Here is a 57,671-nt window from a genome sequence, read left to right as displayed (position 1 = left end):
CGTTTAGCAATGTCTTTGGTGGCTTGATCCATCGAACCGGAGACATCCATCAGGCAGAACATCACGGCCTGACTGGATGCTTCCGGGCGTTTTTCATAATTTTTAAAGCGCAAATCAAATGTGTCAATAAATGGAACCCGCGCAATTTTTTCGCGCAGTTCAGCGATGTCTTTGCGCAGCTGTTCCTCGGCTAATAACGAACACGGCTCAACGTGTCCTGCCGCCTCAAGATTATTTTCCATTTCATGAAGTTGCCGACGTTTTCCTGCAGTTAACGCTGTACGACGGGCAAGGGAATTTTGCAGTGAACGCACTACGCTGATATTGGCGGGAACCCCATTGGCAGTATAGCCAGAACGGTGAGTGCTATACTCTGTCAGCTGACGGTACTGGGTCCGTTTCAGGTTAGGCAGGGCAAGATCTTCAAACAGGAGATCCAGATATTCGTCTTTGGATATGTGAAAAATAAAATCTTCACTGCCTTCACCGTCTTCGCCTGCGTTCCCATTATTACTGCCGGTGCCGTTACCCTCCTGACCCTGTGGGCGTGGGATACGATCACGTTCAATAAAATGGTCATTTCCCGGGTGTACTCGATGACGTATCCCCCCGATCCCCTGATGAAACATGGGTTCTTTGATGGTCTCTTTAGGGATAGTCACCGACTCGCCCTGATCGACATCGGTCACTGAGCGTTTATTCATCGTCCCGGAAACGGACTGTTTAATTTGTGCTTTATAACGGCGCATGAAACGCTGGCGGTTCACCGCACTCTTATTTTTTCCATTGAGTCGCCGGTCTATAAAATAGGTCATAGCTCCCCCAAATAGTTGCTGCAGGCCCGTGTCAGCCAGGAAGAGAGAGTCTCATCCTGACGGCTCAGGTTGCCAACATCGCACAATACATGGATGCTGCATGTTTTGATGACCGTGGTTATTATTGTCTTGCACCCCGGTTTTCATCGCATGCGACGTTTATGACGATTTACGTACCCGTAAATACCACTCACATAACAGACGTACTTGTTTACGGGTGTAGCCCTTTTCCATCATGCGGTGAACAAAATCATCATGTTTTTTCTGCTCATCGTTTGATGTTTTTGTATTGAAAGAGATAACAGGTAGCAATTCTTCAGTATTGGAGAACATCTTTTTTTCAATCACAGTGCGCAGTTTCTCGTAGCTGGTCCAGCCTGGATTTCGCCCATTGTGGTTGGCTCTGGCGCGCAGCACAAAATTCACTATCTCATTACGAAAGTCCTTCGGATTACTGATACCCGCTGGTTTTTCGATTTTTTCCAGTTCAGCGTTTAATGATTCTCTGTCAAATAACTGCCCGGTATCAGGATCACGGTATTCCTGATCCTGGATCCAAAAGTCTGCATAGGTAACATAGCGGTCAAAAATATTCTGCCCATACTCAGAATAGGACTCAAGGTAGGCCGTCTGGATCTCTTTGCCAATGAATTCGGCATATTTCGGGATTAAATACCCTTTCAGATATTCCAGGTATTTCTCGGCCAGCTCCTGGGGAAACTGCTCCCGTTCAATTTGTTGTTCAAGAACATAAAATAAATGTACCGGGTTGGCGGCCACTTCAGTGTGGTCAAAGTTAAAGACCCTGGACAGTATTTTAAACGCGAAGCGAGTCGAGAGGCCATTCATCCCTTCATCGACTCCGGCATAGTCCCGATATTCTTGATAGGATTTTGCTTTTGGGTCGGTGTCTTTTAAGCTTTCCCCATCATAGACGCGCAGCTTTGAGTAAATACTGGAGTTTTCCGGATTTTTAAGCCGCGATAAAACAGAAAACCGTGACAGTGTTTCCAGCGTACCAGGGGCACAAGGTGCCTGGGACAGTTCACTGTGTTGTAGCAGTTTTTGATAAATTTTGATCTCTTCAGAAATGCGCAGGCAATAGGGAACCTTGACGATATAAACACGGTCAAGGAAGGCCTCATTATTTTTATTATTTTTGAAGCTGACCCACTCGGACTCGTTAGAGTGCGCCAGGATAATACCGTTAAACGGCAGGGCGGAGAGGCCTTCAGTGCCGTTATAGTTTCCTTCCTGAGTAGCCGTCAGAAGGGGGTGCAGCACTTTTATCGGTGCTTTAAACATCTCGACAAATTCCATAATGCCCTGATTTGCACGGCACAGTGCACCAGAATAGCTATAAGCATCAGGATCGTTCTGGGCAAAGTGCTCCAGTTTACGAATGTCCACCTTGCCAACCAGTGCAGAGATATCCTGGTTATTTTCATCACCAGGCTCTGTTTTCGCTATCGCGACTTGTTCCAGTATCGAAGGCCAGACTTTTACAACGGTAAACTGGGTAATATCCCCCCCAAATGCTTTCAGACGCTTGGCGGCCCAGGGTGACATAATCGTTTCGAGGTAGCGAGGGGGGATACCGTACTCAGCGCTCAGAATATGCGCATCTTCCTGTGGGTTGAACAAGCAAAGTGGGTGGTCATTGACTGGGCTATGTTCGCCATTGGCACTGAGCACATAAATGGGAACATGCTGCATCAGAGCCTTAAGGCGTTCTGCCAGAGACGATTTACCGCCCCCGACGGGCCCCAGTAAATAAAGAATTTGTTTTTTCTCTTCAAGGCCTTGAGCAGCATGCTTCAGGTAAGAAACAATTTGCTCGATGGCATCTTCCATGCCGTAAAAGGACTCAAACGCGGGATAACGGGCAACGACACGATTGGAGAACAGACGTGATAATCGAGGATCCGTCGCGGTATCCACCATAACGGGTGTACCAATGGCTGTCAGTAAACGTTCTGCAGCATTGGCATAGGCATTTTTATCCTGACGGCACAGAGTTAAAAACTCCTGCAGGGAAAATTCTTCGTCTTTGGCTGCTTCATAACGCTGGCGATAGTGATCGAATATATTCATAGTCTGTCGTCCTTTCGTTTAGCACAGAGGAAAGAGCTATTGGCGTTAATATTTATCGTCGCAGCTCCCCTGGAGATGAATAAGCAATACCTGTGCCAGCTTGTTTACTGGCGAAATTAAACGGGCACTTCCCTGTAACACGGCCTATTTTCAGTTTTATCTGTATTGACTATTTTCGACTCCCCATTCTGAATCCGGTAAGTCTTTGGGCATTGAGCCCATAGCCATCATCCTGTAACTCAACTTATTTTGGTGTATACGTAATAAAGGGTAGATGCCATTTAAAAAAATGCTTTCTGTTAAGATGACCTTTTATTGCGATAGTGATAATTAATCTATCGAATATAACGTATGTGATAAGCATTCCAGACTATCAACAAGTTTATTACTAAAGTATACTTTTCTGTATAGTGGAAATAATTTGTGATGGTTATTGCGGAAAGTTACACTAAGGCATGATTAACGGTTGATTGAAAGGATTGAATTATTGTGAGCAAAGTTAAACTTCTTGTATTAGGTGTATTGATGGCCTCCTCTGTTTCTCTGGCTCACGCTGAAGGACCATGGTCTGTCGGTGCCGGGGCATTAGTGACACCGAACCCTTATAAAGGCGATCAGGATCGTGTTTATCCAGTCCCGATAATCGGTTATGAAGGTGAAAACTTTTATATCCGTAGCCTGAATGCGGGCTACTATCTGTGGAATGATGATGCAGACAAGCTTGCTGTGACGGCTTATTATTCTCCTTTACGTTTCCGTCCAAATGACAGTAATGACAATGGAATGCGCTCACTGGACAAACGTAATTCTACCGTGATGGCGGGCCTGTCTTATGCCCACTTTACCAATTACGGTTTCTTGCGTACGGTACTGGCCGGAGACATTCTGGATAATAGCAATGGTATTGTCTGGGATACGGCATGGCTGTACCGTTATAACACCGGTAGCCTGACACTGACCCCGGGTGTTGGTGTGGGCTGGAACAGTAAGAATCAGAACAAGTACTATTACGGTGTGGGTGGCAATGAGTCACGCCGCAGTGGGCTTGATCAGTATAATCCTAATAGCAGTTTCTCACCTTATGTTGAACTGTCTGTTGATTATGCCCTGACCGATGACTGGACGCTGTTCGGAATGGGTCGTTATGTCAGACTGTCTAGCGAAATCACCGACAGCCCGATGGTTGACAGCCATTGGACTGGGGCATTGCTGGCGGGTGTGACTTATAGCTTCTAATCGGTAGTCCGGCAGTCGATAACCCTGTTATCGGCTGCTGTCCGTTGCTGGAAACAGCATCTTCGTTTTGCTCCCCTGTATGACACGCGATATCGTGGGTCTTTACCCCCTGCCGTGGTATTGATTTCGCTGCCATCCGGTGCTTACCCCCCACTGACTCAACCAGTAACTGTGTGCCCACGTACTATTCTGCCCGGCTTATTGCTGCCCGCCGCAGGCAAAAAGGCTTAATCACGTCCAGGCATAGAGGCACTAAATAAATATTTAAAAAGACATATATTATTTTCACATATTAAGAAGTAACAGGGCGATACCGTGAATGGCAGTTCCGGTAGCAATAATATATTCAGTCCCCACACCGGTAGAAAATAGCGATTATTCCCTGCAGCAACGTATTAATAGCAGCAAGATATACAGGTGTTCAGGCAAATTCAGCCATGTCTGTAATAACTAAAAAACGATCCTGATTAACATATATGATATACAACAGGACCTGTTTTCTGACCTGCAGGCAGTAAAAAGTTGAAACCCAAATTGATACAATAAGTTACCTGATGGCTGGTGGCGTTATATTATCAACGGGCTATAACGGGACGGGGGAATATCAATGAACAAACGGGGATTACTGCGTCATACGTCGTAATACTGTTGCGCTCGTTATGCAAGCGCAACAGTCGGTTTCATTTCGATAAACGAATAGTCTGTCCAAGACGGGCAGGTTTACCTGCTGTCGCTGTTTGTGTTTCAGTAACACAGGCGGTCTCTACACAAACAAAGGTTTTATAACCATCGTCGGTTAAATCACGCATGGAGACTGACAACGCTGGACCTGGATTCCATGCCACGACATTATGATGGTGGTGATGTATCACATTGATTCGACGTTGCAAGCCACCATCATGGATAACGCTGCACTCTTCAGGGGCAAGGTAGACCCTGTCCGTACGGTCAGGAAACGTCTGTATACCGTCCGCCAATTCACCCCGGATACCGCCCAGCACCTTATCAATGTATGTCGGACCAAGGCCGCTGACGCTAACATCAGCAATATCACCCACAGTGAAGTAGCTGTGTAAAGCAGAAGTGACCTCAAACTCACCGTGTGCTTCAAGCTCTATTTCACAGGACTTACCCAGTTTAAAGCGGGCATATAGTGTGAACTCATGTGGCCAGAGTTTTAGCGTTTCGGCCGTGTTCTTCAGTTCAAAGGTGAGCACGACACCATCGGCATCTTCGTTATGTGCACTCAGTGTCCAGGGTAGGTTACGGGCAAAACCATGGGCGGGTAATGAAGCCTCTTCTGCGGGGCCAAACCACGGCCAGCAAATAGGCACGCCCCCCCGTAATGCGCTGCCTTTGTGGAACAGGGTATTATCACTGAGCCACAGTACTGGTTGTGCGCCTTCTGGCTGCCAGGCAAATAAATGGGCACCTTGTAGTGCAATAGCGGCATGAACCTTGTCATGTTCAATGACAATGACTTCTAACTGGTCTTGCTGACGCACAGAGATAGCCGGTGTAATTTGCTGAATAACCGGCAGAGCAAAAATTTTAGTTATCATTCACATGGCCTCTATAATCGAAAGCAATAAAAAAGGGCGACAACCGTCGCCCTCTAAGGATTAATTACTCATTACAACTTATTTAGAGATATGAGCAATCAGATCCAGAACTTTGTTAGAGTAACCGGTTTCGTTATCGTACCAGGATACCAGTTTTACAAAGTGATCGTTCAGTGCGATACCGGCTTTAGCATCAAACACTGAAGTGCAGACTTCACCGTTGAAATCGGTAGAAACAACGTCATCTTCGGTGTAACCCAGAACGCCTTTCATAGCGCCTTCAGAAGCGGCTTTCATTGCCTTTTTGATCTCTTCGTAAGATGCTGGTTTTTCCAGACGAACGGTCAGATCGACAACAGAGACGTTAGGGGTAGGAACACGGAATGCCATACCAGTCAGTTTGCCATTCAGCTCAGGCAATACTTTACCTACCGCTTTAGCTGCACCGGTAGAAGATGGGATGATGTTCTGTGATGCACCACGACCACCACGCCAGTCTTTGTGAGACGGGCCATCAACAGTTTTCTGTGTTGCGGTAGTTGCGTGAACAGTGGTCATCAGCGCTTCAACGATACCGAAGTTGTCATTGATAACTTTAGCCAGTGGAGCCAGGCAGTTAGTGGTACAAGATGCGTTAGAAACAATATCCTGACCTTTATAAGTTTCAAAGTTAGCACCCTTAACAAACATTGGGGTGTCATCTTTAGAAGGACCAGTCAGAACAACTTTCTTAGCACCTGCGGTGATGTGTTTACGCGCTGTTTCGTCAGTCAGGAACAGGCCAGTTGCTTCAGCAACAACATCAACACCGATTTCGTTCCACTTCAGGTTGGCTGGGTCTCTTTCTGAAGTGACACGAATAGTTTTACCATTAACCACCAGATGGCCGTCTTTAACTTCCACAGTACCGTTGAAACGACCGTGTGTAGAGTCGTATTTCAGCATGTAAGCCATATACTCAGCGTCTAACAGATCGTTGATACCAACGATTTCGATGTCAGAACGTTCTTGAGCAGCACGGAAAACAATGCGACCGATACGGCCAAAACCGTTGATACCTACTTTGATAGTCATATATTCCACCAGCTATTTTTTAGTGAATAAAAGGTTGCCTGTAAAATTACAAAAACCTTACGCATCGTCAAGCGGAATCGTGTCAATCAATGGTACAAATCAATTTTTCGTCCATTGAGTGTACGACAACCTCCACTCTGGCCCCTGAATTGGCAACCTTGATATGGGGGTGCCTGGGATGATGTTAAACACATACTCTGCAAAATTGCGACGTTCGTCTCGTTTTTGACTGAGCCAATAAATTCTTGTTTAGTTTAGAACAAAAAGCAGCGTGGTGCTGTTAAATTTTTGTTGTAGTATGGGGTTTGAGACACATTGATTGACCCGTCCGAGAGATTTATTTATGTCAAACACGTTACCTCCTGATCAAAAAAAGAAAAACCTCAACGAAATGCAATATCATGTTACGCAAATGCGTGGCACCGAGCCGCCTTATTCCGGGCGACTCTTGCATAACAAACAGGACGGCATCTATCACTGTCTGGTTTGTCAGGCCCCTTTATTCCTTTCCGAAGCAAAGTATGACTCTGGTTGTGGGTGGCCAAGTTTCTATCAGCCAGTGAGCCCTGATGCCATTCGTTATCTGAGTGACAATTCCCATGGTATGGAACGTATTGAGATTCGTTGTGGCCATTGTGATGCGCATTTAGGGCATGTCTTTCCTGACGGGCCGCAGCCCACGGGGGAACGTTATTGCGTTAATTCAGCGTCACTGAGCTTTACTGATGAGCAGAATGGAGCCCAGACTGAAGGGTAGAGAATCGATTCAGCAAATTATTCCGCAGCAGGATGAAAATAATGGACGATCTGGATAAAATAGTGGCCGCAATGACCCCTGAAATATATCAACGCCTGGCAACGGCTGTTGAGCTGGGCAAATGGCCTGATGGCGTGGTTTTAACCCCGGAGCAGAAAGAGAACAGCCTTCAGTTGGTCATGCTCTGGCAGTCACGGCACAATACGCAGCCCCAGCACATGACCATTGATACGGAAGGGCAAATGGTGATGAAGAGTAAACAGCAGCTAAAAGCAGACTGGGGTATTGGTGCTGATGCCATCACCACGATAAAAATTCACTGAAGGCTTACCCCGCCACCCGGCGGGGGTAAGCCTGGCATGAGCCAGGCCGGTCGTTCTGCCTGGCGAATTCCCGGTCAATGTGCGCTTATTGTGACTGGGCCGCGAGTTGCGCCCTGAATACATCAAGCGTCATCAGCGTTGCCCCACTTTCAGCCATTTTCAGCAATGCCTGTTCACTGTCCTGGGGCTGTAGATTAACTCCCCGGCAACCCTCTGTAATGACGGTGACCTGGTAACCCAGGGATAATGCATCCAGCACGGTAAACTTGACACAATAGTCAGTGGCTAATCCCATAATCACCAGGCTGCTGACGTCTTGCTGACGCAGCCAGTCATCCAGGCCGGTATGATGGCGATGACCATTGTCAAAGAAAGCGCTATAGCTATCAATCTCCTGCTGACAGCCCTTCAGGGCAATATGATCAATAGCTGCAATATTCAGGTGCTGATGAAACTCAGCGCCATAGCTGTTCTGAACGCAATGATCTGGCCACCAGGTTTGTGGCAACCCATCAAGAATACCTTGCAGAAATGGCTCACTGTCCTGGACACGGGCAAAGCTTCCGTGATCGGCCGGATGCCAGTCCTGGGTGGCGATAATTTTGCAACCACGGGACGTGAAGAGGGGGATCAGCGAGTTGGCAATTCGGACGGTCTGCTCCCCCTCTGGCACAGCAAGGGAGCCATCAGCACAAAAATCATTTTGCAAATCGACTAATAATAACGCTTGCTGGGACATAAAATACCTTAATCATCTGGTGTGAGCTCACCACGCAGATTGCGTGACATGGCAGCGCGTATGGTGGGGACATCATGGCCCTGACTCAGTAGATAATGCAGTTTCGTTAAGGCGGCTTCAACGGTCATATCCTCGCCACTGATCACCCCTGCCTCTGCCAGGGCGTTACCTGTTGCGTACCCTCCCATATTGACTCTGCCAGACATGCATTGTGTCAGGTTAACGACAATGATCCCCCGATCGCAGGCTTCACGTAATTCCTTAATAAAATCCCCTTTCTGTGGTGCATTCCCCACACCGTAGGATCGTAAAATCAGTGCTTTTACCGGCTGAAGCAGAAAGTTTCTTACGACATCAGCAGATATCCCCGGGTAAATCGTGACCACGCCGATCGGCTGAGGGGATACGTGGTGAACGATTAACGGCCCCTGACTCTGTGGTGCCGGAGGGGTATTCAACCGACGAATGTGGATACCGGCTTCCAGTAATGGTGGGAGGTTGGGGGAGCTGAACGCAGCAAAACCATCCGCATGGGCTTTGGTTGAGCGGTTACCCCGATAAAGTCGATTGTTAAAAAACAAGCTGACTTCATTAATCGGATAATTAGCAGCGATATAGAGCGAGTTGAGTAAATTTATTTGCCCATCAGAACGCAGCTCTGCCAGGGGGATTTGTGACCCGGTGACAATGACCGGCTTACCTAAGTTTTCCAGCATAAAGGAGAGCGCGGAGGCGGTGAACGCCATCGTGTCCGTCCCGTGCAAGATAACAAAGCCGTCATATTTATCATAATTGGCTGAGATATCATCGGCAATATGCTGCCAGTCCGCTGGTGTCATATCCGATGAGTCCATCAGTGGCTGGTATTCATGAATAGAAAAGTCAGGCATTTCAGGACGGTGGAACTCGGGCATCAGGGCGAGTTGCTGCTGGAGGTGGCCAGAAACAGGTATGTAGCCTTGGGTTGAGCGCTGCATGCCGATGGTTCCGCCTGTATAGGCAACATAAATAGATTTCTTTTGCATAAACATCGCTCAGTCGGTGTAGTCGTTAAGAAGTGGCAGAGTATAGAGCGACGGAAGAAAAAAAAAAGCCCATCCGGGATAAGAAAAGGGTATTGATTAAATTCAATACCCTTTTAACGTGTGGAACGACTGGCTGATGCTGAGATAAGTCGGTTCGATACTCAGCATCAGGGAGCGTTTACCCGCCCGGGACCCGGGCGGGGGAGGCGATTACTTTACGTCTCCGCAGGTCAGACAGAACGCATAGCGATTTTGCGGGTCATTCATTAGCGCAAATTGATCGTTTTGTGCTTTAACTGCCATGGCGGCATCAGCCAACGGTGCGGGCAAATAAGCTTGCAACGCCTGAGGTAACGCCGCGCGTACCGAGCCGGTTACTGAGTCAAACACACGATCTAATAATGTTGATTCTTCCTGCCAGAAACTGAGATGCCACTGTTTCAGCTGTGCCAGTTCAGCGGCTTTTGCCACAGCATCATCAAAGTCTCCCAACGCATCAACTAACCCTTTCGCTTTAGCATCTTCACCCGTCCAGACATGGCCCTGGGCAATCGCGTCAACCTGTTCCGGTGTCATCTTACGGGCATTTGCCACCAGGTCGATAAACCGTTGATAACCATGTTCAATAGATAGCTGAATCATCTGCTGAACTTCAGGCGAGAGTGCTTTGGTGACGGCCAGATCAGCCAGTGGTGATGTTGATACCCCATCGGTATACACGCCTACTGAGGCCAGCGTGTCTTGCACGGTATTAATCACACCAAATATACCGATAGAACCCGTCAGGGTACTCGGGTTAGCGATAATATAGTTCGCGGGTGTAGAGATCCAGTATCCACCAGACGCGGCCATGCCCCCCATAGAAACCACAATCGGTTTTCCAGCATCCCGGGCTGCCATCAGTTCACCACGAATCAACTCAGAGGCGCTCACGCTTCCCCCCGGGCTGTTGACCCGAAGCACGATGGCTTTCACCGTTGGGTCAAGACGTGCGTCACGGATTTGTGCCGCAGTGGTGTCTCCGCCAACTTGCCCCGCGGTTTCAGGACCATCCATTATAGCCCCATTAACAAAAATGACAGCAATCGCGCCACCTTCAGATGATGCAGGCTTCAGGCTATAGTCATAAATACTGGTGTAGTTAAAGTCTTTATTTTCCTGGCTCCAGCCAAACTGCTTGATCAGTGCCTGATCAACTCGGGCATTGGGTGCCAGCTCATCGACCAGTTTGTTATCCAGCGCGTACTGAGCCGTATCACCGTTGAGTTTTTTAAGATTATCCAGCATCACTTGTGCGCCAGGGAATGCCTGTTGCACTGTTATCTGGCGGTTTGCTGCAATGGTGGTGATAAAGTTCTGCCACAATTCCCCTATCCACAGACTGTCTGCTTCCCGCGCGGCAGGTGACATGTTGTCCCGCAAGTAAGGCTCAACAGCTGATTTATAGGTTCCTACCCGGAATACGTAGGTTGAGACTTTCAGTTTGTCCAGTAATGTCTTGTAATATAAAGTATTGGTGGCAAACCCGCGCAGTTCGACATTCCCTTGTGGCGAAAGCCAGATCTTGTTGGCAAAGCTCGCCAGATAGTACTGGCCTTGGTTGTAGTCATCACCTCGGGCATACACAGGCTTACCTGTATCACGGAATTCACGCAGGGCTTTACCTATGTATTGCATCGAGGTCTGATCTGCGCCGGCAAAATCTTTCAGGTCAAGCACAATCCCGGTAATGTTACTGTCGCTTTTGGCCTGACGAATGGCATCGACAATATCAAATAATGAGTTTTCTTGTAGCCGGTTAGAGTTCGCTCCTAATAGCTGGCGACCAATGATACCCAGCTTGTCATTAACGGAGGGCTTGTCAACGATGACCCCCTTGATATTGAGTAACAGGGCGCCTTGAGGCGGTTCCGCTGAATCGCTTTTGGCCTGTAACCAAATACCCACACCCACGAGTACTATTAAAATAAAAAGTACATTCAGTACTAACTCGCGAATAAAATTGAGCAGACGCCATGTCCACTTAAAAATACCCGTAATTAATCGCCCAATAATGCGCATATTTTCTCCATAACTGCCACTTGGATGCTCTCACGTCGGAATGTTGAACGCTAAAATGCTGAGCGTGCCGATTATCCTAAAGATCCGATGACAAAATGTCAGTAGCCAATCGGTGTTGCACTGTAATAAAAGTAGTGGTTATGTTAGTTTTGTGAATAGAAATCATTTAGGGGAAAACATTATGGATGCTCTTGAACTCCTTATTAACCGTCGCAGTGCGTCCCGTTTAATTGAACCGGCACCATCGGGTGAGGTGCTGGAAAATATCCTGCGTGCGGGTATGCGTGCGCCGGATCATGGCACACTGCAGCCCTGGCGTTTTGTTATTATTCAAGGGGAAGGGCGTGAGCGTTTTGCCCAGTTGTTGGTCAAAGCAGCGACTGCTGCAGGGTTTGATGATAAGGCGCTTGAAAAAGCCCGCACTGGCCCATTGCGGGCCCCACAAATTATTGCGGTGATTGCGCACTGTGATGATAACCATAAAGTGCCGGTCTGGGAGCAAATAGCCTCAGCCAGCTGTGCGGTGATGGCTATGCAAATGGCGGCACTCGCCCAGGGGTTCAACGGTATCTGGCGCAGTGGCCCCTGGACGGAAGATGCCTCAATCTGTGAAGCATTAGGGGGCCGGGCACAGGATAAAGTCGTGGGCTTTCTCTATTTGGGAACGCCACAGCTTAAAGCATCGGCAACATTTACCCCGCCAGATACCGCACCATTTGTACACTATTTTTAATTAAAACAAGAAAAATGTCTGGATTACGTGTAATAAGACGCTAATCCAGACAAGCAGACTTATCAGAATGGCATTTGAGCGTTACCATATCCCCAATGGTGTGCATCGATGACAGGAGAGACTGATGAGTGAGCAACAGGTTAGGCTGACACAATATAGCCATGGTGCTGGATGCGGCTGCAAAATTTCCCCCCAGGTATTAGAAACAATTCTTCATAGTGAACAGGCTAAATTTATTGACCCCCATTTGCTGGTCGGGAATGAAACCCGGGATGATGCGGCGGTTTATGACTTAGGGAATGGCACCTGCATCATCAGTACTACCGACTTTTTCATGCCGATTGTTGACTCTCCGTTTGACTTTGGCCGTATCGCTGCCACGAACGCTATCAGTGATATTTATGCCATGGGGGGGAAACCCATTATGGCTATTGCCATCCTCGGCTGGCCGGTGAATACCCTTGATCCTGCTATCGCCCGGCAAGTGATTGAAGGCGGCCGTTTTGTCTGCCAGCAGGCGGGCATATCCCTGGCAGGGGGACACTCGATCGATGCCCCGGAACCAATTTTTGGCCTCGCAGTGACCGGTATCGTCCCCACTGAAAAGGTAAAGAAAAACAGTTCCGCCCAGGCCGGTTGCAAACTTTATCTGACCAAACCACTGGGTATTGGCATCCTGACAACGGCAGAGAAGAAATCGCTCCTCCGTCCGGAACATCAGGGCCTGGCGGCTGAAGTAATGTGTCAGCTTAATGATGCTGGCGCTGAATTTTCTGAGGTAGCAGGCGTCACGGCGATGACGGATGTGACGGGCTTTGGTTTGCTGGGGCACCTTAGCGAAATGTGCCAGGGCGCTGATCTGCATGCGGTGGTTAATTTTACGGCGGTACCCAAGTTACCCGCAGTGGAAAGCTACATTGCCCAGGGCTGCGTTCCCGGTGGTACAGGACGAAACTTTGCCAGTTATGGTCATTTAGTCGGTGAGATGCCGGCAGCCTGGCGCGATTTACTCTGTGATCCCCAGACCTCCGGGGGACTGCTGCTCGCAGTACGGGATGATGCCCGGCAAGCCGTTCTCGACATCGCCGAGCGTCACGGAATGACGCTCAATGTGATGGGAGAACTTTATGAAAAACGCCCCGGGCAGCCCATGATTGAGGTTCGTTAATTTTATGCGGTTGTTTATTGCCGAAAAACCGAGTCTTGCCCGAGCGATAGCCGATGTCTTGCCAAAACCTCATCGACGAGGGGATGGTTTTATTGAGTGTGGCAGTGGGCAGGTTGTGACGTGGTGTATTGGTCACCTGCTTGAACAGGCGCAGCCCGACGTCTATAACGAACGCTATGCGCGCTGGAATCTTGCTGACTTGCCGATTGTGCCTGAGAAATGGCGTTTACAGCCACGCCCCTCTGTCACCAAACAGCTTAATGTGATTAAACGTTTTCTGAATCAGGCCGCTGAAGTGATACATGCTGGTGACCCTGATCGTGAAGGTCAATTACTGGTTGATGAAGTCCTGGACTACCTGCAGCTCGCGCCTGAAAAGCGCCAACAGGTTCAGCGTTGCCTGATCAACGATCTTAATCCTCAGGCCGTGGAGCGGGCCATCGCCCGACTGAGGCCTAACAGGGAGTTTATTCCCCTTTGTGTTTCTGCCCTGGCTCGTGCCCGTGCAGACTGGCTATATGGTATCAATATGACCCGCGCCTATACCCTGTTGGGGCGCAATGCGGGCTATCAGGGCGTATTATCTGTTGGCCGGGTTCAGACCCCAGTGCTGGGGCTGGTAGTACGCCGGGATGAAGAAATAGAAAACTTTATCCCCCGGGACTATTTTGAAGTCAAAGCACATATCGTCACTCCGGCGGATGAGCGTTTTATTGCACTCTGGAAACCCAGTGAGTCTTGTGAGTCACACCAGGATGAAGAGGGACGCTTACTGAACCGAAAACTGGCGGAGCATGTGGTTGCCCGAATCACCGGGCAGCCAGCGACAGTGACGAGTTATCAGGACAAACGTGAATCAGAAATTGCACCTTTGCCTTTCTCGCTATCCAGTTTGCAGATTGATGCTGCCAAACGCTATGGCTTAAGTGCGCAGACTGTCCTGGATATTTGTCAGAAGCTCTATGAAACCCATAAATTGATTACCTATCCACGTTCTGACAGCCGTTATCTTCCGGAAGAGCATTTCGCCGGGCGCCAGGCCGTGTTGAACGCCATCGGTATTCAGGGGGATTTTGATCCTTTCCCGGCCATTGATGTGTCAATACACAACCGATGCTGGGATGACAAAAAGGTCGACGCCCACCATGCTATTATTCCCACGGCTCGCAGCAGCAAAGTCTCTCTGACGGAAAATGAGTCCCGTATTTATAATCTGATTGCCCGTCAGTATTTAATGCAGTTCTGTCCTGATGCTCAGTTTCGGAAATGTACCATTGAGCTGGATATTGCCGGGGGAAAATTTATTGCCAAAGCCCGTTTTCTGGCCGAAGCAGGGTGGCGGGCTTTGCTGGGCAATAAAGAACGTGATGAAGACAATGACGGTACTCCATTGCCGGTTGTGGCCAATGGTGACGTCTTGCTCTGTGAACAGGGTGAGGTGGTTGACCGTCAGACCCAGCCTCCGCGGCATTTTACCGATGCCACCTTACTGTCTGCGATGACCGGTATCGCTCGCTTCGTTCAGGATAAAGAGCTCAAGAAAGTACTGCGGGCAACGGATGGTTTAGGCACCGAGGCGACCCGCGCAGGTATTATTGAACTGTTGTTCAAACGTGCATTTTTGGAAAAGAAGGGACGGGCTATTCACGCCACACCAGCCGGGCGGGCTCTTATTCACGCATTACCGGAACTGGCGGCCCGCCCCGATATGACCGCAAACTGGGAAGCGACCCTGACACAAATCAGTGAGAAAAACTGCCGTTATCAGGACTTTATGCAACCCTTGATTGACACACTGCATTCACTAATCCATCAGGCCCGGAACACAAGGGTACAGGATACTTTTCAGGGGATCAGTGCTCCAGCCACGCCCCGGGCGGGCAAGGAGCGAAAGAAAAAAGCAGGAAAAGGAAATGCGGGTATTAACACGCGAGGACGACGTTCTGGTGGGACTCCGCCCGTAGCCCAACGCCCCGGTGACTAACGGAATGGTTTTTTTTACTGTACTGTACGGTTATGAATAAAAGGCTACCGATTCGCACCGGGTAGTTTCATCACTAAAACGTGTTTACAGGGGGGATGATGGAGTTAAAAAACAGGCCAGTAAAGAAGGTCTCAATAAAATGCGTGCTTGCTGCGGCGCTGCTCAGTTTGCCACTGCTGGCCACCGCAAATAATGGTACCGATCTGGGGGTTGTTATCCCCCCTGAAGTATTTACCCAGCAAGGGACGAATCAGCAATCTGTGCCTTGTTTGCAGTGCTGTATTTATGGCAATAAAAATTACACCGAGGGGGCGATTATAAAAATGGAAGGTATCCTGCTTCAGTGTTCAAGAGACAGTCAGGTCATCAGCACCAACCCACTTATTTGGCAGCGTATCCAGCCTTAAGTAATCAAACCGGGCGGTTGCTTATTCCTTACGGTGTCAGCAAGCCGCCTCCTGGTTTACCGGACACCGGGCAGGACTGTGGTTGCACCTTAACGCAACGGGCAGCGTTCAATATCTTTGGCGGCCTGATCCAGAATATCGATGATTTTATAGAGTGCCTCCTGCGGAATGTCGTCCGTGCTGAGTTTGGTATTGAGAGCACTCCTGAAGTTATGAATGGCCCGTTGTACTTCAGGAATACGACGATTATCCCCCAGCACCCCCAGTGATGTCAGACGTTCAATGATGGCATTAACGTCATCTCGTTGCCGGGCCAGTGATGTTCTGCCCTCATCCGTCAGCTGCCAGGCTTTTTTACTGGACTGACTGTCCGTCCCCTGGATATATCCCATCTCTTCGAGCAGTGTCAGGTTTGGATAAATAATTCCCGGGCTTGGCACATACTCACCCTTGGCTAGCGCTTCTATCGATTTAATCAGCTCATAGCCATGGGCGACGTTTTTCTCAAGAATATGCAGAATAAGCAGACGAATGTCGTTGGCATCAAACAGCTTTTCACGGCGGTGACGTGCCTTGCCTTCCTGGGTTCGGTGTTCCTGACGCCCGTGGCCTTTGGCCCACCTTTCATGGAGATCGTGTTTTTTACCGTTCAGATGATGGTGTCGCATATTCACTCTCCTATTTTTTATGCCAGTACGCTGCGGCGCGCACATAGTCGGTGTCAAGGCCGTGGCTTGCCAGCAGATTATCGCTGAGTTGTTTTACCTCTTCACCTTCACCGGTGATCCAGACAAAGTAGTCTTCTGCCGGGATGGTAAGCGAATGGAGTTTCGCCGCGATTGATTTGCTGTCCAGCCATTCAATACTGGCATGAGCACACTCACTCAAATAGGGCTGGGTTTGTGGCTGGCTACAGTTGACCAGTACTTGGGGCGTTATGTTGTCTGGTAATGAACGTAAGCGGCGAAGCACGGCCGGTAAACCAGTCTCATCGCACACGTAAAGCTGCCAGGCATAATCAGTAGGGATCACCAGTGACCCACGTGGGCCGCCGATCATCAGGGTATCACCCACCGTTGCCGCTTTTGCCCAGTCGCTTGCGATCCCCCCATCGTGAATGAAGAAGTCGATAGTCAGTTCATTACGCTCGGCATCGAAGGCCAGCGGGGTATAGTCGCGCGAAGCCGGGCGCGGTCCCTCAGGCCAGACAATGCCTTCATCCGTCATTTTGGGTAATGCTAATGGCTTACCCGGCTCAGGGAAAAATACCTTCACATGATCGTCAAAGCCTGATGATGAAAACCCGGCAAGTTGTTCACTGGTCAGAACAATACGATAAAAGCAGCTGACGATGATTTCCTTACTTTTAACGACTAATTCTCTGAATTTCAGTTCATTCATTACACGTTCGGGGCGTTTGGGTTTGTTTTGTTTGATGGCCATTTTATCGTCTCTTTTATGTCGTAAGATATATCATAGATATGTTTTATCACGTGACGATGATTCTGTCTCTATCAAAAAATGTTTTTTTTAACGCGTCTGGCGGAGCGGCGGGGAAAGACAGATGAGTACGGTCATGAGAGGCGGGGCGGAAGGCTCGCCCGCCACTTTCGGTTATTTACCGGGGGAATGCTGCATGCCCAGGGGACGGTGTGACACCGCTACCATGCGGCGCCCCTGGCCATTTATTCAGACGCGCTTCAGGTGTGTATGCTTACCCATAAAGGGTGCAGGCATGCCAGGAACGGCGTGGATAGCGCTGACCGGGCACAGGGATGTTAAAGGGTTAAAAACCAGCTTTAGCGTTCGGTGCTGTTCACCGCCCGGTGTTTTATAAAAGCCATGAGTAGCGGAATATCAGCCGGGGCCAGCATTTGGTTATCCGCATACTCTTGAGCCTCAGTCAGTGAGCACCAGACCAGCTCGCTATGACATAACGGCTGGGGAATACCCGTAAACTGGCAGGTATGCCAGGCATGTAACACAATCAGTCGATCGGCTATTTGCCACTGCTGGCTGGCAATGTAATGGCCAATTTCTGCATCAATACCCAATTCTTCCCTGAGCTCACGAGCCAGGGCTTGAGGCTGAGTTTCTCCCGCCTCCATTTTACCGCCAGGAAACTCCCAATAACCTGTCTGATCCCCGGATTCTGGCCGGCGAGCAAGTAAAATTTTTCCGTTATATTCAATAATTCCGGCAACAACATCTAAAGGGGTAGTCATGTAACATATTTCCCGAAAAAAGGCATGGAAGAGGGAACTTAGCCGCTTTGGGTGCCAGTCTGTCACCCTGTCGGAAGTAAGTACCCTGAGTCCGGGGGATGATCCCGCATCTATTTAGCTAATTCTGGCGTCCCGGCGCAAGAATCAGTAATTTTTTCACCTGCATCTTCCAGGAAACCAACATACTGAGAAAGCACTCTCTCTGGCATTGGTGTTTTTTTGTGGACATCGCAGCTTGACTGATATGCCTTAAGACACTGGTAACTATAAATCAGGTCACTTCTTTCATTTTTTAACGCAAAAAAATGTTTGTTCCTTTCTCCTTTATTTGTCATTTCACCAATGCGCTCATTTAGTGCTTTTATTTTTTCAACGACGATATCGCATTGCGCATTACGGCTATTCAGTGCAGCCAGAGCCTCAGTTTTAATCTGGTTAAAATCATCACTTCCATACAATATTGCTCTTTCTGGCTGTGAAATTTTGGTATAGATATGCTGTGGAAGTTCTGGTGATGACACAAAATCACTAAAATCGGGCATCCATTCGTGTTGATCTTTTTTCTTCATCGATGCTTTCAGCGAAAAGGTCAGGCTCTGGTTTGCTTTTACTGGCTGGGTCCACAGAGTATATCGATTGTTATTCAATAGGATATCATGTTTTTTCTTTTCATAAATATCATCAGTAAAGTGATATTTCCCCCGGATAATATATTCTTTAAGCTGGTAATTCAGTACGTCAGCTCGGTTTCGTTCTGTACCACTAATATCATTATCATCAATCTGAGTTATAGTGATGCTATCAACAGCACCCAGCTCTTTAGTATTATTAAAAATGTATTTTTTTATCTGGGTTAATGTGGGCGCCGCATCATTATCGGTGCTGGTGATGGTACTCTGATTCTTGTCTGTTTGGTGATGCTGGGGCGCTGCGGTATTTTCTTTTGCAGAATCATCACACCCGGAAACACTCCCTAAGAAACCACAAATAATAAAACCAATAATAATTTTTTTCATTTCATTACCGCCAATTTATCTGACAATTGCCTTATGACATAGATTGATTACCTTGGCTTAACTATAGATGATGTCTGGCCCTTGTCGCAGAAAAATACCTGTCAGATAAAGGGAGAGGTGACGAACTAAACCGACAAGAAAAGAGAACCGGAGGCCCGCAGTGAGGAGTGCTTCTTCTATGGCTGTGCGCTTTTAATGACGGGCCTTCATTGCATTTTCTTCGTCATCTGAGCCACAGAGTGCAGCATTCGCCGTCTAATCAGACCGCTGACTGGCCTGATTAAATACCAGTAGGGGGCAAATTTCCGCCGTGCGGTGTTATCCAGACAGAACACGCGGGTTTCTGTAGTCAGACGAGTATGAGTGTCATCTAACTTCTCAGCATAATAGCTGAGTACCAGTTTTGCGGTTTCCGGTTCATTAAATAATTGAAATGCTTTGGCATCGACGACAGAGACTTGCCCATAGTCAGGCTGCCAGAACTTACCCGCGAGTCCAAAAACGATCTCATGATCGTCGTTTCGTTCCAGAAGGGTAAAATTTTCGAGGCTAAAAGCCGGCCTTGATACCATGGTACGGCCTCGTAGCTTGCCAAACAGGCGTACTGGTATTTCACGCAGGGCGATGGCAGCCCGGAAAAATTTGTCATTTTCAGGGCGATATGCCTGTACTGCCGCCATAACCACGGCCTGGGGGGCTGCAATGCTCAGGGCATGTTTTTCGCTAAAGTGAAACAGGGGCAGATACTTGTTATTGAGTGGCAAGGAAGCACCTCCAGAAACCAGAGAGCAATATCCTGTGTGATGTAAGCCATGACTCAGATTCACTCAGGACGTGATTTATTGACTGATTTTAACAGCCAGCGTGACACCAGCGGCAGTGCCCCTAATAATAAAAAAAGTAACAGGATCTTGGGTGAAAGGATGTCTTGCATGCTCTGAATTTGACTCAGTTCGCGTCCGGTGCTGATGTACAACACAATCGAGGGTAAAAGACCCACCAGGGTTAACAGCGCATAGCGTAAGACCGGGAACGGGGTCAGCCCCATCAATAAATTAATGACTGAGAAAGGCAAAACCGGCACCAGCCTCACAGCAAACAGATAGTAGGAACCATTGTTTGCCATTCCCTGATTCACTTTATCCATCATGGTACTGAAACGTCTTTGCACCCAGTCGCGTAACAGGTAGCGACTCAGTAACATGGCAATGACAGCACCGCTGGTGGCGGCGGTGGCGACCAGCGTAGTTCCTTCCAGTAAACCAAACAGGGCCCCGCCCAGTAGGGATAATATCCGCGTCCCGGGGATAGACAGGGCAGAGATCAGGAAATAGGTCAGGAAAAACAATCCTACCGTGGCCTGAGGATGGTCATTTTGCCAAAGTTTAAGCTGCCCCTGGTAATGCTGCAGTGTCCCGAGACTTAAGGTTCCCGGGGGGATAGAGAGATAAATCACCACAAACAGAACGACAAACAGCGCCAGTATTAGACTACGTCCCATAAGGGAGCCTTCTGCTGTAATTCATCGCCATATTGTCGTTCTCCTCGGGTCAGACAGCCAGAAAGATATGAGTATTACAGGCTAAATTCAGCCCAAACAGGCGCATGATCGGATGGCTTTTCCATACTGCGAATATGGTAATCGATACCGGTAGCAGAGCAGTGCGCAGCCAGGGGCTGACTGGCCAGCAGCAGATCGATACGTAGCCCACGATTATCATCAAAGCCTTTAGAACGATAATCGAACCAGGAGAACTGGTCTTTTACTTCTGGGTTGGCAGCACGGAAGGTATCAACCAGCCCCCAGTCAAGCAGCCGTTGCATCCATTCCCGTTCTTCAGGCAAGAAGGAACATTTGCCCGTTCTTAGCCACCGTTTACGGCTGTCTTCGCCGATACCTATATCCAGATCCGTCGCACTGATATTCATATCACCCATGATAAGCACGGGGTTTTCCGGGCTGAGGCTGGTTTGCAGGTAGTTCTGTAAATCGAGATAAAATTTCGCTTTAGCGGGAAACTTTGTTTCGTGCTGGCGACTTTCTCCCTGAGGGAAATAACCATTAATGACCGTCAGTGGCCCTAATGGTGACGGGATCTCAGCCATGATGATTCTGCGCTGGGCATCCTCTGCATCACTTGGAAAACCGCGAGTGACGGAAAGGGGCTCCTGCTTAGTCAGGAGTGCGACACCGTAGTGACCTTTTTGACCATGATAAAACACGTGGTAGCCCAGTTTTGCTACCTCTTCCAGGGGAAACATATCGTCATGAACTTTGGTTTCCTGCAGGCCAATCACCTCAGGTTGATGCTGTTCGACAAGGGCCTGAAGTTGATGCGGACGAGCACGCAGGCCATTGATATTAAAAGAGACAAATTTCATGATGTTAACCAGATGATCAGATTCAGTATTGCCTGATAGTAACAGAAAAAGCGGTTTTGTGCTGGCAGATCCTCGCACTGTGCCTGTCTGGCTGGGGGGGATCGTTGATGGTTTGATAGCTGGTGTACAGGCATCGAACTTGTCGGTGCAGTCGTGGTGTGAGGCAGATTTCGCGCCAAAATGAGGCAGATGCACCTTAAAGAGGCGTAAAGGCATATATAAATCCTGAAGATGATCACAAATCCAGAATAATATTTCATTTATGCATAATATTTCTTTTTCCTGAGCATGACCTCACTCTTCACGGTGATAATATGCATTTTTCATTCACTTATAATGCATAAAGTGAATCTGTAACCTGTTGATTTTTCGCAATGTAAGTCAATGTATGCATTTTTATCACTGGCAGGCACAGATCCTGCAATCTACATTAGCAGTCATCAGGTACATTTATTTAACATAAATTAAACCCTTTGTTTACCTTGTGAGGCTATTATGTCGCAACCCATTACTCGTCAAGATTTTGATGCATTGATGATGCCAGTGTATGCCCCTGCCGCCTTTATTCCCGTAAGGGGACAGGGGGCAACACTCTGGGATCAGCAAGGTAAAGATTATATCGATTTTGCCGGGGGTATTGCTGTGAACGCCTTAGGGCATGCTCACCCGGCATTACGTCAGGCCCTGGAGCAACAAGCGGCAAAATTCTGGCATACCGGAAATGGCTACACCAATGAGCCTGTATTGAGGCTGGCGCGTCAATTGGTGATGGCTACTTTCGCAGACAAAGTCTTTTTCTGTAACTCCGGTGCGGAAGCGAATGAAGCCGCCCTGAAAGTAGCCCGCAAATACGCACATGATCACTTCGGGCCAGAAAAAAGTGGCATTGTGGCCTTTAAAAATGCGTTTCATGGCAGGACTCTTTTTACCGTCACAGCCGGCGGGCAGCCGAGCTACTCACAAGATTTTGCCCCGTTACCCCCGGATATTCATCACGCCATTTTTAATGATCTCAACTCTGCCGCTGCCCTGATTGACGATAATACCTGTGCCGTCATTGTTGAACCGGTGCAAGGTGAAGGGGGGGGCTTGCCCGCGGATGGGGAATTCCTTAAAGGCCTGCGTGAGCTTTGTGATAAGCATCATGCTGCGCTTATTTTTGATGAAGTACAGACCGGGGTTGGGCGTACTGGGGAACTCTATGCCTATATGCATTATGACGTGGTGCCAGATCTGTTATCCACAGCGAAGGCGCTAGGCGGTGGCTTCCCGATGGGCGCGTTGTTAGCCAAAGAATCCTTTGCTGATGTGATGGTCCCGGGGACTCATGGCACCACCTATGGCGGCAACCCGCTGGCTGGTGCGGTGGGGCACCGCGTACTTGAGCTGATTAATTCCCGTGAGGTACTGGATGGTGTTAAACAACGGCATCACTGGTTAGTCGGGCGCCTGCACGAAATCAATCAACGATATGGCCTGTTCAGTGAAATACGTGGCCTGGGCTTGTTAATTGGCGGTGAGCTGCGTGATGAGTACCAGGGAAAAGCGAAGCAAATTCTGTCACTTGCCGCTGAAGAAGGGGCAATGGTGCTCATTGCAGGTCCCAGTGTTATTCGCTTTGCGCCATCACTGATTATCACTGAAACCGAACTTGAACACGGGCTTCGTCGTTTTGAGCGCGCCTGTGAACGATTTCTTGGGGAGGGGCTGTCATGATGGTAATTCGTCCCATTGAGCATAACGATCTTCCGTCGCTTCTGGCTCTGGTTGCTGACACGGGGGGAGGGTTAACCTCATTACCCGCGGATGAAGAAACACTCGCCGGGCGTATTGACCGTTCAGTTAACACCTGGCAAGGCCACTTGCCTGTTTCTGAACAGGGGTATGTCTTTGTCCTGGAGGAGCCGATAACCGGGCGGGTCGTCGGGATTTGTGCCATCGAGGTGGCTGTTGGCCTGAATGATCCCTGGTATAACTACCGGGTTGGAACCCAGGTGCACGCGTCAAAAGAGCTTAATATTTACAATGCACTACCGACACTGTTTCTGAGTAATGACCACACTGGTAGCAGCGAGCTTTGCTCACTGTTTCTTGCGCCTGACTGGCGTAAAGAAGGGAACGGTTACCTGCTATCCAAGTCACGTTTTTTGTTTATGGCGGCATTTCGTGAGCGATTTAACCACCGGGTGGTGGCTGAAATGCGTGGTGTCATCGACGAGGATGGCTATTCGCCCTTCTGGCAAAGCTTGGGGAATCGCTTCTTCTCCATGGCGTTTTCCCAGGCGGACTATCTCTGTGGGACGGGTAAGAAGGCGTTCATCGCTGAACTGATGCCCAAGCACCCCATCTATACGGATTTTTTATCCCCTGAAGCACGGGCCGTAATTGGTCAGGTTCATCCACATACCGCGCCAGCACGTCATGTGCTGGAGTCGGAAGGCTTTCGTTTCCGTGACTACATCGACATCTTTGATGGTGGCCCGACCCTTGAATGTGACCTGGACCAGGTACGTGCCATTCGTAAAAGCCAGTTACAAACACTGGTCATTGGTCCTGCGGTGGATAAGCAGCAACCACTGTGCCTGGTTGCTAATGAAAGCTATCACCATTTTCGTACTGTGCTGGTACATGCTGATCCAAATGCTGAAGTTCTGACCCTGGATCCGGCAACAGCAGAAGTACTGAAATGTGAAAACGGTAGCACCCTACGTGTGGCGCGATTGTATCCTCAGGAGAGAGTAGCATGAGTCATTTCATTAAAGGTGAATGGGTAGAAGGGCAAGGTGAGCATCTCCTGAAGCATAACCCCGTTTCAGGTGCCTTGCTTTGGCAGGGGACCACCGCCAGTGAGGCGCAAGTTGTTCAGGCTTGCTGTGCTGCCCGGGGCGCTTTTGCCGGCTGGGCGAAGCGCCATTTTACTGAGCGGCAGGCGCTTATTGAACGCTTTGCCCGATTACTTGAGGCCAGTAAAGAACAACTCACCGAGATTATCGCCGAAGAGACCAGTAAGCCGCGCTGGGAAGCGGCCACTGAAGTCACGGCAATGATTAATAAAATTGCTATTTCAATTAACGCTTATCATGCCCGTACTGGGGAAATACAAACCCCGATGGGGGAAAGTGCCTCGACGCTACGTCATCGTCCCCATGGTGTGCTGGCGGTATTTGGCCCTTATAACTTCCCAGGACACTTGCCCAATGGTCATATTGTTCCAGCTTTACTGGCCGGCAATACACTGGTATTCAAACCCAGTGAGTTAACCCCCGGAACAGGGGAGCGAGTGATGCAGTTATGGCAACAAGCCGGGATCCCTGCGGGGGTGCTGAACTTGCTACAAGGAGGAAGCGCTACGGGACGCACCCTTTCTCAGCAACCGGAACTGGATGGCCTGCTCTTTACAGGCAGTGCGGGTACCGGGTATCAGTTACATCGCCAGTTTGCCGGGCAGCCAGAGAAAATTCTGGCTCTGGAAATGGGGGGGAATAATCCCCTGATTGTGGACGACCCCGGGGATATTGATGGCGCTGTTCATATCGTTATTCAGTCGGCCTTTATCACAGCCGGGCAGCGTTGTACCTGCGCCCGTCGTCTACTGGTGAGGCAAGGCGCGAAAGGGGACGCGTTGATCCAGCGACTGGTTGAGGTAGCGTCCCGCATACAACCCGGAGAGTGGGATGCCAGCCCCCAGCCTTTTATGGGGGGAGTGATAACCCCACACGCGGCGGAGCAAGTGCTGGCCGCGTGGCAGCGTCATACCGTGCGTGGTGGCAAAGCATTGCTGGTTCCTCAACAGGTAAATCCGCAGAGCTCACTCCTGTCACCAGGAATTATTGAACTCAGTGGTGTTAAATCAGTTCCGGATGAAGAAATTTTTGGACCCTTACTGGCGGTTTATCGCTATCGTGACTTTGACGAGGCGATTACCATGGCGAATGATACCCGCTATGGGCTGGCCTGTGGCCTTATCTCTCCTGACAGGGATAAATTTGAGCAACTGTTGCTGGAAGCGCGAGCCGGGATTGTTAACTGGAATAAGCCGCTGACAGGGGCGGCGAGTACCGCACCCTTTGGCGGTATTGGCGCATCCGGTAATCACCGTGCCAGTGCCTGGTATGCGGCAGACTATTGTGCCTGGCCTATGGCGACACTGGAAAGCCCGGATATCGCTTTGCCCAATAACCTCGGACCCGGGCTGGATTTTAGCCATAAGGAGAAGGCATGAAGAAAGCGTACGAGGCTAACTTTGACGGGCTGGTTGGGTTAACACATCACTACGCAGGTTTATCCTTCGGGAATGAAGCCTCAGCGCGTCATAAACATCAGGTTTCTAACCCCAGGCTGGCGGCACGGCAAGGACTGGCGAAGATGAAAGCCCTGGCGGATGCGGGGTATCTCCAGGGCATTATTCCCCCCCAGGAACGCCCTAATGTGGCGCTTTTGAGGCAAACCGGATTCACTGGCAGCGATGTGCAGATCATTGAGAAAGTCGCTAAACAAGCACCCTGGTTGCTCTCAGCCGTTAGTTCAGCGTCTTCTATGTGGGTGGCCAATGCAGCGACGGTTGCCCCCTCGGCAGACACACTGGATGGCAAAGTACACCTGACGGTCGCCAATCTTAATAATAAGTTCCATCGGGCCTGCGAGGCGCCAACCACCGAGCGCCTGTTAAAGGCTATCTTCCGTGATGAGAAAGTTTTCTCGGTGCACAGCGCCTTGCCTCAGGTTGCGATGTGGGGAGATGAAGGCGCAGCCAATCATAATCGTTTAGGAGCGGAATACGGGGCTGCGGGGGTGCAGTTGTTTGTGTATGGTCGGGAAGAGGCGAACCCGCAGAGAGCACCACAACGTTACCCCGCCAGGCAAACTCTGGAGGCCAGCCAGGCAGTGGCACGGCTGAATCAAGTCAGGCCGGAGCAGGCTATTTTCGTTCAGCAAAACCCCGGGGTGATTGATCAGGGGGTATTCCATAACGATGTCATCGCCGTGACTAATCGGCACGTTCTGTTTTGTCATCAGCATGCTTTCCTGAACCAACAAATACTGTATGCCCACCTTCGTGAAAGCGTTCCGGGATTTATTGCCATAGAAGTCCCGGCGGATCAGGTGTCCGTCAGTGATGCGGTGAATACTTACCTGTTTAACAGCCAGTTGTTAAGCCGGAACGATGGCACTATGGCCCTGGTCTTGCCTGAAGAGTCTCGCCAGCACCCAGGGGTCTGGAGGTATCTTAATCAACTTTGTGCGGCAGATAACCCCATTGAGCATTTACAGGTTTTTTCGCTACAGGAGAGTATGGCCAATGGCGGGGGACCGGCCTGCCTGCGTTTGCGTGTGGTACTGAATGAGACGGAGTTGGCGGCGGTCAATCCCGCAGTAATGATGAATGAACAGTTATTTATCCGGTTGAATTCGTGGATCGACCGCTGGTATCGCGATCGTCTGACGGTGGCTGATTTAGCGGATCCATTGTTACTCCAGCAAGGGCGCGATGCCCTTGACGAACTCACACAAATACTTGACTTAGGTTCGGTCTATCCTTTTCAGCAGTAGCAGGGGGCATCATGGTCAGTTTTTTAACGCAAACGCTGGTGGGACAACGGCCATCCGTGACCACCGGAGGCAACAGTCACGGGGTATGGCAGTGGTGGGAGGAAGGCGTGTTAACCTTTACCCCTCATAAGGCGGTAGACCAGGCGTTACTGCTATCCACCGGAATTCATGGTAACGAAACGGCCCCCGTTGAGTTATTGATGCCCTGGGTGGACAATTTACTGTCTGGAAAGACCGGGGTGGCCTGGCGTTTGATGGTGGTGTTAGGCAATCCCGCAGCCCTGCGTGAACAAAGGCGCTATGTGCATACGGATATTAACCGCCTGTTTGGGGGGCGTTGGCGACAGCATCCTGACAGCACGGAAAGGGAACGTGTTCAGATCCTGGAGCAGATGGTTCATCGTTTCTGGCATGCCGGGGCAGAGTCTCGCCGTTGGCATCTGGATATGCATACCGCGATTAGAGACTCCTTTCATCCTCGTTTTGGGGTATTGCCGTTTCGTGCTGATACTTATGATACTGAATTTCTACGCTGGTTGGGCAGTGCCGGGCTGGAAGCGTTAGTCTTTCATCAGCAGCCAGCCGGAACCTTCAGTCATTTTACCAGCGAGCGCTTTAATGCCAGTAGTTGTACCCTGGAACTGGGTAAAGCCCGCCCGTTTGGTGATAATGACCTGACGGCGTTTACTGAGACACACCATGCCCTTGAAGCATTACTGGCGGGAGCACCTATTCCTGATGTGGCCACTGAACCTCAGCGTTATAGGGTGACGCAACAAATGATTCGCCAGTCACCTGACTTTATTTTACACATGGCGGAGGATACGTGGAATTTTACCCCCTTCATGAAAGGCACCTGCCTGGCGGAAGATGGGGTGAGGCAAAACTGCGTTGAAAAAGAGGAGGAGTATGTGCTATTCCCTAATCCCAATGTGGCATTAGGATTGCGGGCGGGTTTAATGCTTGAAAAAATCTGAGTATGGTGAAATTATGCGCCATTGCGTTTTTATCGGCACAATGCCGCGCTTTGTGTACCCACGATTATCTGCATGTTGTTGCAATTATCTGCCTTTTTATCCTTATTATCTTCACAATTCTTCCGAATTTAGTTTTTTATTTTCAATGCTTTACCTTGCCTTCCGTTCTGCTGACGCTTTATCCGTTAGAATGATATTCGACAAGCGGCATCATGCTGCACAGATAAATGAACCGAGAAGGATAAAAAGATGAAAAAGTTAACCGCTATCTTTATGGCATCGACCCTGGCTCTGGGAGCCGTTAATCTGGCACATGCAGCGGATAACATGCCGCCAGAAGGTGCGCCAATGCATCATAAAGGTGGGCGTGACGGTGGCCATGAACATATGTTTAAAGGGCTGAATCTGACTGATGCACAAAAACAACAAATTCGCACAATCATGCAGGAAAAGCATGGGCAGATGAAGGACGCCCGGAAAGATGAAAAACGGGCCCTGCATGATTTGGTGGCCAGTGACAGCTTTGACAAAGCGAAAGCCCAGGCTCAGGTGGATAAAATGTCTGAGAATTATAAAACCAGAACGTTATCACACCTTGAGACTCAGAATAAAATCTATAACATTCTGACCCCTGAGCAGAAAAAGCTGTTCAATGACAAGTTTGAGAAACATCTGAAAGAAAGTTCTCAGCGTCAGGATAAAATGCCACCACAGTAACAACAAACTGACAAAATTTAAGACCGTCACTGCTGTCCACGCCGCGAAGTTTGCTGTGGACAGCCGTGGCGGTTTTTTCATTCTGCTCCTGTAGTTCCGCTCTTTTCCTGTGCTTTCCCTACCCAGTTGACATGACATTCCGCCAGATACTGATACTTATCAGCAATGGTCGGTTCGCGGGTTTCTCACCTTGCCAATATCTGGCATTATAAGTTGGTACAGTTTGCAATAATTATAAATAATAACGGCATGGTGCCGCGGTTGGCGGCCATAATAAAAAATTCACACCTGCCGATAAACATGATTATAGCCTTGCTCATTAAAGGATATTCACCAGGAGTGATGATGGATTTTTTTGACCTACAAAAAGTACCGGTTAGCCTTTGGCGCAATGGTGCCGGAGAAACCCGGGAAATTTGCTGCTTTCCCGCCACGGGAAAAGATTTTAACTGGCGTGCCAGTATTGCTTCTATTGCCAGCAGTGGCGAATTCACTGTTATCCCTCAGATTGATCGCGTCATCACCATGCTGGAGGGCAGTGAGGTCGTGCTTGATGGGGGGAGCGCATTCCGTCATACATTGAAGCGATATCAGCCCTTTGCTTTTGCGGGTGAACAGCCTGTAAAAGCAGAGCTGAATCAGGGGATGTCGCTTGATTTTAATATTATGACGCGCCGTGACCGTTGCCGGGCGCGAGTCAGGGTTGCAGACCGCACATTTAAAACGACGGCCTCACGTGGTGGCGTTATTTTTGTCCTCAGTGGCGAATGGCAGCTGGGAGATAAGCTATTAAGGCGGGATCAGGGGGCCTGGTGGGGAGAGGGGAGCCATACACTGCGTTTACTGAAGAGCGAAGGGCAACTACTGTTTAATGAAATAACCTATCTTTAATGGCCATGCCCCGGCAGCACGCCAGAGACCCTCACCGGCGTTAATCAGCGGCCACTCTCACCCCGTCATCAACAGGACTACAGAGTGGCGGCCAGAAAAATACCCGATACCCGGCACATAATAAATCCCCACGGGTTAAATCAGCTGGTGTTGTTATGGCTCCTGGGGCTGACTGGGTGATGCACTGTAATTGCGCGTTGCCAGCCAGCAAATCAGTGATCCGCCCACCACCATCATAACCCCTTGCCAGAATGGCAATCCAGGGCGCAGACCAAGCCACAGACTGGCGATGAGCGCCGAACTCACCGGGGTAAAATAGGATGTTGTTGCCAGCAATGTCATATTGCCCCGCTGTATTCCCAGGTTCCATGCAGAGTAAGCCACTGCCGTTGAAATCCCCATAAACAGTAACTGGAGTGTTGCGCTGACAGAAAAGCTAATAGGGGGCTGTTGAGTCACGGAATATTTTATCCATAACACGATGGCTGTGGCGCAAAAGAATAAGTTAACGCCACTGTGACCCTCGCTAATACGGCGTGTCAGATTACAGTACAACGCCCAGGCGATTGCCGCCGTAAAGGCTAAACTATAAGGCAGTGGGTTGCGTTCAATATTGTGCCACATTGCTGGCAGGGAACCGCCGCCGCTATCCTGCATCACCAGCATAACGCCTGCGAGGGTCAGTATCAGTCCGGGCCAGAGCCAGACACGACTACGCTGACCATTAATAAACAGCGACATCACAATGGTCAGGCAGGGCCAGAGATAATTAATTAATCCCAGCTCCAGTGCCTGAGCTCGCGTTTCGGCCAAACCTATAGCCAGAGCGAAGCAGATCTCATAACAGACAAAGAGGATCCCACCAGACCATAAATAACGCCGTGGGATTATGCTGATTTTTGGCAGTCCCTGGGAAACAGACAGGCAGATGGCACTGACCGTATAAATCAATGCAGCACCACCAGTTGCACCAAAGTGTTCACTGATGCTGCGTAGCAGACCGACTGACGTACTCCACAACAGAATAGCGATCAGACCAATCGCCGTGGAACGAGAAGATGAGCTCATAATTATCTCTAAAACAACCAGTAAGGCAGAACGGACACCGCACAGACGTTTTTTTCTGTATTTTAACTGCCCCGTATTCACGGAGCCGGTTACCAGAACACTGGGGGGGATATCGGTTATTCAGATGAAGGTTGCCCAAGGCTGATAACAGACTTGGGCAAACAGAAAATTTATTTCTTCCAAAAATCATCAAAAACGGTGATGGGCAAACGGCGCTTATGTTCCGTTTTCAGATACCAGTTTTCAATAGTTTTTTGACTGGCTGCATCCAGTTGCTTACCTTCCAGGTAATCATCGATCTGTTGATAGGTGACACCCAGGGCCACTTCATCAGGCAGTGAGGGTCTGTCATCTTCCAAATCAGCCGTGGGCGTTTTTAAGTAGAGGTGCTCCGGGCAGAGCAATGTTTTCAGCAGGGTTTTACCCTGGCGTTTATTCAGGCGGAAAATGGGATTGATATCGGTGCCCCCATCGCCATATTTGGTATAAAAGCCGGTAATGGCTTCTGCGGCATGGTCAGTTCCGACCACCACACCTTGTTTCATACTGGCAATGCTGTATTGCGCTTTCATTCGTTCACGGGCTTTTTCATTGCCTCGCGCAAAATCACTCAGCTCAATACCTGCATCGCGTAGCGCCTGTTCACTGGCGAGAACGGCGGCTTTGATATTGACCGTCAGTACGTTATCGGGCTGGATAAAATTGATGGCATCCTGGCAGTCGCTTTCATCAGCCTGGATACCAAAAGGTAAACGTATCGCAAAGAATTGATAGCCAGTGTCCCCGGTTTCAGCGCGCAGCTCACTGATAGCTATCTGGCAAAGTTTACCGGTAAGGGTTGAGTCCTGACCGCCACTGATACCAAGCACCAGTGATTTGATAAACGGATAGGTGGTCAAGTAGGACTTTAAGAAGTTCACGCTCAGACGGATCTCTTGGGCGCTATCTATCTCTGGCTTAACCCCTAATGCCTGAATAATTGTCTGTTGCAGACTCATTAATACCTCCGGTTGCGGATTACCTGCAACGTGCAGGTATAAACCTCCGAACAGTAAAGCTACCTGTTTGTCACTAAAACGACAAGCTGCAAGCGGTTAACGCCGCCCCTCGGCGTTATTTTTAATATGTTTCAGAACGAAAACTTATATGTTGTGCACGGAATTTATACTTATCAGCACCAATAAGTTGAAAAATAGCCTTTTCTATTCCAGGCTAATAAGCAGTTTTTACGTAACAGACCAACAGAATAAGGACATATCATGAACAAGAAATTTGCTGCTTTGATCGCAAGTGCTGCATTGGTTAGCCTGCTGGCAGGGTGTACGGCCTATGATCGTACCAAAGACTTAGTCACGGAACCGGTGGTCAAAGATGTGAAAAAAGGCATGAGCCGTGATCAAGTCCTGCAACTTGCAGGGAAACCTGCATCAGAGGTGACACTGACTCATGCCCGGGGGTCTTGTCAGACGTATATCCTTGGTGAACGTAACGGCAAGATTGATACCTACTTTGTCGCGCTGAATGATACCGGGCATGTGATGAACTCAGGCTATCAGACCTGTGCTGAATATGACACTGATCCACAGGCGAAAAAGTAGTCCCCGAAATACGCGACAACGGTCACCCAGTGGGTGGCCTTTTTTGTGCCCGCCACTCTGACTGTAGCGTGAAACCATGTGATTATTCCTGGCATGATCGGGTAAGGCGCATCACGCAGAAAATGTATTGAGACACCGCACTTCAAGGACGGCTCATTTCCCGGTATTATAGCCATGTCGTTTCCTGAACTTATTAAATCATTGTTACTTATGAAACCACTACGCCAGGCAAGCACTCGCCCAGTTATTAGCTACAAGCCACGAGTTGAACCCAGCCCGCCAGTTCATGCACAGCGGCTGGAAGGGTATCAAGATGTGTATCAAATACGGGGGCAGTATGTGGCCTTTGTATTGTTGGGGGATACGTTCAAACAGTCCCCTGTTTTTGCGTATCCCGAATCAGCACAACGCTGGGCTAATCAGACAAGGCAGGATGGCGAGGACTGGTAATTACCCATACGGGTTACTGTCAGAAAATAGCGTTAATGCAGTAAGTGCTCGTCAGATGCATTGATTCTTTATTACCATTCCCTTTGTCTAACTGTTGTTTTGATTATTCAGGCAATGCTGAGGGTGGGGTATTGACCCACCGTTTTCCTGTTCACCCATAATAAGAATACCTCGTCCAGGAATATGGAGATTGAACGAGCGAATTATGTAATCATCTCATTGGCTGTACTTTTTAAAAAATAACATTCGCAGCGAAGTATATTTAATTTCAGGACCAGTATGAGATATCAGTATTCAGATAATGGCGATTTTAATAAGTAATTCCCCCTGACTCCACCTATATTATCTCCATCACACATCTGTGACGATAATTGATAATAACGTGATATTGTTTCAAGGAGCAGAGCTATGTCATTTAGTGTTGGAAGTGGTTTCCTCAATGCAGAAATTAGCCTTGAACGATTACATAATATAAAGGAAAACGCATTACCACCAGAGATGAGTCTATGGGAGAAAATCAAACACTTTTTTTGTTCAACTCGCCAGGATGAGGCACTTAACTGTATCTACCGGCTCTACCATCATGAACAGTTTCAAATGTCTGAACAAGATATCAGAGAGACGTTTATTCAGTTGAAGCAGTTAGCTTCACCAGGGTGCAGGAATAGATTTATTATCGACAGAAATAACGATAACGACATCTATAAAATTAATGAAGAGGTCATTCTTTCGCGACCCAGAACTGACGATATTCATCGTACAACCCAGAATGATTGGAGCGATTGTGACGAAGTGGATGATGACTGGCATGACTGCACTGAAACTGACGACGTTTGGCACGACTGCATGAATGAATATCCGCCAGCACCACCAGAGCAGCAGAGCATTTCAGTCAGGCATCAGGCCATTTTAGTATCAGAAAGTATTACCGCCGAACAGAAAAAAAAATTACTGGACAACCATTATTTTCATTCGGTGATCGATCTGTTAGACAGGATGCAGGTGAGAGTGGAAACTATCGGCAGGCATAAAATCATTGCTAAAGTTGGATATTTTAAATCCATTTCATTAGCAACAACAGGTGCGCGGATCATGGCTAATATCAATTCACCCAATGCAAATATCAACAGTCTGAGAAAAGATATTGCCACCGTGCTGAATGCCCCCGGCGTATTAGATATTATTCCACCAGACATCATTAATGAACCTGAATTTAATTTTATTAAACACTACAGTATGCAGGTGCTAAATAGCGAATTTCGACAGATGGTTTGATTTAAGATAAAAAGTGATTTTTTTAAATACTAAATAACCCCCCTGTCAATACACTATTGGCAGGGGGGATTAATGGCTGTTTCAGATATGGTGGCTTTTATTCTTATAAAACCACCATTCCACTTAACATGATGAATGCCAATTAGCGCTGAACCAGTTCGACATCATCTTCACTGTTAAGAATCGATTTATCTGTCTGGCGCATTAACTGACTGGTGATCGTGCCCGCAGTCATCGAGCCACTTACATTAAGTGCGGTTCTGCCCATATCAATTAATGGCTCAACAGAGATCAGTAAGGCGACCAGCGTAACGGGTAACCCCATAGCAGGTAAGACAATCAGCGCTGCGAAAGTCGCCCCCCCGCCAACACCGGCCACACCGGCAGAACTGATAGTGACAATACCGACCAGGGTGGCAATCCACAATGGGTCTAAAGGGTTAATTCCCACCGTAGGGGCAACCATCACCGCCAGCATTGCCGGGTACAGCCCGGCACAACCATTCTGACCAATAGTGGCACCAAAAGAAGAAGAAAAACTGGCGATAGATTCAGGGATACCTAAGCGACGCGTCTGGGTCTCAATATTCAATGGAATACTGGCGGCGCTGGAACGACTCGTGAAGGCAAAGGCCAGTAACGGTCCTGCTTTACGGAAGAATTTGAGTGGACTCACACCAGTGAGGGCCAGCAGTAATCCGTGAACCACAAACATGATGCCCAGGCCAAGATAGGATGCTACAACGAAACTGCCCAGTTTAATAATATCTTCAATATTGGAACTGGCAACCATTTTGGTCATCAGTGCCATAACGCCGTAAGGTGTCAGCTGCATCACCAGACGGACCAGTTTCATTACCCAGCTCTGAATCACTTCTATTGCCATTAAGGCGCGTTCACCTTTTGGTGCATCATCTTTGAGCAGTTTAAGTGCGGCAATACCAAGGAATGCAGCAAAAATGACGACACTAATAATCGATGTCGGGTTGGCTCCCGTCAGGTCGGCAAACGGATTCTTCGGCACGAATGACAGAATCAGCTGTGGTAAGGTTAAGTCAGAAACTTTCGAGATGTAATTAGACTCAATGGCTGCCAGGCGAGCATTCTCAGCTGTGCCTTGTACCAGGCCTGATGCGGTCAGACCAAACAGATTGGTCACCAGAACACCAACCAATGCGGCAATCAGGGTGGTAAACAGCAGTGTTCCTATGGTCAGAAAACTGATCTTACCCAGTGACGACGCATTATGTAATTTTGCCACCGCACTCAAAATAGAGGCGAAGACCAGTGGCATGATGATCATTTGCAGTAACTGAACATATCCATTACCAACAATATTAAACCACTGAATAGACTCTTTGATTATCGGGCTGCCAGCACCGTAAATAACGTGTAACCCAAAACCAAACAATACGCCGATCACTAAACCGACCAGAACCTTTTTTGCCAGGCTCCACTGTTTCTTGCTGCTTTGCGCAAGTAACAATAGCAAAACGACGAACACCGCAATGTTCGCTATAAGCGGAAAGCTCATCCCAATATCTCCTGATTTATTGTTATACAGCGGAATATCATGCTGTATTTACATGATATATTATCAGAAGCAAATGGCCGGCTATATACTCAAAAGTAATTGATTATACCCAAAAGTGATAGTTTATTTTTCACTCAAATCGTTGGCTTAATAAACTATTAAAGGTTGTCTGCAATGAATTAATCATTTGGGATGACCAGCGTACAACATGGTTTTCTGGAACATTATGAGGCATCCAGACGGCAAAACTGAATAGAGCCATGCATAATACACGTTCCAGCTGGTTCCCTTTTTGCGGCCTGATAATCGGGAAACGAAAGCGCCAGCGGCAGGGCCATAATAATGGAACCCCAGCAGGGGTAAGCATGTCGGCGATGATGTGGCTGACATAACCCAGCACCATCCCCTGCAGGGCATCAGCGGGAATAATACCGTTGTCAGGGACATTAATATAACATAAAGCCAGCCCCGCGAAGAGGGCGAGCAGGCTATGGGTAAAGCCACGATGCCCAAACATTCGAGCCACCGGCTTTGATATCCACTTTACTCGTTGCCCAAGAAATGATTTAGGGTGATCGATATCAGGCAGCAGGCAAGTCAAAATGGCTGAAGGAATGATGTGCCACCAGTCTCCATGTGCCAGGACAGGCGTCAGTTCAGCATTTTTAGCAAATACCGCAAGTGAAATCGAAAAAAGCAGGTGGCCTTCCGCCGTCATAGTACAACCCAAACAAGAACTGTCGATTCGTCCAGTATAGGGTTTTTATACAGTATACGAAAGAGGTGACGCTGTAACATTTCATTTGAAAGGTGCCAAATAACAAAGAGTAAGTTATTCCAGGGGCGCCAACGATCACCAGGCAGAAAATAGCAGAAATACTGTTTTCATTTTTCCGGTCTGAAATGGGGTGACCAACACCCCGTTCCTTATATTAACCGGCTAAATCATTAGCAGAGAGTTGTTCCAGTGAGTTGAGCTTGATCTCTGCCAGGCTCCAGCGAGGATCATTACGGCTTTCAGTAACGGGGACCACAATGGATCGCATGCGGGCGGCTTTACAGGCAATCATGCCATTAACTGAATCCTCCAATGCGACACAATGCAGAGGAGAAACTTCCAGTTGCGCGGCGGCATTCAGATAAACTTGTGGATGGGGTTTACTGTAGGGGAGATGTTCGGCGGAAGCGAGAGTATCAAAATAGCTGCGCAGCTTAAAAATATCTAATACCCGTTCCAGCATCGGCAGCGGGGAGGCTGAAGCCAGGCCCACCTTCAGTCCCTGTTCTTTGCAGAGAGTCAGGGCGTGTTCTACACCGGGCAGGAGCGGGCGTCTTTGTTCCACTAATTCAACGACTCGCTGGATAACACGGGCGGTGACTTCCGCACAAGAAGGACCGCGCCAGGGGGCCAGGTTAAACCACAGATCAACCACCACATCAATACGCAACCCCCGGGTCTCTGAGAGCTCATGACGTCTTGAAACATCAACCCCTAAAGTAGACATGATTTCGTATTCAGCTAATTCCCAAAGTGGTTCAGAATCAATCAGTAAGCCATCCATATCAAAAATTGCTGCATGGATCAGGTGCGTGCTTGCCATCAGAGATCTCCCTTGGTCAATATCATTCAACGTTTTTTAAAATTCAGCCCTCAGACAATACAACACTCTGTCACTTTTGCGAATTTAACCTGTAAAGCCTGGGCGAAAAGAGGGATACAAGGTAGAATTCAACTGACATGTTACGTCTTTAATAAAGGGGAGTTCATGACGTATCAACAATCTGGACGTATTGCCTGGTTAAAACGCATTGTTGGTTGGGTGATTTTTATTCCTGCGTTGCTTTCAACATTAATTTCTGTAATGAAATTTATGTATGCACACAGCGAGAAACAAGACGGCATCAATGCGGTAATGCTGGACTTTATTCATGTAATGATTGACATGATTCGTTTCAATACACCGTTCCTGAATGTATTCTGGGAAAATTCACCCGCAGTGGATTTCCGTCATCAGGCTAACATCACTTTTTGGATCGTTTTTGCCTTGATTTTCATTGGTCTGGCGCTCAAAGATTCGGGCGCAAGAATGGCAAGACAGGCAAAATTTTTACGAGAGAGTGTCCAGGATCAGCTGATTATTGAGCATGCTAAAGGTGAAGAGGGACTGAGCAAGCAGCAACTTGATGCGAAAATTAACGCCCCTCATCACACTTTTTTGGTACAGATCTTCCCGCTCTATATTTTACCGGTCATTGTGCTGGTCATCGGCTATTTTTTCTTCCGTTTGCTGGGCTTTATCTGATAGTTAACGGGACAAAACCTGCCGTAGTTTTTCCTGGGCAACCGCAATATTCGTCCCGCCAAAAACGACAGCCCGATTTATCAGCGTATAAAGCTGATAAATTGGCTGTCTTTCAATAAATCCCGGAGGCAGGGGGGAGACAGACTGGTAACCATCATAAATATGTGGCGGCTGGGCAGGGGACAAGGGCAGCATCGCTAAATCACACTCTCTGTCGCCCCAGTAACAGGCAGGATCGTAGATAAAGGGTCCATCAGGCCCTTGAGCACAATTGTTGGCCCACAAATCGCCATGCAGCAAAGAGGGTTGCGGCTGATGCGAGGCAAGGGCCTGTTTTATGTTATCAACAATGGTGTCTATGTCCCCGAATTCGATACCTTTTTCAGCAGCGATTTCCAGCTGCCAACCGATGCGTTGCTCGGCAAAAAAGGTCGACCAACGGCGTTGCCACATATTCGGCTGTAACGTTGTTGACAACGCATTGTCGAAGTCGAGACCAAACTGGGGCTGATCACTCCACTGATGAAGGTGTGCCAACTGCTGTCCAAGTTGATAGGCACTGTGGTGATCTAAAGATTTTACCGGGAGATATTCCAGCAGTAAGAAACTGTTATCCCTGTCGGAACCTGTTGCCCAAACAGCAGGCACTCTGACGGTGTTACTGCGAGCCAGTAGAGAGAGTTGATCCGCCTCAGCAATAAATAGCGGTAACATCTCATGGCTGTCACTTTTGACAAAAATTTCATGCTGTCCATAATGCAGGTGCCACGTAGTGTGGTTCTGAGCTCCTGGCACCGGCGTTGGCGGTAAGGCCCTGGCTTCACCTAACTGTTCGCCTAATAAACGATGAATGGCTTGCCACATGTGGAACACCTCTCGAATGACCAGATTATCAGCAGATTATCGTGCTTAAGCCGGGCTAACCGCGACAGAACGCACAGTTATCATGATTTATATCATACTGATTGTTTCATTACGGTGGCGCAGAACAAACCCGTGCATTCTATTCTTAAAGCATGGAAGCACAAGGCATCCAGACATTGTCTGGTTACCGGAGATAGCCATAGACATAATAACGGTAAAAGCTGACTGACAGGATGGTTAGCATAAGAAGTAATAAGTACATATCCACATGAAAATAAACAATTTTTAAATCACCCTGTGATAAAAATTGTTATGAAGATCTCATTGCTAAGTGCCCGGGGCTTTTTTATAATCGCTCTCCTTCCCCGCGCCATCATCCGTGGCTCCTGTGAAACATGCCGAATATTTACGGTTATCTTTTTCGTGTTGTATGGATTAATAAATGAAGCTTTTAAAGACAGTACCGGTAGCACTCCTCCTGACTGGAGGAACGTTTTTAAGTCATCTTGCCTGGGCAGATGATTCCGTGTTTTCTGTCATGGATGACCCGGCCACAGCGAAGAAGGATTTTGGCGGTAATATTAATGCGGGCTATCTGGCTCAATCAGGGAACACCAAAAGTTCCTCATTGACCGCTAATACCAATATGACGTGGTATCAACAAGTGACGGCATGGTCACTATGGGGGAGTGCGAGCAATACTTCTTCTAATGATGTCCGTTCTTCAGAAAAATATTCTGTTGGTGGGCGTGGTCGTTACAATTTGTCAGACAGTAACTACCTTTTTGGTCAGGCCAGCTGGTTAAGTGATCGTTTCAATGGTTACCATGCACGTGATATTTTTACTGCGGGTTATGGTCGCCAGGTTTTGGCAGGGCCAGTGCATTTCTTGCGTCTGGAAGCCGGTCCTGGTGTTCGTTATGACGAATATGTTGATGGTGGTCATAAAACGCAGGGGCTGGGCTATGCGTCTGTTATCTACAATTGGCAGTTTACTGATAATGCCAAATTTACCCAAGGGGTCTCGTTCTTTGGGGCAGATGACAGCACAGTGAATACCGAAACCGCTGTTGATGTGGCTATCAATGAAAACTTTGGGCTGAAAATAGGGTATTACATTACCTGGAATTCAGAACCCCCTGCATCCGCACCTGATCGCACTGATAAGCGTACTCAAATTACGCTTGGGTACAAAATGTAGTGACGCTAAGCCGGAAATATTCCGGCTTTTTTAGCGAGTAAATCTGGCCTGTTATTTTTTATTATCTGCCAGCGGTTGGGCTAACCCTGTTATTGGCTCTTGTATCATGGGAAAGCGTCGGTTAGGTTGAATATCGAGAGATCTGTTGAACAAATAATTCGTACTGGTTTGCATTATTGGCACCAGGGGGAAAAGACGCGGGTAACATCAAGGGGATGACATGCAGATTAGTTTTCGCAATAACGGTGTTTTTTTAATCACAGCAATACTAAATAGTCTGGTATGTTCAACGTTTTTTGGCGTTATTGGTGCAGTGTTTGGCGTGATCACTGTACTTTTCACGCATATTATTTATGAGGCAAAATCTGAAGAAGGAAATGTATTTTATATTTGGTGCCTGCTACTGCTGGTCCTTGCAGGGGCTGCACTGGGCTTTTTGTTAAAGCTCTCGGTTGGCTTTTATTTTTATCTGTTCTGCGTATCCTGTATTTACTATATTGTCTACAACAAAGATCTTTACTTTGATCGTACCGTGCCTTTTTTGATTATATTTTCCTGCCTTGGTACGACATTATCCAGTGCGAGCATTGATCTGCCGCTGGCCTATATTACGGGTATCACCATTAGTTTGTCCTGTCTGGCACTGTTAAAACGCAAACATTTTGATACCAGTGCATTTAGAAATGGTCTTTTTGCCAGACAAATTTATACCGGGGAAAAACATATTCTGTTACGGGCTGTAGTCTATAGTGCTTTTCTTTTTTTAAGCCTGGCACTGCCTGATTCCCTCAATCTGTATCGCGCATACTGGGCACCTCTCACTTTTATTGTTCTGTTAAGACCGAAAGAGCTGGATATTTTAAAAACGACTTGCCTGAGATTTATCGGAAGCATCCTGGGGGCGTTATTTATTATTGTGCTGTTTAATCTGGTAAGTTTCACCCATATTACACTTTATTTCTTTATTCTGGCTGTAGTGGTGTTTTTACTACCGAGTTTCTTAAAGCTGAACTATACCGCGAAAACTTTCGCAATTACTGTGTTCGTATTACTACTTCTTGAAGAGACGGAGTTTCTTCATGACCCAACCTATTTACTGCCCTTCTCGCGAGTTTATGAAACGATGATTGGGGGCAGTGTGGCGATCATCGCGAGTGTTGTGCTAAAAATGATGAGGCCAGAAAAAACAGATAATGCTAAAAGGGCAGAGAAGCGTCAGGAAACGTGAATCCCTGCGTCTCCTTTCTGGAATACCCATAGACATCTGCGTACTCAAAACTGAGGACTGAATCGTCTATGGGCATAAGGTTAATTAACTATCTGAAATTAAAAGTTATATTTAATGCCCAGGTTGAGGGTGTTATTGCTATAACCTTTGTTACCTGCTTGTGTGCCAATATGGCCCCACAGGCTCACTTTAGCGTTGATATTCCCCGCAATACCCACTTTGACTTCAGCGGTATTTCGAGAACCGGCCTGGGTTGCCTGAGCATCGTTGAAAGTGGCACTGAAATCATGAGTGTTATGTATCCAGTTGATTTCAACAAAAGGTTCGAATTCGCGGTGTTTACTCCGGTCCATCGCGTGCTGCCCTTTTAAATAGGTTCTGACACCCAGACGGGTTTGAATATTATCTTTCCCCTTGCTGATTTGCATATTATTCGTATCACGGTGCGCATTTGCCTTAACCCCCATCCAGGTCACTTGAGCCTGAGGCTGAATAAACCACTGCTTAAGGCCTTCCTGTTTTTTGGTAAGTTCACGTATTTTAAGGGTATATCCCGTTTCAATAGAAGCAGTAAAGCCTTTGGATTTATACTGGCTTTTGCTGAGGTTTTGCCCATCCACGTGATTGGTAAACCAGCCATATTGCAGCCAGCTGTCGACATACAGGCCAGACTTGTCTGTATCATTAGCAAACCATGTCCCGTACCCCCCAACACTGTAGCCATGAATCGAGCCTTTTGAAGAATCGGGGCTCATTGAAGACGTTGTCTTATTATGACTTTTTCCATACCCCGCCATTAAACCAATATGCCCGTGACTGAAACCATCGGAGCCCCATTGCAGAACATCTCCCCCTAACTGTGTGACGTAGCTATTGCTTTGGGTTGCTAGCTGATCATGAGTATCGCGCCAGCGGCTATGACGGCCAGTTTGACGTAACCATAAGCTGGAGATTTTTTTCTCGCCGGTAAGGGCATCGGTATACTGTGCTTTACCTGTGCGATCATTCATTGTGGTGATAAATAGCGTATTGGCTGCATTTAAGTTGGCAATATAACTGGCCGTGACTGGATGCAGTACCAACGGGCTGGTAAGGGCAGACTTTGGCTGAACGTATGGCACAGTGTGTTGCACCATGTCCGGTTTGGCGACGGGGTGATTATTGCCATCGTCCGCCACCGTTTCCCTGCCATTGGCTGGTGGATGATCATCCGCGCCTGTTGTCGGTGCCATAAGCGGCTCATGGCGTGGAAGGATAGCTTCATCGCTGCCAGGCTGCTCTGGTGCATCATGTGACGAATGGAACGGAAGAATGGCGTCATCGCTGCCGGACTGCTCTGGTGCATGATGTGGCGCATGGAATGGAAGAATGGCGTCATCGCTGCCAGGCTGCTCTGGTGCATGATGTGGCGTATGGAATGGAAGAATGGCGTCATTGCTGGCAGGCCGTTCTGATGTGGCATGGGGCACATGGTGAGGCAAGGGATTTGATAAGGCGTCGTTGTTGATTAAACGCCCGCTCCTTGCAGTCGATGGTGTGCTGATATCGTCGTTGATACGCAGTGTTAATGATGGGCGTAAGGCAGAGGTTCGCGGTCTGGGTACTGTGCTTGAACCACCGAGGTGTTGTTCAATTATTGCCTTCTTACGTAAGAAGCCCTCCGAAGGCTTCTTTTTATGTTGAGGTGCATTTTGCGCCTGAGGTTCAGTTTTTGCAGACAGCCCGTTGGCAATAGATTGCTCACTGAAGCGTTTTTCCAGACGTTCCTTCGTTACTTTTACAGGATTACTTGGCGTGGCAGTTTTCGAGCTACTCTGGGATGATACGCCGCCATTATCAACATTATCAACATTATCAACATTATCAAGCATTGGGTGAGTATGCCTTGCGTCTCCCAGGATGGAACCTATATCACCCACGAGGCGGGGCTGTGTCTGATATGAATTGGCTGCTCGGGAAGTCGTAGGGCGTTCTGAGATTGCAGAATTATCTGAGGTTTCAGGACTCTCTGAAGATCCAGGGACGTAAATAGGTGGCGGCGGCGGTGGCGGCGGTGGCTGTACGGCATGGGCTGATACCATAGTTAATGTGAATAAAGGTGTTAAAAAAATAGACAACCTATTTTTTTTGATATTTTTAATTTTAATCATAAGAGTAGTTTCCACTACATTTTAAATATGTGAATTAATAAACACTTGATTTTATTTTCTGTGGATAGCGATGATCGAGAGTAAATAGATGACGGATCATTATTATCTTCCAAGTGTCATATCACTTTCTCGTTTTTTCAATTAAGATACGCTAATTTTTATGGCATAGTGAAGATCTCCTTTCTTACACATGTTTTTTTGATACTTAACCCACATTGGGGAACTGATATTATTTAATGTGACTACTGACATTAAATATAAATCAGCGGCGAACTACCCTGACCATAGGGTAGAAAATTAGTAATGGGTCAGACGAACATAAATAACAGTGAAAATATCCATTTGTGGCGGTGTATGATGATGGTCGTTATTCAGGCTGACCATTTTTTTGACATTCTCGCATTGCTGAATTATGCCGATGATATATGAAGTGGCATATATAGTTATGCTTGTGACTAGACATTAGGATCTCAGTGATAAAAAGATTGTGTTTTACATTCAATAATTATCCTAATAAATCAGGCAGTAACTCAAGCGTGAAACAGTTACATGTGTTTCAAACTATTAACCGGTAAACTAATTTGAGCAGTCAATGTGAGTAAAACTTAAAAATATTCACGTAACGAGTTGAAAAATATAACTAAGAAGTGAGTTTTCATTTTCCGCTCTTATTGTATGAGAAATAATAGGAACTATTTTACGCCTTATTATGGAAGTCGGCACGTAAGTCATAAGCTATTTTTCAGAAGCATAAAAAGGAACATATTTTGCTGTGGGACGGTATTCAGGATAGCAGGGAGCGTTGTTAACATGAACACAGTCGGCACGCTGCATCAGGACAATTTATGGTATTAAATAACCTGTTCATCTGGGGTAACATTCTGGAGATGGGCTGCTGATGTTCACAGATTTTAATCATCCGGGAAGGGTAATACATAGCTGGAATGTTATTCTGCCATTGCCGCATAAACGGGGAACTTCAATATATTTGTTCTGCCAAATAAGTGGGTATTTCGCCCGGAGCCGATTCCCGGACGTGTAATGGTATCGACAGAAATCGGCAGATATTCAACAAAAACGCTGCAATGAAGAAGAGACCGTTGAAATAGCCCCGACGTACTCACAGGACCTGAATCAGGACGTTTAATCTGTGAGTACGGGGGTAATCTGGCTGACTACGTTGATCTCCCAGGAATTAAAAGTTGTACTTTGCCCCTAATGATAGCGAAGTGTTGTTATAACCTTTATCGCCTGTCTGGGTGCTGATGTTCCCTGTCAGGTGAATATTTGAACTAATATCACCGGACATACCAATTTTTATTTCACCGATATTACGATCGCCTGCCAGAGTAATACGATTACCATCCATGGTGGCACTGAAATTACGGGTGTTATGTAGCCAATTTGTTTCAATGAAGGGTTCAAATCCGTGGCGTTTATCCTTATCTGTTCCATGACTACTTTCCAAATAAGCTCTGACACCAAGGCGTGTCTGAATATTGGCCTGACCACTACTGCTGACTCGTGTATTGTTGATTTCACGGTGGTCTTTAGCTTTTACGTTCATCAATGTTGCCTGGCTATGAGCTTGTGTAATGATGTGTTTTTGTCCCTTTTTCTTGTCATCCAAATTAGCCATTTTCAGGGTGTAACCCGCCTCAACTGATGCGTTTATGCCTTCAGACTTGTAATGTTCTTTTGTCAGTTCCTGGCCATTTACTTGGTTATTAAACCAGTTGTATTGCAACCAGCTATCCACATAAAGACCGGTTTTATTATTGTCATTGGTAAACCAGGTACCGTAAGCCCCGATGCTGTAACCGCTGATGGAGCCCTTTGAATGGTAATGGGTCACTGAAGAACGGGTCTTACTCTGACTTTTACCATAGCCTGCCATGAGGCCGAGACGGACACGGTTAACACTGTCAGGACTCCACTCGCCGATATCGCCACCTAATAGAGTAACATAGCTCGTGCTCTTGGTTTTTAGCTGGTCGTCACTGTCATGCCAGCTGTTATGGTTACCGAGCTGGCGTAACCACAAACTACTCATTCTTTTTTCACCTGTGACACTATCCCGGTATTGTGTTTTAGCAGCACGGTCATTCATCGTAGTGAGAAACAATCTGTTAGCGGTATTCAGGTTTGTAATATAGCTTGCTGCCTCCGGTCGCAGGGTATACATCTCTGCCTCAGGATGTTCAATATGTGCATCAGTTAGCCCAGTGAGTGTATCAGTTAACACAGTTTGAGCCGCAGAAGGTTGACTGGTGAGATACCAGTTTTTAGATAGACTTTCTTTTCCACGAACCAGTGAATAATCATAAGCACCAGCAACAATACGGCCTGATTGTTTAAAAATACCATCAGAAAGCCCCCTTACTGAGATGATCTCAATCCCATTGACTGTGGCGTCTCCAGTGCCCCCGATATTATTGATCCTGACGGTGGTGATACCGGAAGTATCACCAAGAATAGTTAATTTATCTGATATTGAAGTATCATCTGCTAATTTTACATTAAAGGTAAGCAAGCCATGATTTCCAGTGTAACTATTTCTGATGAGTAATTCATTAACGGCGGAATTTCCCTCTGAGAGTAAAATATCACCAGCGTTATTAATATTCTCCACATCAGAGTTCTGAGTCATTTGCCAAACCGAATGTGGCGCTAAATCTATATTAGTTATATTCTTTGCATAGCCATCAAAAGCAGCATTCTGATCGAGATGTAAAGAAAATTCCGCCCCTGGATCCGATTTTATGCAACCTGAAATCGTGCTGTCTGTAAGCTGCATACTGACTGGCAGATGGCTCATTGAATGTGCAACAAAATGGTTATCGCTAATAACCCGTGCGTTATTACGTAGTATAATTGTTGTGCTGCTGTCCAGATGTTCGCTTGTCGTATCATCTGAATATTCGCTGGCTGTTTCCTCCGAATTATCACTTTCTGTATCATTTGAATAGTAACTTATAAAACTGTTTAATGACTCTTCATCAATATCCACCCATGCATCATTCATAGAGTAGTTATCAAAATCAATATCATCATTTTCATTCGGGTCACTGGAGTAAATTGCTATAGCCGCATTATATTTTGAATAGACTGTAGAATTATCGATGATCACATGATTACTGATATATTTTCCGGCTTGTTCATTAACCAGTGTCAGACCCGGGTGGCTATTATTACCATAAATACCTGAATCACCAGAGACCACAAGTTCCCCACCATTAAAAATCATACCGGAATAACTGGCGCTATTGATTTTAGAGTTAAAAATATGCATGTTGCCATCAGTGATGTACGCACCATTACTATTTGAACTCACCGTACTGTTACGCAGTACTGCAATACTGTTTTTTGCATCCGTAATACTACTGTGGTTCATATAACTATCTGAACCATAAAATCTTCCTGTGCTCGGCGATGACATGCCGTTTACAGTCGGCTTTATTAATGTAATACCCGTTCCTGTATGGTTCTCTATCCGGGAATTATTAATAAAGACGCTACTCTCTTTTACTGTGATCGCAGAATTATGGCTATTGCCTGTAATATTCGCGTCTTGAATATTAAGTGTTCTCGTTAAGGGGTAAAATACATCATCATCTAATGAGTGTAAGATAACATTACCTTCGATAGTGCTGCCATTTAAATAGACCTGAGCATGTGCACCGTAAGCCTCGATATTACCCCGAACGAGCCCTCCTGGGTGAATGTTAAGATGCCCGTCAGAAATTGTAATATTATTGACTTGATTGTCGATGTGTGTTGTTTCACCGGCATGGATAGTCAGCATATCTTCTGGTTTATTGTCCTTTATTGCCACGTTTCCCTTCTGTTCTTTTGGCACAGGGGTTGCGTCGGCGCTTATGGTGCTGAGAGCCAAAAAAGATAAAATGGAGAAGGATATTTTACTCTGTCTAAATATATTTTTCGTATTCATAAATGTGTTTTTTGATATATATGATATTCATTGAGACAGGTGAGCTTGTATTTTTACATTTTACTGTTCGACCATTCCGAATGGTGCCAGAAATGAAAATATCACTCACCGAATAATTATTATTGAAAGTAAATTATTATAGCGATTGCATAATTGCTCTCCGATTACCCTGGGAAGGAATTCAAGTCCATCACTTAAAATAAGTGATTCATCATGGTGCTGTGTTTCTGTCTGAAGCGATTTAATTGGCGTTTTTTAGTATTAATACCCTGATGTTCAGATTAATTGAGACTTCCATTGTTTGATTGAATAGTGCCTGATGCGATTGGTTTATTGCTGAGGTCAGTATTTTCGTCAGTATCACGGAATTATCCTGCTGAAGATAAGGGGTTAATATTATGCAGACATGCCTGATAATTACATTATGGATTTTATTCATTGATCACCCTGTTGTGTACTCATGGTATGTTGCGATCAGGTATGGGCAATGAACAGCCGTCTTTACCTATTGATGCTCCTTTTTGGTTGTTTTGGCATGAAAGTCATCAATGATATTCATTGATATTATTTTTAATACAAATAAAAGGTTTTACTGTTTGTCATACACATTGACCGTTAGTGCCGTATTACATGACACACGGGGGCAGGCCTGCATTATTGGTAATACAGTAAAATATTCCCGACGGGAGCGGGGTCATAAAAGGAGGTGCAAATTGAGGGGGAGGGGAGAAGACAAGAACGCGGTATCCTCTGCTGTCTGAGCGGATAACCAGCCTGGGTTATTTTTAGTCCAGTCGATGTCGGGTTTGAAACGCTTATCTCCTCGTTACATAACCGGGTCTCCGTCGGTTACCTGCCCAGGGATAATGGGCAACGTCCTGTTGGAAATGCGGTTCTTATATAAAATATTCATTCCCCCTGGCGTTAGTGCTAACATTATGGCTGTCAGATGCAGTAACTGGGGCTTCTCCCGGCATTGCACTCATATACCAAATTGTGTACCAATTTAGCGATTGTTGGTTAAATGGTTTCGCAATTTATTGTTATAAAACAAATTTATAGTTTGTATGTGATCTTGCGTGGGGGTCACCACTGCAAATAAGGATTTTAAATGCCTGTTATTACACTTCCTGATGGTAGCCAACGCCATTACGAACAAGCTGTTAGCCCGATGGATGTCGCAATGGACATCGGCCCGGGTCTGGCGAAAGCCTGTATTGCCGGACGCGTCGATGGTCAACTCGTCGATGCCTGTGATCTGATTGAGCATGATGCACAACTGGGTATCATTACAGCGAAAGATGAAGCTGGGATCGAAATAATCCGCCACTCTTGTGCTCACTTGCTCGGACATGCAATCAAACAGCTCTGGCCGAATACGAAAATGGCGATCGGTCCGGTCATTGATAATGGTTTTTATTATGATATTGATCTGGACCATACCCTGACACAGGAAGATCTCGAGCGTCTCGAAAAGCGGATGCACGAGCTTGCCGAAACAAACTACAATGTCATCAAGAAAAAGGTGAGCTGGCAAGAAGCCCGAGATACATTCGTCAATCGTGGTGAAACCTACAAGGTTGCTATTCTTGATGAGAATATCAGCCATGATGATAAGCCGGGTCTGTACCATCATGAAGAATATGTTGATATGTGCCGTGGCCCACATGTGCCCAATATGCGTTTCTGCCATCATTTTAAACTGCAGAAAACCTCTGGGGCATACTGGCGTGGCGACAGTAGCAATAAAATGTTACAGCGCGTTTATGGCACGGCCTGGGCTGACAAAAAGCAACTGAATGCTTACCTGAAACGTCTGGAAGAAGCCTCCAAGCGTGATCACCGTAAAATCGGTAAGCAGCTTGATCTCTATCATATGCAAGAAGAAGCACCGGGTATGGTGTTCTGGCACAATGATGGCTGGACTATTTTCCGTGAACTGGAAGTTTTTGTTCGTTCTAAGCTGAAAGAGTATCAGTACCAGGAAGTGAAAGGGCCATTTATGATGGACCGTGTACTGTGGGAAAAAACAGGCCACTGGGATAATTATAAAGATGCCATGTTTACGACTTCGTCTGAGAACCGTGAATACTGCATCAAGCCGATGAACTGCCCCGGTCATGTACAGATTTTTAATCAGGGTCTGAAGTCATACCGTGATTTGCCGTTGCGTATGGCCGAATTTGGTAGCTGCCATCGTAACGAACCATCAGGTGCGTTGCACGGCCTGATGCGTGTGCGTGGTTTCACCCAGGATGATGCTCACGTTTTTTGTACCGAAGATCAGGTACGTGACGAAGTGAACAGCTGTATCCGCATGGTTTATGACATGTACAGCACCTTCGGTTTTGAAAAGATCGTGGTGAAATTATCAACCCGTCCTGAAAAGCGTATTGGTAGCGATGAAATGTGGGATCGCGCTGAAGCTGACCTGGCGGCAGCCCTGGAAGAGAACAATATCCCGTTTGATTTACAACCGGGGGAAGGGGCGTTTTATGGTCCGAAAATTGAGTTTACCCTGTATGACTGTTTGGACAGGGCCTGGCAGTGTGGTACTGTTCAGCTTGATTTCTCGTTACCAACGCGTTTAAATGCGTCATATATTGGTGAAAATAATGAGCGCCTGGTTCCGGTGATGATTCACCGCGCTATTCTCGGCTCCATGGAACGTTTCATCGGTATTCTTACCGAAGAGTTTGCCGGTTTCTTTCCAACCTGGCTTGCTCCGGTGCAAGTGGTAGTGATGAATATCACTGATGGCCAGTCTGAATATGTCAGCGAATTAGCACGAAAACTCCAAAATGCGGGCATTCGTGTAAAAGCAGACTTGAGAAATGAGAAGATTGGCTTTAAAATCAGAGAACACACGTTGCGTCGTGTCCCTTACATGTTGGTCTGTGGCGATAAAGAGGTAGAGTCCGGTAAAGTAGCCGTGCGTACCCGCCGTGGCGTTGACTTGGGAAGTATTGACGTAAACGAATTGATTGAAAAGCTGCAACATGAAATTCGCAGCCGCAATCTCTCTCAACTGGAGGAATAAAGTATTAAAGGCGGAAAAAGAGTCCAACCGGCGCGTCCAAATCGTATAAATAGAGAAATTCGTGCTACTGAGGTTCGTCTTACAGGTCTAGACGGCGAGCAGATTGGTATTGTCAATCTGAATGAAGCTTTAGAAAAAGCCGAAGAAGCAGGTGCTGATCTCGTTGAAATCAGTCCCAATGCCGAACCGCCTGTTTGCCGTATAATGGACTACGGCAAGTTCCTCTACGAAAAAAGTAAATCTTCTAAGGAACAGAAGAAAAAACAAAAAGTTATCCAGGTTAAAGAAATTAAATTTCGACCTGGGACCGATGATGGCGACTATCAGGTAAAACTCCGCAGCCTGGTTCGCTTTCTGGAAGATGGAGACAAGGCCAAAATCACACTGCGTTTCCGTGGTCGTGAAATGGCACACCAACAGATTGGTATGGAAGTGCTTAACCGCGTCCGTGACGATCTGAGTGAACTGGCAGTGGTCGAATCCTTCCCTACGAAGATCGAAGGCCGCCAGATGATCATGGTGCTTGCTCCTAAGAAGAAACAGTAAGGCCATCAAGTAACATTACTGCGGGGTGTGAGCCCCGCAGTGTTGTTCGCCTTCTGGTTCGTTTATTTAACAATGCGAAGTGGAAATAGAAATGCCAAAGATTAAAACAGTACGCGGCGCCGCTAAGCGCTTCAAAAAGACTGCTTCTGGCGGTTTTAAGCGCAAGCACGCTAACCTGCGTCATATTCTGACCAAAAAGTCTACTAAACGTAAACGTCACCTGCGTCCAAAAGGTCTGGTTTCCAAAGGGGATCTGGGTCTGGTTATCGCTTGTCTGCCGTACGCATAAGTTTACTTTTAATTTTTTCAGAATATAAAACAGGAGAGCTAATATGGCTCGCGTAAAACGTGGTGTAATTGCACGTGCTCGTCACAAAAAAATCCTCAAACAAGCTAAAGGTTATTATGGTGCGCGTTCACGCGTTTACCGTGTTGCCTTCCAGGCTGTTATCAAAGCTGGTCAGTACGCTTACCGTGACCGTCGTCAACGTAAACGTCAGTTCCGTCAGCTGTGGATTGCACGTATCAACGCCGCTGCTCGTCAGAACGGTATCTCTTACAGCAAATTCATCAATGGCTTGAAAAAAGCTTCTGTTGAAATTGACCGTAAGATCCTGGCTGACATCGCTGTATTTGACAAAGTAGCATTTGCTGCTCTGGTCGAGAAAGCGAAAGTAGCACTGGCGTAAGCCCGTTATCAGAGGGAGCATTGCTCCCTCTTTTATTTTTAACTGGCTGGTTTGATTGATTCTTCCCGGGTTAATTGCTCAATAGTCTTAGCCTTTAATGATCGTCTGAATAAGGTAACTGCAAGCATGAATGCTGCTATTTTCCGTTTCTTTTTTTACTTTAGCGCCTGACTTTGGGGGGCTTTGCGCGTAAGAGAAGAAACGAAAAACAGCGCCGAAAGCCTCCTCCGGGAGGCTTTTTTTTGCGTTTCGTTTCCGTGTCAGACTAACTAATCCGGCAATTTGCCGGCATATGAGGAATACCATGCCACATCTCGCAGAGCTGGTTGCCAATGCCAAAGCAGCCATAAACGATGCCCAGGATGTTGCCGCGTTAGATATTGTACGCGTCGAATATTTAGGGAAAAAGGGGCACCTGACCCTCCAGATGACCACCCTGCGTGAACTGCCCGCTGAACAGCGTCCGGCAGCTGGTGCGGTAATTAATGAGGCCAAAGAGCAGGTTCAGGAAGCGCTTAATGCGCGTAAGTCGACGCTGGAAAGTGCCGCGTTGAATGCGCGTTTAGCCGAAGAGACGATTGATATCTCATTACCGGGGCGCCGTATAGAAAACGGCGGGTTGCATCCTGTCACCCGGACTATCGATCGTATTGAGAGTTTCTTCAGTGAGCTCGGTTTTACAGTGGCAACTGGCCCGGAAATCGAAGATGACTACCATAACTTTGATGCATTGAATATTCCAGGCCACCATCCGGCCCGTGCTGACCATGACACTTTCTGGTTTGACGCAACACGCTTACTGCGTACTCAGACTTCTGGTGTACAAATTCGTACCATGAAAGATAAGCAGCCGCCTATTCGCATTATCGCACCAGGCCGTGTATACCGTAATGATTACGACCAGACGCATACCCCTATGTTCCACCAGATGGAAGGGTTGATTGTTGATACCAATATCAACTTCACTAATTTGAAAGGGACGCTGCATGCTTTCCTGAACAACTTCTTTGAAGAGCATCTGGAAATTCGCTTCCGCCCATCCTATTTCCCGTTCACTGAACCTTCTGCAGAGGTTGACGTAATGGGGAAAAACGGTAAATGGCTTGAAGTATTGGGTTGCGGTATGGTGCACCCAAATGTGTTGCGTAATGTAGGCATCGACCCAGAAGTTTATTCCGGCTTTGCTTTTGGCATGGGGATGGAGCGTCTGACCATGTTGCGTTATGGCGTTACCGATCTTCGCGCTTTCTTCGAAAATGACTTACGTTTCCTCAAACAGTTTAAATAAGGGCGGAATATCCAATGAAATTCAGTGAACTCTGGTTACGCGAATGGGTAAATCCAGCCAACAGTAGCGATGAACTTAGCAGCCAAATTACGATGGCAGGACTTGAAGTTGATGGCGTTGAACCTGTCGCCGGTGCTTTTCATGGTGTCGTTGTGGGTGAAGTTGTTGAGTGTGGACAGCATCCTAACGCCGATAAATTACGTGTGACTAAAGTCGACGTTGGTGGTGACCGTCTGCTTGATATCGTCTGCGGGGCACCAAACTGCCGTCAAGGGTTGAAAGTGGCTGTTGCCACCGTGGGTGCTGTTCTGCCCGGCGATTTTAAGATTAAAGCAGCGAAATTGCGCGGTGAACCTTCAGAGGGAATGCTTTGTTCTTTCTCTGAGCTGGGGATTCTTGATGAAAGTAACGGAATCATTGAGCTACCCGCTGATGCACCTATTGGGTGTGATATTCGTGAGTATCTGCAGCTTGATGATAATACGATTGAGATCAGCGTGACGCCAAACCGTGCTGATTGCTTAGGTATCATTGGTGTGGCCCGCGATGTTGCTGTTTTGAATAAGCTGCCATTAAACCAGCCGGAAATTCATGCAGTAAATGTGGAAATCACTGACAGCTTGCCAATCCGCGTGGATGCCCCGGCGGCTTGTCCCCGTTATCTGGGACGTGTTGTTAAAAACATCAATGTTAAGGCCAGTACTCCTCTGTGGATGAAAGAAAAGCTGCGTCGCTGTGGTATTCGTTCTATTGATCCTGTGGTTGATGTCACTAACTATGTGCTTCTGGAACTGGGGCAGCCAATGCATGCTTTTGATCTGAATCGCATTGAGGGTGGCATAGTGGTGCGTATGGCAGAAGAGGGCGAGGCTCTGGTACTGCTGGACGGTAATGAAGTCAAACTCAATGCTGATACCCTTGTCATTGCAGATCACACTAAGGCACTAGCTATGGCTGGTATCTTTGGTGGTGAGTCCTCCGGGGTGAATAGCGAAACGAGTGATGTGTTGCTGGAATGTGCTTTCTTTGACCCACTGGCGATTACCGGGCGTGCGCGTCGTCACGGCCTGCATACGGATGCTTCTCACCGTTATGAGCGTGGTGTCGACTCTGCCTTACAGTATCAGGCAATGGAACGTGCGACAGGTTTACTGATTGATATTTGTGGCGGGCAAGCGGGTCCAGTAATTGATACCAGTAGTGAACGTGAGTTGCCTGTTCCTGCTACTATTACTCTGCACCGTAACAAACTTGATCGCCTGATTGGTTACACTATTGCAGATGATCACGTCACTGATATTCTGCAACGTCTGGGTTGCACCGTTACTGTTGGTCAGGATCAATGGGTCGCCGTCGCCCCAAGCTGGCGTTTTGATATGGCGATTGAAGAAGATTTGGTTGAAGAAGTGGCCCGCATCTATGGCTACAATAACATCCCAAATCAGCCAATTCAGGCCAGTCTTATCATGGGTGAGCACCATGAAGCTGATTTGTCACTTAAGCGTGTGAAAACCATGCTGGTTGATAAAGGGTATCAGGAAGTTATCACTTACAGTTTTGTGGACCCCAAAACCCAGCAACTTCTGCACCCGGGTGAAGAGAGCCTGCTGCTGCCGAACCCGATTGCCAGTGATATGTCCGCCATGCGCTTATCGTTGCTGACCGGATTGCTGAATACTGTGGTCTATAACCAAAATAGACAACAAAGTCGTGTACGTATTTTTGAGTCTGGGTTACGCTTTGTTCCTGATACTCATGCTAATTTAGGTATCCGTCAGGATCTAATGTTGGCAGGTGCTATTTGTGGAAGTCATTATGAAGAACATTGGGACCTGGAACGCAGAACGGTAGACTACTACGACCTGAAAGGCGATCTGGAATCTGTGCTCTCTCTTAGTGGCAAACTGGATGATATCGAATTTCGTGTCCAAAATAATCCGGCCCTCCATCCAGGGCAAAGTGCAGCACTGTATTTAGCGGATGAATATATTGGATATATTGGTGTTGTACATCCGGAGCTTGAGCGTAAACTGGATCTGAATGGTCGTACTGTCGTATTTGAAGTCTTATGGGATAAGCTGTCAGACCGCATTATTCCTCAGGCTAAAGAGGTTTCACGCTTCCCTGCAAACCGCCGAGATATCGCTGTTGTAGTGGCTGAAAACGTTCCCGCAGCAGACGTTTTACTGGAATGTAAGAAAGTTGGCGTAAATCATATAGTTGGCGTAAACTTATTTGATGTGTACCGTGGCAAGGGCGTAACCGATGGTTATAAGAGCCTCGCCATAAGCCTTATCCTGCAGGATTCAGGGCGTACACTCGAAGAAGAGGAGATTGCTGCTACCGTTGGGAAATGTGTCGCAGCATTAAAAGAGCGATTCCAGGCCTCATTGAGGGATTGAACATATGGCGCTTACAAAAGCTGAAATGTCAGAATATCTGTTTGATAAGCTTGGTCTTAGCAAGCGAGATGCCAAAGAGTTAGTGGAACTTTTTTTTGAAGAGATTCGTCGCTCTTTGGAAAATGGGGAGCAGGTAAAACTCTCGGGTTTTGGTAATTTTGATCTACGCGACAAAAATCAACGCCCTGGGCGTAACCCAAAGACTGGTGAAGATATCCCCATCACGGCCCGCCGTGTGGTGACATTCCGCCCCGGTCAGAAACTGAAAAGTCGGGTTGAGAATGCGTCGCCAAAAGACGAGTAATCAAGCATAATTAAAAAGGCCGCGCATGCGGCCTTTTTCTTTGCCCGGCCATTTCCTCTAATACCATCGTAATTATCCCGATAAGGACCGCCCAGGCCAGATGCTTACTTTTGTTGCCGAGCAACGCCGATTCGAGCGTCGCTGGATTTTTGCACTTACACTTGCCATGTTGACGACCTCTGTTCTCGGTTTATGCGTCGGCGATATTTGGATACCGCCAACCCGCTGGCTGACTGATGAAGGGCAGCTTTTTATCTGGCAAATTCGTTTTCCTCGAACCCTGGCTGTTCTCTTAGTGGGCGCCGCGCTTGCGCTGTCGGGGACAATAATGCAGGCCCTGTTTGAGAATCCGCTGGCAGAACCGGGTTTACTTGGCGTGTCGAGCGGGGCTGGGGTGGCGTTAATTGCTGGCCTGTTATTGGGGCAAGGCTTGCTACCCGGTTGGGCACTGGGTTTGTGTGCGATTGCGGGGGCTTTCATTGTCACCCTTATTTTGTTGCGATTTGCTCGTCGTCATCTGTCAACCAGCCGGTTGTTACTGGCTGGTGTAGCCCTGGGGATGATTTGCAGCGCATTAATGACCTGGGCTGTGTACTTTAGCTCAAGCCTTGATTTACGCCAGCTTATGTACTGGATGATGGGTGGGTTTGGCGGTGTTGACTGGCGCCAGCTTTGGCTGATGGCGACACTGATCCCGGTCATTATCTGGTTATGCCGCCAGTACCGGCCTTTAAATATTATGGCATTAGGGGAGAACTCTGCTCGTCAGCTCGGTTTGCCTATATGGCTATGGCGCAATATTCTGGTTATTGTCACTGGCTGGTTAGTTGGGGTCAGTGTTGCTCTGGCAGGGGCTATCAGCTTTATTGGGCTGGTAATACCCCATTTGCTGCGTATTGTCGGACTCAGCGATCATCGCGCACTTTTACCCGCCAGCGCACTGGCGGGGGCAACAGCCCTGGCGGGGGCCGATGTGGTCGCACGCCTGGCATTAGCGTCAGCTGAACTGCCCATCGGGGTGGTGACAGCAACACTTGGCGCGCCGGTATTTATCTGGTTATTATTAAAAGTCGGTCGTTAACTTTCTAAGGAATAATGTAATGTCACAGAGCATCTTAAATAACGAAGTGAAAACCATTGATGGTGAGGTAACGACGCTTGCTCCCTGGCAGGGTAAGGTTCTGTTAATTGTTAATGTGGCCTCACAATGTGGTTTAACACCGCAGTATGAACAACTGGAAGCATTGCAGGAAACCTATGAAGATCAGGGCTTCACTGTCCTGGGATTCCCCTGTAATCAGTTCCTGGGACAAGAGCCCCTGGGTGAGGAGGAAATAAAAACCTTCTGTAGCACCACATACGGTGTCACTTTCCCGATGTTCAGCAAAATTGAAGTGAATGGCGAGGGTCGTCATCCACTGTATCAGCAACTGACCTCAATTCAGCCGAAGGCGGTTGCCCCCGAAGGCAGTGGTTTTTTTGAACGGATGAGCAGCAAAGGGCGGGCACCAAAACACCCGGGGGATATTTTGTGGAATTTTGAAAAGTTCCTTGTTTCCCGTAATGGTGAAGTCATCCAACGTTTTTCTCCGGATATGACACCAGACGATCCTATTGTCATTAAGGCTATAATCGACGCGCTGGCGTAATAGCATGGCCATTTTGCAGTTGTGTCATGTTGCCGTGGCCGGGCGACTGGAGCCTGTCAGTGTTGAAGTTCATGCGGGCGAGATTACCCACCTTGTCGGGCCAAATGGAGCGGGGAAAAGTACCTTGCTGGCCCGCATGGCGGGGCTGAGTGATGGCCCGGGTGAGGTTCTGCTCAATGAGAGGCCGCTTTCTGAATGGCTGGCGGCGGAACTGTCCCATCACCGGGCCTGGCTGACTCAATATCAGACCCCACCTTTTGCTATGCCTGTCTGGCACTATTTGCAGTTGCATCAGTCATCGCCGGGAGCAGATGAGGTGATGATACGACTGGGGAAGGCGCTCCACCTTACCCATAAACTGACAAAGCCAGTGAATCAACTCTCTGGGGGGGAA

General features: G+C 47.6%; 54 protein-coding genes and 1 other annotated feature (2 of these 55 only partly in view). Of the genes, 32 read left to right on the top strand and 22 right to left on the bottom strand.

Annotation, left to right across the window (positions count from 1 at the left end):
- A protein-coding gene (locus tag JK154_RS04130; protein ID WP_211991232.1) for a YeaH/YhbH family protein crosses the window boundary here: on the bottom strand, window positions 1-815 show its 5' portion. 472 nt of this gene lie to the left of the window's left edge; only the first 815 of its 1,287 coding nucleotides appear in the window; it begins with the start codon at window positions 813-815; its stop codon lies off the left edge, out of view.
- 159 nt (window positions 816-974) lie between these two features.
- Window positions 975-2,909, bottom strand: coding sequence for a PrkA family serine protein kinase (locus JK154_RS04125; RefSeq protein ID WP_211991231.1), 1,935 nt, complete (start codon window positions 2,907-2,909; stop codon window positions 975-977).
- Window positions 2,910-3,398: 489 nt separating this feature from the next.
- Here JK154_RS04125 and JK154_RS04120 point away from each other — a divergent pair, with 489 nt between their 5' ends.
- Window positions 3,399-4,145, top strand: a complete 747-nt coding sequence (locus JK154_RS04120; protein ID WP_211991230.1) for a MipA/OmpV family protein — start codon at window positions 3,399-3,401, stop codon at window positions 4,143-4,145.
- 680 nt (window positions 4,146-4,825) lie between these two features.
- On the opposite strand, the gene JK154_RS04115 is transcribed toward JK154_RS04120, so the two are convergent.
- Window positions 4,826-5,707, bottom strand: coding sequence for a D-hexose-6-phosphate mutarotase (locus JK154_RS04115; protein ID WP_211991229.1), 882 nt, complete (start codon window positions 5,705-5,707; stop codon window positions 4,826-4,828).
- Between the two features lie 78 nt (window positions 5,708-5,785).
- Window positions 5,786-6,781: a glyceraldehyde-3-phosphate dehydrogenase gene (gene gapA, locus JK154_RS04110; protein WP_211991228.1), complete on the bottom strand. Its 996-nt coding sequence runs from the start codon at window positions 6,779-6,781 to the stop codon at window positions 5,786-5,788.
- Window positions 6,782-7,124: 343 nt separating this feature from the next.
- On the opposite strand from gapA, the gene msrB reads away from it, so the two are divergent.
- Both msrB and JK154_RS04100 read left to right on the top strand, forming a co-directional pair.
- Complete coding sequence (msrB, locus tag JK154_RS04105; protein WP_211991227.1) at window positions 7,125-7,538, top strand: peptide-methionine (R)-S-oxide reductase MsrB; 414 nt, start codon at window positions 7,125-7,127, stop codon at window positions 7,536-7,538.
- Between the two features lie 41 nt (window positions 7,539-7,579).
- Window positions 7,580-7,861 carry a YeaC family protein gene (locus JK154_RS04100; protein WP_211991226.1) on the top strand — a complete coding sequence of 94 codons (282 nt, stop codon included), beginning with the start codon at window positions 7,580-7,582 and terminating at the stop codon, window positions 7,859-7,861.
- An 85-nt stretch (window positions 7,862-7,946) separates the two neighbouring features.
- On the opposite strand, the gene pncA is transcribed toward JK154_RS04100, so the two are convergent.
- The 3 genes from pncA to sppA form a co-directional block, all read right to left on the bottom strand.
- The gene (pncA, locus tag JK154_RS04095) at window positions 7,947-8,600 is read right to left on the bottom strand and encodes a bifunctional nicotinamidase/pyrazinamidase (RefSeq protein WP_211991225.1); all 654 of its coding nucleotides are present in this window, start codon (window positions 8,598-8,600) and stop codon (window positions 7,947-7,949) included.
- An 8-nt stretch (window positions 8,601-8,608) separates the two neighbouring features.
- Complete coding sequence (gene ansA / locus JK154_RS04090; RefSeq protein WP_211991224.1) at window positions 8,609-9,625, bottom strand: asparaginase; 1,017 nt, start codon at window positions 9,623-9,625, stop codon at window positions 8,609-8,611.
- A gap of 210 nt (window positions 9,626-9,835) precedes the next feature.
- Window positions 9,836-11,686 carry a signal peptide peptidase SppA gene (gene sppA / locus JK154_RS04085; RefSeq protein ID WP_211991223.1) on the bottom strand — a complete coding sequence of 617 codons (1,851 nt, stop codon included), beginning with the start codon at window positions 11,684-11,686 and terminating at the stop codon, window positions 9,836-9,838.
- A 181-nt stretch (window positions 11,687-11,867) separates the two neighbouring features.
- On the opposite strand from sppA, the gene JK154_RS04080 reads away from it, so the two are divergent.
- From JK154_RS04080 to JK154_RS04065, 4 genes are all read left to right on the top strand, one after another.
- Entirely contained in the window at window positions 11,868-12,419 is a 552-nt protein-coding gene (locus tag JK154_RS04080) for an NAD(P)H nitroreductase (RefSeq protein ID WP_211991222.1), read from the top strand.
- A 124-nt stretch (window positions 12,420-12,543) separates the two neighbouring features.
- Window positions 12,544-13,587, top strand: a complete 1,044-nt coding sequence (gene selD / locus JK154_RS04075) for a selenide, water dikinase SelD (protein ID WP_211991221.1) — start codon at window positions 12,544-12,546, stop codon at window positions 13,585-13,587.
- Window positions 13,588-13,591: 4 nt separating this feature from the next.
- Complete coding sequence (locus JK154_RS04070) at window positions 13,592-15,571, top strand: DNA topoisomerase III (RefSeq protein ID WP_211991220.1); 1,980 nt, start codon at window positions 13,592-13,594, stop codon at window positions 15,569-15,571.
- Between the two features lie 134 nt (window positions 15,572-15,705).
- Complete coding sequence (locus JK154_RS04065) at window positions 15,706-15,978, top strand: DUF1496 domain-containing protein (RefSeq protein WP_349291095.1); 273 nt, start codon at window positions 15,706-15,708, stop codon at window positions 15,976-15,978.
- An 89-nt stretch (window positions 15,979-16,067) separates the two neighbouring features.
- Here the strand turns inward: JK154_RS04065 and JK154_RS04060 are convergent, their stop codons facing one another.
- From JK154_RS04060 to xthA, 7 genes are all read right to left on the bottom strand, one after another.
- Window positions 16,068-16,646, bottom strand: a complete 579-nt coding sequence (locus JK154_RS04060) for a PadR family transcriptional regulator (RefSeq protein WP_211991219.1) — start codon at window positions 16,644-16,646, stop codon at window positions 16,068-16,070.
- A gap of 10 nt (window positions 16,647-16,656) precedes the next feature.
- Window positions 16,657-17,421 (bottom strand): siderophore-interacting protein, encoded by a 765-nt coding sequence (locus JK154_RS04055; RefSeq protein ID WP_211991218.1) that lies wholly within the window; start codon window positions 17,419-17,421, stop codon window positions 16,657-16,659.
- Between the two features lie 356 nt (window positions 17,422-17,777).
- Window positions 17,778-18,203, bottom strand: a complete 426-nt coding sequence (locus JK154_RS04050) for a pyrimidine (deoxy)nucleoside triphosphate diphosphatase (protein ID WP_211991217.1) — start codon at window positions 18,201-18,203, stop codon at window positions 17,778-17,780.
- Window positions 18,204-18,313: 110 nt separating this feature from the next.
- On the bottom strand, window positions 18,314-19,219 hold the full coding sequence (locus JK154_RS04045) for a hypothetical protein (protein ID WP_211991216.1): 906 nt from the start codon (window positions 19,217-19,219) through the stop codon (window positions 18,314-18,316).
- 206 nt (window positions 19,220-19,425) lie between these two features.
- Complete coding sequence (locus JK154_RS04040; protein WP_211991215.1) at window positions 19,426-19,983, bottom strand: DUF2867 domain-containing protein; 558 nt, start codon at window positions 19,981-19,983, stop codon at window positions 19,426-19,428.
- 59 nt (window positions 19,984-20,042) lie between these two features.
- Complete coding sequence (locus JK154_RS04035; protein ID WP_211991214.1) at window positions 20,043-20,720, bottom strand: VTT domain-containing protein; 678 nt, start codon at window positions 20,718-20,720, stop codon at window positions 20,043-20,045.
- Between the two features lie 74 nt (window positions 20,721-20,794).
- Window positions 20,795-21,601 (bottom strand): exodeoxyribonuclease III, encoded by an 807-nt coding sequence (xthA, locus tag JK154_RS04030; protein ID WP_211991213.1) that lies wholly within the window; start codon window positions 21,599-21,601, stop codon window positions 20,795-20,797.
- 28 nt (window positions 21,602-21,629) lie between these two features.
- On the opposite strand from xthA, the gene JK154_RS04025 reads away from it, so the two are divergent.
- The 8 genes from JK154_RS04025 (at window position 21,630) to ves (ending at window position 29,736) form a co-directional block, all read left to right on the top strand.
- On the top strand, window positions 21,630-21,785 hold the full coding sequence (locus JK154_RS04025; RefSeq protein WP_211991212.1) for a hypothetical protein: 156 nt from the start codon (window positions 21,630-21,632) through the stop codon (window positions 21,783-21,785).
- A 311-nt stretch (window positions 21,786-22,096) separates the two neighbouring features.
- On the top strand, window positions 22,097-23,317 hold the full coding sequence (locus JK154_RS04020; protein WP_211991211.1) for a bifunctional succinylornithine transaminase/acetylornithine transaminase: 1,221 nt from the start codon (window positions 22,097-22,099) through the stop codon (window positions 23,315-23,317).
- Window positions 23,314-24,348, top strand: coding sequence for an arginine N-succinyltransferase (astA, locus tag JK154_RS04015; protein ID WP_211991210.1), 1,035 nt, complete (start codon window positions 23,314-23,316; stop codon window positions 24,346-24,348). Before JK154_RS04020 ends, astA begins: the two co-directional genes overlap by 4 nt.
- Window positions 24,345-25,823 carry a succinylglutamate-semialdehyde dehydrogenase gene (astD, locus tag JK154_RS04010; protein ID WP_211991209.1) on the top strand — a complete coding sequence of 493 codons (1,479 nt, stop codon included), beginning with the start codon at window positions 24,345-24,347 and terminating at the stop codon, window positions 25,821-25,823. Before astA ends, astD begins: the two co-directional genes overlap by 4 nt.
- Complete coding sequence (astB, locus tag JK154_RS04005; RefSeq protein ID WP_211991208.1) at window positions 25,820-27,151, top strand: N-succinylarginine dihydrolase; 1,332 nt, start codon at window positions 25,820-25,822, stop codon at window positions 27,149-27,151. Before astD ends, astB begins: the two co-directional genes overlap by 4 nt.
- A gap of 11 nt (window positions 27,152-27,162) precedes the next feature.
- Complete coding sequence (gene astE, locus JK154_RS04000; RefSeq protein WP_211991207.1) at window positions 27,163-28,128, top strand: succinylglutamate desuccinylase; 966 nt, start codon at window positions 27,163-27,165, stop codon at window positions 28,126-28,128.
- Window positions 28,129-28,377: 249 nt separating this feature from the next.
- The gene (gene spy, locus JK154_RS03995; protein WP_211991206.1) at window positions 28,378-28,845 is read left to right on the top strand and encodes an ATP-independent periplasmic protein-refolding chaperone Spy; all 468 of its coding nucleotides are present in this window, start codon (window positions 28,378-28,380) and stop codon (window positions 28,843-28,845) included.
- Window positions 28,846-29,190: 345 nt separating this feature from the next.
- The gene (gene ves / locus JK154_RS03990) at window positions 29,191-29,736 is read left to right on the top strand and encodes an environmental stress-induced protein Ves (protein ID WP_211991360.1); all 546 of its coding nucleotides are present in this window, start codon (window positions 29,191-29,193) and stop codon (window positions 29,734-29,736) included.
- Between the two features lie 153 nt (window positions 29,737-29,889).
- On the opposite strand, the gene yddG is transcribed toward ves, so the two are convergent.
- Window positions 29,890-30,807: an aromatic amino acid DMT transporter YddG gene (gene yddG, locus JK154_RS03985; RefSeq protein WP_211991359.1), complete on the bottom strand. Its 918-nt coding sequence runs from the start codon at window positions 30,805-30,807 to the stop codon at window positions 29,890-29,892.
- A 167-nt stretch (window positions 30,808-30,974) separates the two neighbouring features.
- On the bottom strand, window positions 30,975-31,802 hold the full coding sequence (gene nadE / locus JK154_RS03980; RefSeq protein WP_211991205.1) for an ammonia-dependent NAD(+) synthetase: 828 nt from the start codon (window positions 31,800-31,802) through the stop codon (window positions 30,975-30,977).
- 261 nt (window positions 31,803-32,063) lie between these two features.
- On the opposite strand from nadE, the gene osmE reads away from it, so the two are divergent.
- The 3 genes from osmE (at window position 32,064) to JK154_RS03965 (ending at window position 34,127) form a co-directional block, all read left to right on the top strand.
- Window positions 32,064-32,402 carry an osmotically-inducible lipoprotein OsmE gene (gene osmE, locus JK154_RS03975; protein ID WP_211991204.1) on the top strand — a complete coding sequence of 113 codons (339 nt, stop codon included), beginning with the start codon at window positions 32,064-32,066 and terminating at the stop codon, window positions 32,400-32,402.
- Between the two features lie 210 nt (window positions 32,403-32,612).
- Window positions 32,613-32,852 carry a cell division activator CedA gene (cedA, locus tag JK154_RS03970; protein WP_211991358.1) on the top strand — a complete coding sequence of 80 codons (240 nt, stop codon included), beginning with the start codon at window positions 32,613-32,615 and terminating at the stop codon, window positions 32,850-32,852.
- A gap of 408 nt (window positions 32,853-33,260) precedes the next feature.
- Window positions 33,261-34,127 carry a hypothetical protein gene (locus tag JK154_RS03965; RefSeq protein ID WP_211991203.1) on the top strand — a complete coding sequence of 289 codons (867 nt, stop codon included), beginning with the start codon at window positions 33,261-33,263 and terminating at the stop codon, window positions 34,125-34,127.
- Window positions 34,128-34,269: 142 nt separating this feature from the next.
- Here the strand turns inward: JK154_RS03965 and JK154_RS03960 are convergent, their stop codons facing one another.
- From JK154_RS03960 to hxpB, 3 genes are all read right to left on the bottom strand, one after another.
- Window positions 34,270-35,661 (bottom strand): L-cystine transporter, encoded by a 1,392-nt coding sequence (locus JK154_RS03960; protein ID WP_211991202.1) that lies wholly within the window; start codon window positions 35,659-35,661, stop codon window positions 34,270-34,272.
- Window positions 35,662-35,791: 130 nt separating this feature from the next.
- Window positions 35,792-36,391, bottom strand: a complete 600-nt coding sequence (locus JK154_RS03955; protein WP_211991201.1) for a metal-dependent hydrolase — start codon at window positions 36,389-36,391, stop codon at window positions 35,792-35,794.
- A gap of 202 nt (window positions 36,392-36,593) precedes the next feature.
- Window positions 36,594-37,262, bottom strand: a complete 669-nt coding sequence (gene hxpB, locus JK154_RS03950; protein WP_211991200.1) for a hexitol phosphatase HxpB — start codon at window positions 37,260-37,262, stop codon at window positions 36,594-36,596.
- 165 nt (window positions 37,263-37,427) lie between these two features.
- Between hxpB and JK154_RS03945 the strand changes: the two genes are divergently transcribed.
- On the top strand, window positions 37,428-37,964 hold the full coding sequence (locus JK154_RS03945) for a YniB family protein (RefSeq protein WP_211991199.1): 537 nt from the start codon (window positions 37,428-37,430) through the stop codon (window positions 37,962-37,964).
- 3 nt (window positions 37,965-37,967) lie between these two features.
- Here JK154_RS03945 and JK154_RS03940 read toward each other — a convergent pair whose 3' ends face one another.
- Window positions 37,968-38,828: a fructosamine kinase family protein gene (locus JK154_RS03940; RefSeq protein ID WP_211991198.1), complete on the bottom strand. Its 861-nt coding sequence runs from the start codon at window positions 38,826-38,828 to the stop codon at window positions 37,968-37,970.
- Window positions 38,829-39,270: 442 nt separating this feature from the next.
- On the opposite strand from JK154_RS03940, the gene JK154_RS03935 reads away from it, so the two are divergent.
- Window positions 39,271-40,029, top strand: a complete 759-nt coding sequence (locus JK154_RS03935; protein ID WP_211991197.1) for a DUF481 domain-containing protein — start codon at window positions 39,271-39,273, stop codon at window positions 40,027-40,029.
- Between the two features lie 220 nt (window positions 40,030-40,249).
- The gene (locus tag JK154_RS03930; protein WP_211991196.1) at window positions 40,250-41,257 is read left to right on the top strand and encodes an FUSC family protein; all 1,008 of its coding nucleotides are present in this window, start codon (window positions 40,250-40,252) and stop codon (window positions 41,255-41,257) included.
- Window positions 41,258-41,355: 98 nt separating this feature from the next.
- Here JK154_RS03930 and JK154_RS03925 read toward each other — a convergent pair whose 3' ends face one another.
- Together JK154_RS03925 and JK154_RS03920 are read right to left on the bottom strand one after the other, a co-directional pair.
- The gene (locus tag JK154_RS03925) at window positions 41,356-43,128 is read right to left on the bottom strand and encodes an autotransporter outer membrane beta-barrel domain-containing protein (RefSeq protein WP_249215760.1); all 1,773 of its coding nucleotides are present in this window, start codon (window positions 43,126-43,128) and stop codon (window positions 41,356-41,358) included.
- A gap of 1,474 nt (window positions 43,129-44,602) precedes the next feature.
- A complete protein-coding gene (locus JK154_RS03920; protein ID WP_211991194.1) occupies window positions 44,603-47,359 on the bottom strand; it encodes an autotransporter outer membrane beta-barrel domain-containing protein in 2,757 nt (918 codons plus the stop codon).
- Window positions 47,360-48,470: 1,111 nt separating this feature from the next.
- Between JK154_RS03920 and thrS the strand changes: the two genes are divergently transcribed.
- The 11 genes from thrS to btuD form a co-directional block, all read left to right on the top strand.
- Window positions 48,471-50,399, top strand: coding sequence for a threonine--tRNA ligase (gene thrS, locus JK154_RS03915; protein WP_211991193.1), 1,929 nt, complete (start codon window positions 48,471-48,473; stop codon window positions 50,397-50,399).
- Window positions 50,400-50,402: 3 nt separating this feature from the next.
- Window positions 50,403-50,945 carry a translation initiation factor IF-3 gene (gene infC / locus JK154_RS03910; protein WP_211991357.1) on the top strand — a complete coding sequence of 181 codons (543 nt, stop codon included), beginning with the start codon at window positions 50,403-50,405 and terminating at the stop codon, window positions 50,943-50,945.
- Window positions 50,946-51,036: 91 nt separating this feature from the next.
- Window positions 51,037-51,234, top strand: a complete 198-nt coding sequence (gene rpmI / locus JK154_RS03905; RefSeq protein WP_010275699.1) for a 50S ribosomal protein L35 — start codon at window positions 51,037-51,039, stop codon at window positions 51,232-51,234.
- Between the two features lie 43 nt (window positions 51,235-51,277).
- Window positions 51,278-51,634, top strand: a complete 357-nt coding sequence (rplT, locus tag JK154_RS03900; protein ID WP_211991192.1) for a 50S ribosomal protein L20 — start codon at window positions 51,278-51,280, stop codon at window positions 51,632-51,634.
- Between the two features lie 121 nt (window positions 51,635-51,755).
- Window positions 51,756-51,879 (top strand) — a sequence feature (Phe leader region).
- Entirely contained in the window at window positions 51,761-51,805 is a 45-nt protein-coding gene (pheM, locus tag JK154_RS03895; protein ID WP_106120997.1) for a pheST operon leader peptide PheM, read from the top strand. It overlaps the preceding feature by 45 nt.
- A gap of 59 nt (window positions 51,880-51,938) precedes the next feature.
- Window positions 51,939-52,922 carry a phenylalanine--tRNA ligase subunit alpha gene (gene pheS / locus JK154_RS03890; protein ID WP_211991191.1) on the top strand — a complete coding sequence of 328 codons (984 nt, stop codon included), beginning with the start codon at window positions 51,939-51,941 and terminating at the stop codon, window positions 52,920-52,922.
- Between the two features lie 14 nt (window positions 52,923-52,936).
- The gene (gene pheT, locus JK154_RS03885; protein WP_211991190.1) at window positions 52,937-55,324 is read left to right on the top strand and encodes a phenylalanine--tRNA ligase subunit beta; all 2,388 of its coding nucleotides are present in this window, start codon (window positions 52,937-52,939) and stop codon (window positions 55,322-55,324) included.
- Window positions 55,325-55,328: 4 nt separating this feature from the next.
- Window positions 55,329-55,628 (top strand): integration host factor subunit alpha, encoded by a 300-nt coding sequence (gene ihfA, locus JK154_RS03880; protein ID WP_211991189.1) that lies wholly within the window; start codon window positions 55,329-55,331, stop codon window positions 55,626-55,628.
- A gap of 100 nt (window positions 55,629-55,728) precedes the next feature.
- On the top strand, window positions 55,729-56,709 hold the full coding sequence (gene btuC, locus JK154_RS03875) for a vitamin B12 ABC transporter permease BtuC (RefSeq protein ID WP_211991188.1): 981 nt from the start codon (window positions 55,729-55,731) through the stop codon (window positions 56,707-56,709).
- 19 nt (window positions 56,710-56,728) lie between these two features.
- Window positions 56,729-57,277 carry a glutathione peroxidase gene (locus JK154_RS03870; RefSeq protein ID WP_211991187.1) on the top strand — a complete coding sequence of 183 codons (549 nt, stop codon included), beginning with the start codon at window positions 56,729-56,731 and terminating at the stop codon, window positions 57,275-57,277.
- 4 nt (window positions 57,278-57,281) lie between these two features.
- A protein-coding gene (btuD, locus tag JK154_RS03865; RefSeq protein WP_211991186.1) for a vitamin B12 ABC transporter ATP-binding protein BtuD crosses the window boundary here: on the top strand, window positions 57,282-57,671 show its 5' portion. The gene runs 357 nt beyond the window's last position; 390 of the gene's 747 nt are visible here — the first part of the coding sequence; it begins with the start codon at window positions 57,282-57,284; its stop codon lies off the right edge, out of view.

This window comes from Citrobacter sp. JGM124 (assembly GCF_018257795.1).
In the GTDB taxonomy this organism is placed as follows: domain Bacteria; phylum Pseudomonadota; class Gammaproteobacteria; order Enterobacterales; family Enterobacteriaceae; genus JGM124.
The sequence above is the reverse complement of the archived record's forward strand: the minus strand, read 5'-3'. Positions and strand labels throughout refer to the sequence as shown.

What these genes read in the sequence shown, in the direction of transcription:
- JK154_RS04125 (WP_211991231.1), bottom strand. Translation starts at nt 2,909, where the DNA reads ATGAATATATTCGATCACTATCGCCAGCGTTATGAAGCAGCCAAAGAC.
- JK154_RS04115 (WP_211991229.1), bottom strand. Translation starts at nt 5,707, where the DNA reads ATGATAACTAAAATTTTTGCTCTGCCGGTTATTCAGCAAATTACACCG.
- gapA (WP_211991228.1), bottom strand. Translation starts at nt 6,781, where the DNA reads ATGACTATCAAAGTAGGTATCAACGGTTTTGGCCGTATCGGTCGCATT.
- msrB (WP_211991227.1), top strand. Translation starts at nt 7,125, where the DNA reads ATGTCAAACACGTTACCTCCTGATCAAAAAAAGAAAAACCTCAACGAA.
- JK154_RS04100 (WP_211991226.1), top strand. Translation starts at nt 7,580, where the DNA reads ATGGACGATCTGGATAAAATAGTGGCCGCAATGACCCCTGAAATATAT.
- pncA (WP_211991225.1), bottom strand. Translation starts at nt 8,600, where the DNA reads ATGTCCCAGCAAGCGTTATTATTAGTCGATTTGCAAAATGATTTTTGT.
- ansA (WP_211991224.1), bottom strand. Translation starts at nt 9,625, where the DNA reads ATGCAAAAGAAATCTATTTATGTTGCCTATACAGGCGGAACCATCGGC.
- sppA (WP_211991223.1), bottom strand. Translation starts at nt 11,686, where the DNA reads ATGCGCATTATTGGGCGATTAATTACGGGTATTTTTAAGTGGACATGG.
- JK154_RS04080 (WP_211991222.1), top strand. Translation starts at nt 11,868, where the DNA reads ATGGATGCTCTTGAACTCCTTATTAACCGTCGCAGTGCGTCCCGTTTA.
- selD (WP_211991221.1), top strand. Translation starts at nt 12,544, where the DNA reads ATGAGTGAGCAACAGGTTAGGCTGACACAATATAGCCATGGTGCTGGA.
- JK154_RS04070 (WP_211991220.1), top strand. Translation starts at nt 13,592, where the DNA reads ATGCGGTTGTTTATTGCCGAAAAACCGAGTCTTGCCCGAGCGATAGCC.
- JK154_RS04060 (WP_211991219.1), bottom strand. Translation starts at nt 16,646, where the DNA reads ATGCGACACCATCATCTGAACGGTAAAAAACACGATCTCCATGAAAGG.
- JK154_RS04055 (WP_211991218.1), bottom strand. Translation starts at nt 17,421, where the DNA reads ATGGCCATCAAACAAAACAAACCCAAACGCCCCGAACGTGTAATGAAT.
- JK154_RS04050 (WP_211991217.1), bottom strand. Translation starts at nt 18,203, where the DNA reads ATGACTACCCCTTTAGATGTTGTTGCCGGAATTATTGAATATAACGGA.
- JK154_RS04045 (WP_211991216.1), bottom strand. Translation starts at nt 19,219, where the DNA reads ATGAAAAAAATTATTATTGGTTTTATTATTTGTGGTTTCTTAGGGAGT.
- JK154_RS04035 (WP_211991214.1), bottom strand. Translation starts at nt 20,720, where the DNA reads ATGGGACGTAGTCTAATACTGGCGCTGTTTGTCGTTCTGTTTGTGGTG.
- xthA (WP_211991213.1), bottom strand. Translation starts at nt 21,601, where the DNA reads ATGAAATTTGTCTCTTTTAATATCAATGGCCTGCGTGCTCGTCCGCAT.
- JK154_RS04020 (WP_211991211.1), top strand. Translation starts at nt 22,097, where the DNA reads ATGTCGCAACCCATTACTCGTCAAGATTTTGATGCATTGATGATGCCA.
- astA (WP_211991210.1), top strand. Translation starts at nt 23,314, where the DNA reads ATGATGGTAATTCGTCCCATTGAGCATAACGATCTTCCGTCGCTTCTG.
- astD (WP_211991209.1), top strand. Translation starts at nt 24,345, where the DNA reads ATGAGTCATTTCATTAAAGGTGAATGGGTAGAAGGGCAAGGTGAGCAT.
- astB (WP_211991208.1), top strand. Translation starts at nt 25,820, where the DNA reads ATGAAGAAAGCGTACGAGGCTAACTTTGACGGGCTGGTTGGGTTAACA.
- astE (WP_211991207.1), top strand. Translation starts at nt 27,163, where the DNA reads ATGGTCAGTTTTTTAACGCAAACGCTGGTGGGACAACGGCCATCCGTG.
- spy (WP_211991206.1), top strand. Translation starts at nt 28,378, where the DNA reads ATGAAAAAGTTAACCGCTATCTTTATGGCATCGACCCTGGCTCTGGGA.
- ves (WP_211991360.1), top strand. Translation starts at nt 29,191, where the DNA reads ATGGATTTTTTTGACCTACAAAAAGTACCGGTTAGCCTTTGGCGCAAT.
- nadE (WP_211991205.1), bottom strand. Translation starts at nt 31,802, where the DNA reads ATGAGTCTGCAACAGACAATTATTCAGGCATTAGGGGTTAAGCCAGAG.
- osmE (WP_211991204.1), top strand. Translation starts at nt 32,064, where the DNA reads ATGAACAAGAAATTTGCTGCTTTGATCGCAAGTGCTGCATTGGTTAGC.
- cedA (WP_211991358.1), top strand. Translation starts at nt 32,613, where the DNA reads ATGAAACCACTACGCCAGGCAAGCACTCGCCCAGTTATTAGCTACAAG.
- JK154_RS03965 (WP_211991203.1), top strand. Translation starts at nt 33,261, where the DNA reads ATGTCATTTAGTGTTGGAAGTGGTTTCCTCAATGCAGAAATTAGCCTT.
- JK154_RS03960 (WP_211991202.1), bottom strand. Translation starts at nt 35,661, where the DNA reads ATGAGCTTTCCGCTTATAGCGAACATTGCGGTGTTCGTCGTTTTGCTA.
- hxpB (WP_211991200.1), bottom strand. Translation starts at nt 37,262, where the DNA reads ATGGCAAGCACGCACCTGATCCATGCAGCAATTTTTGATATGGATGGC.
- JK154_RS03945 (WP_211991199.1), top strand. Translation starts at nt 37,428, where the DNA reads ATGACGTATCAACAATCTGGACGTATTGCCTGGTTAAAACGCATTGTT.
- JK154_RS03940 (WP_211991198.1), bottom strand. Translation starts at nt 38,828, where the DNA reads ATGTGGCAAGCCATTCATCGTTTATTAGGCGAACAGTTAGGTGAAGCC.
- JK154_RS03935 (WP_211991197.1), top strand. Translation starts at nt 39,271, where the DNA reads ATGAAGCTTTTAAAGACAGTACCGGTAGCACTCCTCCTGACTGGAGGA.
- JK154_RS03930 (WP_211991196.1), top strand. Translation starts at nt 40,250, where the DNA reads ATGCAGATTAGTTTTCGCAATAACGGTGTTTTTTTAATCACAGCAATA.
- JK154_RS03925 (WP_249215760.1), bottom strand. Translation starts at nt 43,128, where the DNA reads ATGCTTGATAATGTTGATAATGTTGATAATGTTGATAATGGCGGCGTA.
- JK154_RS03920 (WP_211991194.1), bottom strand. Translation starts at nt 47,359, where the DNA reads ATGAATACGAAAAATATATTTAGACAGAGTAAAATATCCTTCTCCATT.
- thrS (WP_211991193.1), top strand. Translation starts at nt 48,471, where the DNA reads ATGCCTGTTATTACACTTCCTGATGGTAGCCAACGCCATTACGAACAA.
- rpmI (WP_010275699.1), top strand. Translation starts at nt 51,037, where the DNA reads ATGCCAAAGATTAAAACAGTACGCGGCGCCGCTAAGCGCTTCAAAAAG.
- rplT (WP_211991192.1), top strand. Translation starts at nt 51,278, where the DNA reads ATGGCTCGCGTAAAACGTGGTGTAATTGCACGTGCTCGTCACAAAAAA.
- pheS (WP_211991191.1), top strand. Translation starts at nt 51,939, where the DNA reads ATGCCACATCTCGCAGAGCTGGTTGCCAATGCCAAAGCAGCCATAAAC.
- pheT (WP_211991190.1), top strand. Translation starts at nt 52,937, where the DNA reads ATGAAATTCAGTGAACTCTGGTTACGCGAATGGGTAAATCCAGCCAAC.
- ihfA (WP_211991189.1), top strand. Translation starts at nt 55,329, where the DNA reads ATGGCGCTTACAAAAGCTGAAATGTCAGAATATCTGTTTGATAAGCTT.
- btuC (WP_211991188.1), top strand. Translation starts at nt 55,729, where the DNA reads ATGCTTACTTTTGTTGCCGAGCAACGCCGATTCGAGCGTCGCTGGATT.
- JK154_RS03870 (WP_211991187.1), top strand. Translation starts at nt 56,729, where the DNA reads ATGTCACAGAGCATCTTAAATAACGAAGTGAAAACCATTGATGGTGAG.